The organism is Mycobacterium sp. NGS17, assembly GCF_059813205.1.
This window is the reverse complement of record NZ_JCALED010000013.1, coordinates 55104-97560: the sequence shown is the minus strand read 5'-3', so window position 1 is coordinate 97560 and position 42457 is coordinate 55104. Positions and strand designations below refer to the sequence as shown.

The 42457-nt window shown below is 68.0% G+C and carries 41 protein-coding genes (1 of these 41 running past the window's edge); 30 read left to right on the top strand and 11 right to left on the bottom strand.

The genetic code is table 11. The annotated features are described in order from the left end of the window. Positions 1-14: 14 nt before the first annotated feature. Genes AC5Y7E_RS22915 through cofD form a run of 3 tightly spaced genes read right to left on the bottom strand, consistent with a single transcriptional unit; the run spans position 15 to position 2945 of the window. On the bottom strand, positions 15-557 hold the full coding sequence (locus tag AC5Y7E_RS22915; RefSeq protein WP_499950844.1) for an NUDIX domain-containing protein: 543 nt from the start codon (positions 555-557) through the stop codon (positions 15-17). A gap of 40 nt (positions 558-597) precedes the next feature. Next, complete coding sequence (locus tag AC5Y7E_RS22910; protein WP_499950843.1) at positions 598-1947, bottom strand: coenzyme F420-0:L-glutamate ligase; 1350 nt, start codon at positions 1945-1947, stop codon at positions 598-600. Further along, complete coding sequence (gene cofD / locus AC5Y7E_RS22905) at positions 1944-2945, bottom strand: 2-phospho-L-lactate transferase (RefSeq protein WP_499950842.1); 1002 nt, start codon at positions 2943-2945, stop codon at positions 1944-1946. Before cofD ends, AC5Y7E_RS22910 begins: the two co-directional genes overlap by 4 nt. A gap of 389 nt (positions 2946-3334) precedes the next feature. Here cofD and AC5Y7E_RS22900 point away from each other — a divergent pair, with 389 nt between their 5' ends. Beyond that, entirely contained in the window at positions 3335-3673 is a 339-nt protein-coding gene (locus AC5Y7E_RS22900; protein WP_066868492.1) for a WhiB family transcriptional regulator, read from the top strand. Positions 3674-3734: 61 nt separating this feature from the next. On the opposite strand, the gene AC5Y7E_RS22895 is transcribed toward AC5Y7E_RS22900, so the two are convergent. Continuing rightward, entirely contained in the window at positions 3735-4157 is a 423-nt protein-coding gene (locus AC5Y7E_RS22895) for a metallopeptidase family protein (RefSeq protein ID WP_065029840.1), read from the bottom strand. A 188-nt stretch (positions 4158-4345) separates the two neighbouring features. Here AC5Y7E_RS22895 and AC5Y7E_RS22890 point away from each other — a divergent pair, with 188 nt between their 5' ends. From AC5Y7E_RS22890 to manA, 4 genes are all read left to right on the top strand, one after another. Next, positions 4346-4789: a DUF3499 domain-containing protein gene (locus AC5Y7E_RS22890; RefSeq protein ID WP_499950841.1), complete on the top strand. Its 444-nt coding sequence runs from the start codon at positions 4346-4348 to the stop codon at positions 4787-4789. Between the two features lie 75 nt (positions 4790-4864). Beyond that, complete coding sequence (locus AC5Y7E_RS22885; RefSeq protein ID WP_499920335.1) at positions 4865-6262, top strand: phosphomannomutase/phosphoglucomutase; 1398 nt, start codon at positions 4865-4867, stop codon at positions 6260-6262. Next, positions 6259-7359, top strand: coding sequence for a TobH protein (locus tag AC5Y7E_RS22880; RefSeq protein ID WP_499950840.1), 1101 nt, complete (start codon positions 6259-6261; stop codon positions 7357-7359). The genes AC5Y7E_RS22885 and AC5Y7E_RS22880 overlap by 4 nt, the downstream gene beginning before the upstream one ends. An 8-nt stretch (positions 7360-7367) precedes the next feature. Continuing rightward, the gene (gene manA, locus AC5Y7E_RS22875) at positions 7368-8594 is read left to right on the top strand and encodes a mannose-6-phosphate isomerase, class I (RefSeq protein ID WP_499950839.1); all 1227 of its coding nucleotides are present in this window, start codon (positions 7368-7370) and stop codon (positions 8592-8594) included. Here manA and AC5Y7E_RS22870 read toward each other — a convergent pair. Further along, positions 8572-9954 carry an FAD-dependent oxidoreductase gene (locus AC5Y7E_RS22870; RefSeq protein WP_499920742.1) on the bottom strand — a complete coding sequence of 461 codons (1383 nt, stop codon included), beginning with the start codon at positions 9952-9954 and terminating at the stop codon, positions 8572-8574. The genes manA and AC5Y7E_RS22870 overlap by 23 nt on opposite strands. 99 nt (positions 9955-10053) lie before the next feature. Between AC5Y7E_RS22870 and AC5Y7E_RS22865 the strand changes: the two genes are divergently transcribed. The 18 genes from AC5Y7E_RS22865 (at position 10054) to AC5Y7E_RS22780 (ending at position 30060) form a co-directional block, all read left to right on the top strand. Next, a complete protein-coding gene (locus tag AC5Y7E_RS22865; RefSeq protein ID WP_499950838.1) occupies positions 10054-11571 on the top strand; it encodes an APC family permease in 1518 nt (505 codons plus the stop codon). 102 nt (positions 11572-11673) lie between these two features. After that, positions 11674-12912, top strand: coding sequence for an alkane 1-monooxygenase (locus AC5Y7E_RS22860; RefSeq protein WP_499950837.1), 1239 nt, complete (start codon positions 11674-11676; stop codon positions 12910-12912). After that, complete coding sequence (locus AC5Y7E_RS22855; protein ID WP_499920327.1) at positions 12909-13082, top strand: rubredoxin; 174 nt, start codon at positions 12909-12911, stop codon at positions 13080-13082. The genes AC5Y7E_RS22860 and AC5Y7E_RS22855 overlap by 4 nt, the downstream gene beginning before the upstream one ends. Beyond that, positions 13079-13264 carry a rubredoxin gene (locus AC5Y7E_RS22850; RefSeq protein WP_499920326.1) on the top strand — a complete coding sequence of 62 codons (186 nt, stop codon included), beginning with the start codon at positions 13079-13081 and terminating at the stop codon, positions 13262-13264. The genes AC5Y7E_RS22855 and AC5Y7E_RS22850 overlap by 4 nt, the downstream gene beginning before the upstream one ends. A 50-nt stretch (positions 13265-13314) precedes the next feature. Next, entirely contained in the window at positions 13315-13935 is a 621-nt protein-coding gene (alkX, locus tag AC5Y7E_RS22845) for a TetR family transcriptional regulator AlkX (protein ID WP_499920740.1), read from the top strand. Positions 13936-14031: 96 nt separating this feature from the next. Next, positions 14032-15504 carry an adenosylhomocysteinase gene (ahcY, locus tag AC5Y7E_RS22840; RefSeq protein WP_499950836.1) on the top strand — a complete coding sequence of 491 codons (1473 nt, stop codon included), beginning with the start codon at positions 14032-14034 and terminating at the stop codon, positions 15502-15504. 14 nt (positions 15505-15518) lie between these two features. Beyond that, the gene (locus AC5Y7E_RS22835; RefSeq protein WP_499950835.1) at positions 15519-16151 is read left to right on the top strand and encodes a dTMP kinase; all 633 of its coding nucleotides are present in this window, start codon (positions 15519-15521) and stop codon (positions 16149-16151) included. An 80-nt stretch (positions 16152-16231) separates the two neighbouring features. Beyond that, positions 16232-16918 carry a two-component system response regulator MtrA gene (gene mtrA, locus AC5Y7E_RS22830; protein WP_007168097.1) on the top strand — a complete coding sequence of 229 codons (687 nt, stop codon included), beginning with the start codon at positions 16232-16234 and terminating at the stop codon, positions 16916-16918. 37 nt (positions 16919-16955) lie between these two features. Next, the gene (gene mtrB, locus AC5Y7E_RS22825) at positions 16956-18632 is read left to right on the top strand and encodes an MtrAB system histidine kinase MtrB (RefSeq protein WP_499950834.1); all 1677 of its coding nucleotides are present in this window, start codon (positions 16956-16958) and stop codon (positions 18630-18632) included. Then, complete coding sequence (gene lpqB / locus AC5Y7E_RS22820; RefSeq protein WP_499920319.1) at positions 18632-20386, top strand: MtrAB system accessory lipoprotein LpqB; 1755 nt, start codon at positions 18632-18634, stop codon at positions 20384-20386. Before mtrB ends, lpqB begins: the two co-directional genes overlap by 1 nt. Before the next feature lie 29 nt (positions 20387-20415). Continuing rightward, the gene (locus AC5Y7E_RS22815) at positions 20416-21048 is read left to right on the top strand and encodes a ComF family protein (protein ID WP_499950833.1); all 633 of its coding nucleotides are present in this window, start codon (positions 20416-20418) and stop codon (positions 21046-21048) included. Positions 21049-21381: 333 nt separating this feature from the next. After that, the gene (gene hpf / locus AC5Y7E_RS22810) at positions 21382-22050 is read left to right on the top strand and encodes a ribosome hibernation-promoting factor, HPF/YfiA family (protein WP_499920738.1); all 669 of its coding nucleotides are present in this window, start codon (positions 21382-21384) and stop codon (positions 22048-22050) included. A gap of 151 nt (positions 22051-22201) precedes the next feature. Next, entirely contained in the window at positions 22202-25030 is a 2829-nt protein-coding gene (gene secA, locus AC5Y7E_RS22805) for a preprotein translocase subunit SecA (protein WP_499920736.1), read from the top strand. A 177-nt stretch (positions 25031-25207) separates the two neighbouring features. Then, on the top strand, positions 25208-25954 hold the full coding sequence (locus AC5Y7E_RS22800) for a hypothetical protein (RefSeq protein WP_499950832.1): 747 nt from the start codon (positions 25208-25210) through the stop codon (positions 25952-25954). 33 nt (positions 25955-25987) lie between these two features. After that, entirely contained in the window at positions 25988-27541 is a 1554-nt protein-coding gene (locus AC5Y7E_RS22795; RefSeq protein WP_499950831.1) for an HD domain-containing phosphohydrolase, read from the top strand. Positions 27542-27589: 48 nt separating this feature from the next. Then, positions 27590-28354 carry a methanethiol S-methyltransferase gene (gene mddA / locus AC5Y7E_RS22790; protein ID WP_499950830.1) on the top strand — a complete coding sequence of 255 codons (765 nt, stop codon included), beginning with the start codon at positions 27590-27592 and terminating at the stop codon, positions 28352-28354. Positions 28355-28415: 61 nt separating this feature from the next. Then, a complete protein-coding gene (locus AC5Y7E_RS22785; RefSeq protein ID WP_499920310.1) occupies positions 28416-28898 on the top strand; it encodes a cation:proton antiporter regulatory subunit in 483 nt (160 codons plus the stop codon). Between the two features lie 55 nt (positions 28899-28953). Continuing rightward, positions 28954-30060 carry a cation:proton antiporter gene (locus AC5Y7E_RS22780; RefSeq protein WP_499950846.1) on the top strand — a complete coding sequence of 369 codons (1107 nt, stop codon included), beginning with the start codon at positions 28954-28956 and terminating at the stop codon, positions 30058-30060. Positions 30061-30066: 6 nt separating this feature from the next. Here AC5Y7E_RS22780 and AC5Y7E_RS22775 read toward each other — a convergent pair whose 3' ends face one another. Next, positions 30067-30630 carry an Rv3235 family protein gene (locus AC5Y7E_RS22775; protein WP_499950829.1) on the bottom strand — a complete coding sequence of 188 codons (564 nt, stop codon included), beginning with the start codon at positions 30628-30630 and terminating at the stop codon, positions 30067-30069. A gap of 210 nt (positions 30631-30840) precedes the next feature. Between AC5Y7E_RS22775 and AC5Y7E_RS22770 the strand changes: the two genes are divergently transcribed. From AC5Y7E_RS22770 to AC5Y7E_RS22750, 5 genes are all read left to right on the top strand, one after another. Beyond that, a complete protein-coding gene (locus tag AC5Y7E_RS22770; RefSeq protein ID WP_499950828.1) occupies positions 30841-32262 on the top strand; it encodes a WS/DGAT/MGAT family O-acyltransferase in 1422 nt (473 codons plus the stop codon). 41 nt (positions 32263-32303) lie between these two features. Then, positions 32304-33155 (top strand): polyphosphate kinase 2, encoded by an 852-nt coding sequence (gene ppk2 / locus AC5Y7E_RS22765; RefSeq protein ID WP_499950827.1) that lies wholly within the window; start codon positions 32304-32306, stop codon positions 33153-33155. Positions 33156-33157: 2 nt separating this feature from the next. Continuing rightward, on the top strand, positions 33158-33688 hold the full coding sequence (locus AC5Y7E_RS22760; RefSeq protein ID WP_499920303.1) for a DUF6912 family protein: 531 nt from the start codon (positions 33158-33160) through the stop codon (positions 33686-33688). Positions 33689-33824: 136 nt separating this feature from the next. Next, positions 33825-34976, top strand: a complete 1152-nt coding sequence (locus AC5Y7E_RS22755; RefSeq protein ID WP_499950845.1) for a ferredoxin reductase — start codon at positions 33825-33827, stop codon at positions 34974-34976. 86 nt (positions 34977-35062) lie between these two features. Further along, positions 35063-36346: a fatty acid desaturase family protein gene (locus tag AC5Y7E_RS22750; RefSeq protein ID WP_499920302.1), complete on the top strand. Its 1284-nt coding sequence runs from the start codon at positions 35063-35065 to the stop codon at positions 36344-36346. Between the two features lie 108 nt (positions 36347-36454). Here the strand turns inward: AC5Y7E_RS22750 and AC5Y7E_RS22745 are convergent, their stop codons facing one another. Further along, positions 36455-37279 carry a hypothetical protein gene (locus tag AC5Y7E_RS22745; protein WP_499950826.1) on the bottom strand — a complete coding sequence of 275 codons (825 nt, stop codon included), beginning with the start codon at positions 37277-37279 and terminating at the stop codon, positions 36455-36457. Beyond that, the gene (locus tag AC5Y7E_RS22740) at positions 37276-37884 is read right to left on the bottom strand and encodes a TetR/AcrR family transcriptional regulator (protein ID WP_499950825.1); all 609 of its coding nucleotides are present in this window, start codon (positions 37882-37884) and stop codon (positions 37276-37278) included. Before AC5Y7E_RS22740 ends, AC5Y7E_RS22745 begins: the two co-directional genes overlap by 4 nt. Positions 37885-38031: 147 nt before the next feature. Between AC5Y7E_RS22740 and AC5Y7E_RS22735 the strand changes: the two genes are divergently transcribed. Continuing rightward, entirely contained in the window at positions 38032-39519 is a 1488-nt protein-coding gene (locus AC5Y7E_RS22735; RefSeq protein WP_499950824.1) for an FAD-dependent oxidoreductase, read from the top strand. A 9-nt stretch (positions 39520-39528) separates the two neighbouring features. Here the strand turns inward: AC5Y7E_RS22735 and AC5Y7E_RS22730 are convergent, their stop codons facing one another. Genes AC5Y7E_RS22730 through AC5Y7E_RS22720 form a run of 3 tightly spaced genes read right to left on the bottom strand, consistent with a single transcriptional unit; the run spans position 39529 to position 42308 of the window. After that, positions 39529-40038: a DUF302 domain-containing protein gene (locus AC5Y7E_RS22730; RefSeq protein WP_499950823.1), complete on the bottom strand. Its 510-nt coding sequence runs from the start codon at positions 40036-40038 to the stop codon at positions 39529-39531. A 3-nt stretch (positions 40039-40041) separates the two neighbouring features. Further along, positions 40042-41127, bottom strand: coding sequence for an NmrA family NAD(P)-binding protein (locus AC5Y7E_RS22725; protein WP_499950822.1), 1086 nt, complete (start codon positions 41125-41127; stop codon positions 40042-40044). An 8-nt stretch (positions 41128-41135) separates the two neighbouring features. Beyond that, the gene (locus AC5Y7E_RS22720; protein ID WP_499950821.1) at positions 41136-42308 is read right to left on the bottom strand and encodes a thiolase family protein; all 1173 of its coding nucleotides are present in this window, start codon (positions 42306-42308) and stop codon (positions 41136-41138) included. Between the two features lie 97 nt (positions 42309-42405). Between AC5Y7E_RS22720 and AC5Y7E_RS22715 the strand changes: the two genes are divergently transcribed. Then, positions 42406-42457: the 5' portion of a winged helix-turn-helix transcriptional regulator gene (locus AC5Y7E_RS22715; RefSeq protein ID WP_499950820.1), read on the top strand. 425 nt of this gene lie beyond the right edge of the window; 52 of the gene's 477 nt are visible here — the first part of the coding sequence; the start codon lies at positions 42406-42408; the stop codon falls past the right edge of the window.

Genomic DNA, 42457 nt, shown 5'->3' with positions numbered 1-42457 from the left:
CCCCGGCGGCCACGCTAGCGTGACGTTCGCGTGGCCCGGGCGACCAAGTAGGCGAGCGCGTAGTCCGTCCCGTCGGGCAGGGCGTCGGCGGGCCACCACCGCAAGTCGTCGGACTCCTCGCTGATCGCGATCTGCGCGCCGGCCGGGGCGTGCGCGACGAACTGCAGATCCAGATGGCGGGTCGGCACGCCCAGCGAGCAGGTCACCGGGTGCACGTGCAGCGCGGCCAGGCGGGGTTCGATGCGCAGCGCGTCGATCCCGGACTCCTCGGCGGCCTCGCGCAGGGCGGCGGCGAGGACGTCGGCGTCGTCATCGTCGCAGTGGCCGCCCAGCTGCACCCACCTTCCGAGGCGGGGATGCAACGTCAGCAGCACCTTGCTGCCGGAGTGGTCGAGAACCAGCGTCGAGGCGGTCACATGCCCCGGCACGCATTCGCGCCGGCACGCATCGCTGCGGGCGTGCACGAACGCCAACACCGCGTGGCGCAACGAATCCTGGGCCGGGTCGGGTGGCTCCCAATCCGACAGCATCGCGATCGCCGACTCCCGAACGCTCATCGCACCCCGCCGATCCCGCAACGACACCCTGGGCCCAGTATCACTTGCGGATCAGCAGATCACCGGGGTCCGGGACATCGCGCGGCCCGGCCGGTTCGGCGGCATAGCCGATGGCGATGGCGCCCAACGGCTCCCAGTCGGCGGGCAGCCCGAGCTCGGCGCGCACCAGGTCGGCGGCGAAGATCGTCGAGCCGATCCAGCAGCTGCCCAGCCCGCGCACGGCGAGTGCGACCAGCAGGGCCTGCACGGCCGCGCCGACCGCGACCGTGAACATGGTGTGCTCGGCGGCGGTGCGGGCGGCGTCGGGATACGGGTGGGCACCGTCGGGCACCAGGATCGGGATGACGACTTCCGGCGCGTCGTAGAGGATCTGGCCGCGCGCCACCCGCCGGTCGATCGAGTCGGCGGGCCGGCCGTCACCGGCGAGGTCCGCGCGCCACTTGTCCTTCATGCGATCCAGTAGCCGGGTCCGGGTAGCCGGGGTCTGTAGCCAGACGAACCGCACCGGGCGGGTGTGGTGGGGCGCCGGCGCGGTCAGCGCCTCGGCGACGGCGGCTTCCAACAAATCCGCCGGCACCGGCTCGGCGCTGAACCGGCGCACCGATCGCCGTAGCAGCTGCGCCTCGCGGCGGCCCGCCTCGAGGGCTTCGGCGGTGCCGAGCCAGAACAGGTCTTCGGTGCCCGGCCGCAACAACTGCCGCGCGGTCGAGCCGTCGTCGGTCACGGACATGCCCCGCACCACCGCCACCGGCATCGCCGTCAGTTTGCCCTTGACCAGATCGGCGGCGGCGGCGACCTCGTCGGCCACCGCCACCTCGGTGACCAGCAGCTCGTTGCCGTGCTGGTCGACGGCCCCCGAATAGCCGTGCAGCACAGCCAGACCCGCCGCGCCCACGGCCGCGTCGGTCTGGCCGTTGCGCCAGGCGCGGCCCATCGTGTCGGTGATGACCACCGCGACGTCGACCCCGAGGCGCCGGCGCAGCGCGGCCCGCAGCGCCGCGGCGCTGCCGTCCGGGTCGACCGGCAGCAGCGCCAGTTCGTCGCGCCCGACGTTGGATCCGTCCACGCCCGCGGCGGCCTGCACCAGGCCGATCCGGTTCTCGGTGATCAGGGTTCGGCCCTTGCGGGCCAGCACCCGGACGGCTTCGTCGTCGACCAGCTTGCGCCTCAGCCGGTCGCGCTCTTCGGGATCCTGCGGCGCCGGCACCAGCCGGCCCTCGCACTTGGACACCGCCTTGCTGGTGACCACGACGATGTCGCCGTCGCGCAGCCACGGGGCCGCCGCGGCGACGGCCGCGCCAAGATCGTCGCCGGGCCGGAATTCGGGCAGCCCGGCGACGGGCAGGATTTCGATGGCGGCGGCGGCGCCGTGCTCGCCGGCGCGCGTCATGGCGTCACCCCCGCCAGGTCGAGCCCGGCCCTGACCATCTCGGCCGTCGCCTTCGGGTCGGTCATCACCAGCGGCACCGAGCGCACCTCGACGCCGTCGATGTCGGCGCGATCGTCTTCGCTCACCAGCCAGCCGTCCAGGATGCCGGTGTCGCGGCGCGCGCCGTAGTGCCGGGCGACCGCCTCGGCGGTGGAGTCGACCCCGATCACCGACAGGCAGGCATCGGCCATGCCGCGCAAAGGCTTTCCACCGATGATCGGCGAGTAGCCGACGATCGGGGCGCGTGCGGCGCGCAACGCGCCGCGAATGCCGGGCACGGCCAGGATGGCGCCGACGCTCACCACCGGGTTGGACGGCGCCAGCAGGATGACGTCGGCGTCCGCGATGGCCGCCGTGGCATCGATTGTGGCGGCCGCCTTTTCGGCGCCCACGAAGGCGAAGCTGTGCGTGGGCACCTGGGCCCGGTACCGCACCCACCACTCCTGGAAGTGAATGGCCCGCCGGCTGCCGTCGTCGGGATCGGTTATCACGACGTGGGTCTCGCACCGGTCGTCGCTGGCGGGCAACAGCCGCGCGCCGGGCTGCCAGCGGTCGCACAGCGCGGTGGTGATCTGCGACAGGGGGTAGCCGGCGCCCAGCATCTGGGTGCGCACCAGGTGGGTGCCCAGGTCGCGGTCGCCGAGCCCGAACCAATCCGGTTGCACCCCGTAGCGCGCCAATTCCTCTTTGGCGTGCCAGGTTTCGTTTCGGTGCCCCCACCCTCGCTCCGGATCTACACCTCCACCTAAGGTGTACATGCAGGTGTCCAAATCGGGGCAGATTCGCAGTCCGTGTATCCAGGCGTCATCGCCAATGTTGACGATCGCCGTCAGCTCGTGACTGTCGGCCTCCGTGTCCGGGCGCCGTTGCGGTTGAAACTGACCGAGCCCGAACAACTGTTGAACCCCCAGCAGGAAGCGGGCGCCGCCAACCCCACCGACCAGAACGGTGACCTTCACATTGCACGACAGTACTGCCCGGCGGCGGCGCTGTGGTGGGCCCACCGGGGGTGCCTCAAAGTTGCGGTTCCCCACCGGTTGTGGGCAACTCCTGAGGAAGTTGAGGGCACTGTGATCGACACGCCGAAGGCCCAAAACAACAGAAACGCCGAAATTCGATCACGAGATGGTATGGAAATGCGCCGAAGTGCTTGACCCGGCAGGTCAACCCGTGTCTAATCACAACAGTGTCATTTCCCGGTTGGCCGGCCGACTCCGGTGTCGCAGACCGAGATTCGATCACTTGTTCGAATTGTCTGTACATCAGAACAGTGGGAAACCAATCACTCTCTCTCAATCAAGCTGAGGAGGCGGACGACCGTATGTCTTACGAAACTTTTCAGGGCGCCATGGCGAGCACGCCGCACACCGACATCGACCCGGCACTGGACCGCCCCGCTCGGCCGCATCTGACCGTGGTTCCTGATGCGCCAATCGCATTCGAGCCCGAGCCCATGCCGGAGCCGGCTGCCGACCAATGGCAGGACCGCGCGCTGTGCGCCCAGACCGACCCCGAGGCCTTCTTCCCGGAGAAGGGTGGCTCCACCCGCGAGGCCAAGAAGATCTGCCTGGGGTGCGAGGTGCGTCATGAGTGCCTCGAGTACGCCCTCGAGCACGACGAGCGCTTCGGCATCTGGGGCGGTTTGTCCGAACGCGAGCGCCGCCGCCTCAAGCGCGGCATCATCTGACGCACGCTGATCGCAACGCGCGCTGAGTGTTAAGCCGCCAGCTCTCACGCGCGAGCAGCAGTTATTCGTCGTCGATCGTCGGATCGATGACCGACGGCTCGACGTCGAGGTAGATCGCGACCTGGGCCACCAGGATTTCGTGCAGCAGGTCGCCGAGTTCGACGGTGTCTTTCGCCCGTCGCTCAATTGGCTTGCGGAACAACACAATTCGCGCCCGCGTGGAGTTGCCGCGGATGTCGACGCCGGCCGGGATCAACCGCGCCAGCGGGATCGGCCCGTCGGCGATCACCTCGGGTGGCCACTGCACACTGTCGGGATCCTTGGCCGAGATGCGCGGAATCTCGTCGACGGCCACGTCGAGTTCGGCCAGCCGATCCTGCCAGCTTCGCTCGATGGGTTCGTAGGCCTCCAGCACCGCCATGTCGAAACGCTCGGCGCGGCTGCGCCACCCCGGCACGGTCGGGGGCAATAGCGGACCGCGCATATCGCGGCCCCTGCGGAAGAGTCGGTGGGTCCCGGTCCGGCGCGGAGCCGGTCCGCCGGAGAACCGATCTCTTCGCGGGGAGCTGCGCGAATCACCCACGCGCCGATGGTAACGGTTGCACATCGAGGGCCGGCCAGTTGCGCGTGTCCGGTGCTTCGGCGACGTTTGCGCACGATAGCCTTTCGATCGTGAACGTTCCCCGTCGCTGTTGCCGGCCCGGGTGCCCGCACTACGCCGTGGCAACCCTGACGTTCGTCTACTCGGACTCGACGGCGGTCGTCGGTCCGTTGGCGACCGCGCGGGAACCGCATTCCTGGGATTTGTGCGTCAACCATGCCGGCCGGATCACCGCGCCTCGCGGGTGGGAGCTGGTGCGCCACGCCGGACCCCTCCTTTCGGAGCCCGCCCACCCCGACGAGGACGACTTGGTCGCCCTGGCCGACGCGGTGCGCGAGGGCGGCGATCGCGGCGCGCCCTACGCGGCGGCCCCCGTGAACGGCTTCTCCGACGCGCACATCCATCACGGCGGATCTCAGGCCACCGCGCCCAGTAGCAGCCTGCTGGCACCGCCCGAGCATCGCTCCGGACGGCGCCGCGGACATCTGCGCGTGCTGCCCGATCCCAGCGACTAGCCCTGACGGTGGTGACCTCAGTTCTCCGTAGCCCGATAGGCTGACGCCAAGAGTTCACGTCGTCAGGAGTCCCGCATGTCTCGGCCCGCCGCGACTGTCCACCGTGTCGTCAAGGCATACGACGTGCGTGGGCTAGTCGGCGAAGAGCTCGACCAGTCGCTGGTCACCGATCTCGGCGCAGCCTTCGCCAAACTCATGCGCGGCGAGGGCGCCCGCCAGGTCGTCATCGGCCACGACATGCGGGACAGTTCGCCCGCGCTGGCGGCGGCGTTCGCCGCCGGGGTGCGGAGCCAGGGACTGGACGTGGTGCGCATCGGCCTGGCGTCCACCGATCAGCTCTACTTCGCCTCCGGACTGCTGGACTGCCCGGGCGCCATGTTCACCGCGAGCCACAACCCGGCGGCCTACAACGGCATCAAGCTGTGCCGGGCGGGGGCCAAACCGGTGGGCGCCGAGACCGGGCTGCGGCTGGTCGCCGACGACGTGATCGCCGGCGTCGACGCCTACGACGGGCAACCGGGAGACGCGAGCGATCGCGACGTGCTGGCCGACTACGGACAGTTCCTGCGGTCGCTGGTGGACACATCCGGGCTGCGCCCGCTACGGGTGGCCGTGGACGCCGGCAACGGCATGGCCGGCCTCACCACGCCCGCCGTGCTCGGCCCGATCGGCTCGATCACGTTGGAGCCGTTGTACTTCGAGCTCGACGGCTCGTTCCCCAATCACGAGGCCAACCCGCTCGACCCCGCCAACCTGGAGGACCTGCGGGCGTTCGTGCGCGAGACCGGCGCCGACATCGGCCTGGCCTTCGACGGCGACGCCGATCGCTGCTTCGTCGTCGACGAACGCGGCAACCCCGTGTCGCCGTCGACGGTGACCAGCCTGGTGGCCGCCCGTGAGTTGAGCCGGGAGATCGGCGCGACGATCATCCACAACGTGATCACCTCGCGCGCGGTGCCCGAACTGGTCGCCGAGCGCGGCGGCACCCCGCTGCGGTCGCGGGTGGGGCACTCCTATATCAAGGCGTTGATGGCCGACACCGGCGCGATCTTCGGCGGCGAACATTCGGCGCACTACTACTTCCGCGACTTCTGGGGTGCCGACTCGGGGATGCTGGCCGCGCTGTACGTGCTGGCCGCCCTCGGCGAGCAGGACCGCCCGTTGTCGGAGCTGACCGCGGACTACCAGCGCTACGAATCGTCGGGCGAAATCAACTTCACCGTCGCCGACGCCGGGCAGTGCACGGAAGCGGTGCTCAAGTCGTTCGGCGCCCGGATTCACTCCCTCGATCATGTGGACGGGGTGACGGCCGACCTGGGCGACGGCAGCTGGTTCAACCTGCGCAGCTCCAACACCGAGCCGTTGCTGCGGCTGAACGTGGAGGCGCGCACGGTTGAGGACGTGGCCGCGGTGGTCGCCCAGATCAGTTCCGAAATCACGGCGGCCTCGGCGGGCGCGAAGGCCGCACCGTGAACGCCACCCGGGCGATCGATCTGGAGGACACCGAGGGCCTGCTGGCCGCCGACCGCGACGGCCTGCTGCGCGCCGCTTCGTCGGCCGGTGCCCAGGTGCGTGCGGTCGCCGCCGCGGTCGACGAGGGTGCGCTGGCCCCGCTGGGTGCCGACGACCGTCCGCGCAGCGTCATCTGGGTCGCCGGGCGCGGCACCGCCGAGACGGCCGGAACGATGCTGGCCGCGACGATGGGCGGAACCGCTTCCCAGCCCTTCACTCTGGCCGGCGAGGCACCGCCGTGGGTGGGCCCGCTCGATGTGCTGGTCGTCGCGGGCGGCGATCCGGGCGATCCCGCGCTGGTCGCCGCGGCCGCCACGGGCTTGCGCCGCGGCGCGCGGGTGGTCGTGGCGGCGCCCTATGAGGGTCCGTTGCGGGACGCCACCGCCGGGGGAGCGGCGGTGCTGGCGCCTCGGCTCTGGGTTCCCGACGAGTTCGGCCTGTGCCGGTATCTGGCCGCCGGGCTCGCGCTGCTGCACGCCGTGGACCCCCGGCCTAAGGTCGACCTGGCGTTGCTCGCCGACGAGCTGGATGCCGAGGCGCTGCGCAACAGCGCCGCCCGCGAGCTGTTCACCAACCCGGCCAAGCTGCTGGCCGCGCGGATCGCCGAGCGCCAGGTGGTGCTGGCCGGCGACGGGGCCGCGACGCTCGCGCTGGCCCGGCACGGCAGCTCGGTGCTGCTGCGGGTCGCGAACCAGGTGACTCCGGCCGCCTGCCTCGCGGACGCGGTGGTCGCCTTGCGCGCGGGGGCGGCGGGCGGCTTCGAGGATCCCGACACCGCGCTGTTCCACGACGAACAGATCGACGGACCGCTGCCGCAGCGATTGCGTGTGCTGGCCGTCGTCCTGGAGTCCGAGCAGACGGGTGTGGCCGCGCGGACGGCCGGGCTCGACGACGTGTACCTGCTCGCCGCCGAGGACGTGCCCGACGGGCCCGGCGGCTCGGCCGGCTACGGCGTTTCGCCGGCGCTGGGGGGACCCGGTAGCCCCGAGCAGCAACTGGCAGTATTGGCCGTCCGGCTGGAAATGGCCGCGGTTTATATGCGACTGGTGCGGGGATAGATACAACAGTGGAACTGCTTCGCGGGGCCTTGAGAACGTACGCCTGGGGTTCGCGTACCGCCATCGCCGAATTCACCGAGCGTCCGGTGCCGGCGGCGCATCCGGAGGCGGAGCTGTGGTTTGGGGCGCACCCGGGTGATCCGGCCTGGCTGGAAACCGACAGCGGCGAAATCACCTTGCTCGAGGCCCTGGTCGACGACCCGGAGGGCCAGCTCGGGCCGACGTCGCGGGCGCGCTTCGGCGACGTGCTGCCGTTTTTGGTCAAGGTGCTGGCCGCCGACGAGCCGCTGTCCCTGCAGGCGCACCCCAGCGCCGCGCAGGCGGCCGAGGGTTACCTGCGCGAGGAGCGGGTCGGCATTCCGCTGACCTCGCCGGTGCGCAACTACCGCGACACCTCGCACAAGCCCGAGCTGCTGGTGGCGCTGCACCCGTTCGAGGCGCTGGCCGGCTTCCGGCAGGCGTCGCGCACCGTCGAGCTGTTGCGGGCCCTGGCCGTCTCCGACCTGGACCCCTACATCGACCTGCTCAACGACCAGTCCGACGCCGACGGTCTGCGCGCGCTGTTCACCACCTGGATCACCGCGCCGCAGCCCGACATCGACGTGCTGGTGACCGCCGTGCTGGACGGCGCCATCGCGTACCTCAGCTCGGGCGCAACGGAATTCGCGGCCGAGGCCAAGACGGTGCTGGAGCTCGGCGAGCGCTATCCCGGCGACGCCGGTGTGCTGGCGGCGCTGCTGCTGAATCGCATCAGCCTGGCCCCGGGCGAGGCCATCTTCGTCTCCGCCGGCAACCTGCACACCTATCTGCGTGGTTTCGCGGTGGAGGTGATGGCCAACTCGGACAACGTGTTACGCGGCGGCCTGACCCCCAAGCACGTCGACGTGCCCGAGCTGCTGCGCGTGCTGGACTTCGCGCCCACCACCGAGGAGCAGCTGCGGCCGCGGATCCGCCGAGAGGGCTTCGGACTGATCTATGAGACACCGACCGACGAGTTCGCGGTCGCGCTGTTGGCGCTCGATGACGAGTACGTCGGCCACGAGGTGGACGCGACGTGCAGCCACGACGGCCCGCAGATCCTGTTGTGCAGCCAGGGTTCCACGACCGTCCATGGCAAATCCGGTTCGCTGACGTTGAAGCGGGGGATGGCCGCCTGGGTGGCGGCCGATGACGCCCCGATCCGGCTCGAGGCGCACGAACCGACCAAGCTGTTCAGGGCGACGGTTGGGCTGTGAGCCGGCGCCGCCGGTTGGCGGCTTCGCGCCGCTCGCCTAACCAGAGCCGCAGGTTGTGCGCCATCGCGCGGCCGATGATCCGCGGCGGCGGGACCATATAGAGGCTGTCGAGCAGCGAGAATCGCCGTAAGAACCATTCCGCCAGAACGGGTTCGGTCTCGGCGGCGCCCAGAAACTGATCGAACAGCGCGCCTGAGGGCCGCCACCACCAGGGGATCGGCTTCTTGGAGCCCGCGTGGTGGAAGGTGACGTCGCCGATCGCGTTCATCGTCCACACCGGGAAAGTGCTCTTGGCGGTGGCGCGGTTCAGCTCCGCGGCGACTTGATGGTCCGGGAATCGCAGCGCGCGACGCAGATGCCCGGCCTGCAGCGAGGTCATCGTCATGCCCTGCCCGAAGGTCGGATTGAAGCTGGCCACCGCGTCGCCGAAGGCGACGATGCCGGCGGGCAGGCGGTCCAGTTTGTCGTAGCGGCGCCACTTGCTGGCCGGGAAGGCGTGAAACGCCGGATCGCCCAGCGGCTCGGCCCGCGTCAGCGCCGCATTGAAATGGTCCGGGAGCAGCCGCCGCGCCAGCGCGAGCATCTCGGGAAAGGTCCGCGGCGGCTTCGCGTTGGCTACGCCGAAGGTGGTCAGTACCCAGGTGCCGTCCTCGTAGCAGAGCATGCCCAACCCCAGCGACATGTCATGCGAGGCGCCGGCGACCACCACCTTCTCCGCGATCAGCCCGTCGGGGATGCGGAATCGCTGGGTGGCGTAGTGAATGCCGATGTCCAGCTCCTGTTCGATCGGGCGCTCGAAACCCCATTCCGCCAGCCACGCCGGCAGCCGGGTGCCCCGGCCGGCCGCGTCGACGACCAGATCCGCGGCCACGAATTCGGGGTCCGTGCTTTCGGAGTCGGCCGGATCCAGCAGCACGCCGGTCACCCGCTGTCGCGCGCGGTCGAACCGCGGCTCGGCCACCGAGCGCCGCGCCAGGTCGACGTTGTCGATGCCGCGGACCCGTTGTCGCAACTGCCATTCCAGATGCGGGCGGCTGGGCACGTAGGCGGTGAACTCGTCGCGCAGCGTGTGCCCGGTACCCAGCACGTGGCCCGCGGCGCCGAGGTGGATGCAATCGGGCCGGTTCTCCAGTTTGGGCACCCCGGCGCTCACCATGTCGTCGAGCAGGCCCGGGAAAAGGCCCTCGAATTCGATCGCCCCGCGCGCCATCAGCATGTGCAGGTGCCGGTCTTGAGGAACCGTCGCCCGGTTCGCCGGGCCGTCCGGCAACTCGTCGCGCTCGTACACCGTCACCCGCGCGTACGAATCCGAAAGCACCCGAGCGGCGCACAGACCGGCGATGCTCCCCCCGATGACCACAGCATGATCCCTGGCCGCTGCTCCGCTATCCGGCATTTGCCGAGAGTACCCAGTACTGTGACGGACCAACGGCTCCCAGCGCTGGGAAAGGGCGAATGCATGGCCAATCGATGGCGGACCAAATCGATCGAGCAATCCATCGCCGACACCGACGAGCCGGACACCAAGCTGCGCAAGGACCTGACCTGGCGCGACCTGGTGGTGTTCGGCGTCGCGGTGGTGATCGGCGCCGGCATCTTCACGGTCACCGCGTCGACGACCGGCGACATCACCGGGCCGGCCATCTGGGTGTCGTTCGTGATCGCGGCGGGCACCTGCGCGCTGGCCGCGCTGTGCTACGCGGAGTTCGCCTCGATGCTGCCGGTGGCGGGCAGCGCCTACACCTTTTCCTACGCCACCTTCGGGGAGTTCCTGGCCTGGATCATCGGCTGGAATCTGGTGCTGGAACTGGCGATCGGCGCCGCGGTGGTGGCCAAGGGCTGGTCGAGCTATCTGGGCACCGTCTTCGGATTCGCCGGCGGCACCGCGAAATTCGGCTCGACCCAGGTCGACTGGGGGGCGCTGGTGATCGTCGCGGGGGTGGCGACCCTGATCGCGTTGGGCACCAAGTTGTCATCGAGGTTCTCGGCGGTGATCACCGCGATCAAGGTGTCGGTGGTGATCTTCGTCGTGGTGGTCGGTGTCTTCTACATCAAGCGCGCCAACTACTCGCCGTTCATCCCGAAGGCCGAGGCGGGCCGCGACGCCAAGGGCATCGACCAGTCCGTCCTGTCGTTGCTGACCGGCGCGCACGGCAGCCACTACGGCTGGTATGGCGTGCTGGCCGGCGCGTCGATCGTCTTCTTCGCGTTCATCGGGTTCGACATCGTCGCCACCATGGCCGAGGAGACCAAGAATCCGCAGCGCGATGTGCCGCGGGGAATCCTGGCGTCGCTGGGCATCGTCACCCTGCTCTACGTCGCCGTCGCCGTCGTGCTGTCCGGCATGGTCTCCTACACCCAGCTCAAGACGGTCCAGGGCCGCGGGCAGGCGAACCTGGCCACCGCCTTCACCGCGAACGGCATCCACTGGGCGAGCAAGATCATCTCCATCGGCGCGCTGGCGGGACTGACCACCGTGGTGATGGTGCTGATGCTCGGCCAGTGCCGGGTCCTGTTCGCCATGGCGCGCGACGGGCTGCTGCCGCGGTCGCTGGCCAAGACCGGCACGCACGGCACGCCGGTGCGGATCACCGTGCTGGTCGCCGTGGTGGTGGCCGTGACGGCGTCGGTGTTTCCCATCACCAAGCTCGAGGAGATGGTGAACGTCGGAACGCTGTTCGCCTTCGTCCTGGTCTCGGCCGGCGTGATGGTGCTGCGCCGGACGCGGCCGGATCTGGAGCGCGGTTTCAGGGCGCCGTGGGTGCCGTTGCTTCCGATCGCCTCGATCGCCGCGTGTGCGTGGCTGATGCTCAACCTCACGGCGCTCACCTGGGTCCGGTTCGGCGTCTGGTTGGCCGTCGGCACGGCCATTTACGCCGGATACGGCTACCGGCACTCGGTGCTGGGCCGTCGTGAGGAAGGGGAGACGGAACGCAGCGACGCGCTCGAGGCCGACCCCCACACCCCGGTGCCCTAGGCCAAGCGTCTTTACAAATTGACGTCTTTTGTCTAGACAGAAGACGCAAACGGCGGTATTGTCCAATCTCAACGTGGTGTGATTCACAAGGAGGTTTGGCATATGACCACATTCGAACCGCAACTGAGCAGGGATTCCGAGCCGCTGGCCTGGCGGGACAAGAAGCGCCGACTCTGGCTGATGGGGCTGATCGCCCCGACGGCGTTGTTCGCGATGCTGCCGCTCATCTGGGGTCTGAACCGGCTGGGCTGGCACGGCGCCGCGCAGGTGCCGCTGTGGATCGGGCCGATCCTGCTCTGGGTTCTGCTGCCGATCCTGGACCTGCGCTTCGGGCCCGACGGGCAGAACCCGCCCGACGAGGTCATGGAGCAGCTGGAGAACGACAAGTACTACCGCTACTGCACCTACATTTACGTCCCCTTCCAATACCTGAGCGTGATCTTCGGCGTCTACCTGTTCACCGCGTCGAACCTGAGCTGGCTGGGCTTCGACGGCGCCCTCGGCTGGGCCGGCAAGCTGGGACTGGCGCTCTCGGTCGGCGTGCTCGGCGGCGTCGGCATCAACACCGCCCACGAGATGGGCCACAAGAAGGACTCGCTGGAGCGCTGGCTGTCCAAGATCACCCTGGCGCAGACCTGGTACGGGCACTTCTACATCGAGCACAACCGGGGCCACCACGTCCGCGTCGCCACCCCGGAGGACCCCGCGTCGGCGCGCTTCGGCGAGACGTTCTGGGAGTTCTTGCCGCGCAGCGTGTTCGGCAGCCTGCGTTCGTCGCTGCGGCTCGAAGCGCAACGGATCCGCCGGCAGGGCTCCAGCCCGTGGCACCCCAAGACGTATCTGTCCAACGACGTCCTCAACGCCTGGCTGATGTCGGTGGTGCTGTGGGGAGTGCTGATCGCGATCTTCGGCCCGGCGCTGATCCCGTTCATGGTCATCCAGGCGGTCTTCGGCTTCAGCCTGCTGGAGTCGGTCAACTACCTGGAGCACTACGGCCTACTGCGGCAGAAGAATTCGAGCGGGCGCTACGAGCGCTGCACCCCCGCGCACAGCTGGAACTCCGACCACGTGGTGACCAATCTGTTCCTCTACCACCTGCAGCGGCACAGCGACCACCACGCCAACCCCACGCGGCGCTACCAGACGCTGCGCAGCATGGAGGGCGCGCCCAACCTGCCTAGCGGGTACGCGTCGATGATCTCGCTCACCTACTTCCCGCCGCTGTGGCGCAAGGTGATGGACCACCGGGTGCTGGCGCACTACGACGGCGACATCACCCGGATCAACGTGCAGCCGCGGTTGCGCGAGAAGCTGCTGGCCCGTCACGGGGTGACGGCATGACCGCCTACCGTTGCCCAGGCTGCGATTACACCTACGACGAAGCGAAAGGCGAACCGCGGGAAGGCTTTCGGCCGGGCACGCCGTTCGGTGAAATCCCCGAAGACTGGTGCTGCCCCGATTGCGCGGTGCGCGAGAAGGTCGATTTCGAAACTATAGGAGTGAACCGATGAGCGAGGACTACAAGCTTTTCGCCTGCGTGCAGTGCGGATTCGAGTACGACGAGGCCAAGGGCTGGCCGGAGGACGGCATCGCGCCCGGGACCCGGTGGGACGACATCCCCGAGGACTGGAGCTGCCCGGATTGCGGTGCCGCGAAGTCCGATTTCGTGATGGTGGAGATCGCCCGACCGTGATCGCAGCCACCGCCGCAGCGAAAGCCGCTATTGTCGCGCCTGTGAAGCGGATGCCGTACGCCGAGGCGTCGCGTGCCCTGCTGCGTGACTCGGTGCTCGATGCGATGCGGGATCTGTTGCTGACGCGGGACTGGTCGGCCATCACCCTGTCCGACGTGGCCCGCGCCGCCGGCATCAGCCGGCAGACGATCTACAACGAGTTCGGCTCCCGGCAGGGCCTGGCGCAGGGGTACGCCCTGCGCCTGGCCGATCGGCTGGTCGACGCCGTCGACGCCGCGCTGCAAGCCAACATCGGCGACATCTACGAGGCGTTTTTGCAGGGTTTCCGCGACCTGTTCACCGAGCTGGCGGCGGACCCCCTGGTGATCTCGCTGCTCACCGGGGTGGCCAAGCCGGACCTGCTGCAGCTCATCACCATCGGCAGCGCCCCCATCGTCAACCGCGCCTCCGAACGGTTGGCCACGGCGCTCACCCACAGCTGGGTGGCCGCCAGCGACGAGGACGCCGGCGTGCTGGCGCGTGCCATCGTGCGGCTGGCGCTGAGCTACGTGTCGATGCCGCCTGAGGCGGACCCGGGGGTGTCTCCCGCTCGCAGCGAAGACGTGGCCGCCGACCTGGCCCGGTTGATGACGCCGTTCGCGGAGCGTCACGGCGTCATCAACGTTCCCTGACCCGCACGGCGCGCGGACCCGCGACTACAGTGGCCCAAGAACATACCTAAGCTAATTACCGCTTGGATCCGAGCGAGCCTAAAAGGAAGACACGTTATGACGACGACCGAAAACGCACTCACCCCCGACGTTCGGAACGGCATCGATTTCAAGATCGCCGATCTGTCGTTGGCGGATTACGGTCGCCGGGACATCGAGCTCTCGGAGCAGGAGATGCCGGGTCTGATGTCGCTGCGCCGCGAGTACCACGACGTGCAGCCGCTCAAGGGCGCGCGCATCTCGGGTTCGCTGCACATGACCGTGCAGACCGCGGTGCTGATCGAGACCCTCGTCGCGCTGGGCGCCGAGGTGCGCTGGGCGTCCTGCAACATCTTCTCCACCCAGGACCACGCCGCCGCCGCGGTGGTCGTCGGGCCCCATGGCACCCCGGAGGAGCCCAAGGGCGTGCCGGTGTACGCGTGGAAGGGCGAGACGCTCGAGGAGTACTGGTGGGCGGCCGAGCAGGTGCTGACCTGGCCCGACGAGCCGGCCAACATGATCCTGGACGACGGCGGTGACGCCACCATGCTGGTGCTGCGCGGCGCGCAGTACGAGAAGGCCGGCGTGGTGCCGCCGGACGAGGAAGACGACTCGACCGAGCACCGGGTGTTCTTGAACCTGCTGCGCAAGCGGTTCGAGACCGACAAGGACAAGTGGACCAAGATCGCCGCGTCGATCAAGGGCGTCTCCGAGGAGACCACCACCGGCGTGCTGCGGCTCTACCAGTTCGCCGCCGCCGGCGACCTGGCATTCCCCGCGATCAACGTCAACGACTCGGTCACCAAGAGCAAGTTCGACAACAAGTACGGCTGCCGGCACTCGCTGATCGACGGAATCAACCGCGGCACCGACGTGCTGATCGGCGGCAAGAAGGTGCTGATCTGCGGCTACGGCGACGTCGGTAAGGGGTCCGCCGAGTCGGTCGCCGGGCAGGGCGCGCGGGTGACCGTCACCGAGATCGACCCGATCAACGCCCTGCAGGCGCTGATGGAGGGCTTCGACGTCAAGCGGGTGGAGGACGTGATCGGCGAGGCCGACATCATCATCACCACGACCGGCAACAAGGACATCATCACCCTCGAGCACATGAAGGCGATGAAGGACAAGGCGATCCTGGGCAACATCGGCCACTTCGACAACGAGATCCAGGTGGCCCGGCTGGAGAAGTCCGGCGCCACCAAGACCAACATCCGCCCGCAGGTCGACCTGTGGACGTTCCCGGACACCGGCAAGTCGATCATCCTGCTGTCCGAGGGCCGGCTGCTGAACCTGGGTAACGCCACCGGCCACCCGTCGTTCGTGATGAGCAACAGCTTTTCCAACCAGGTCATCGCGCAGATCGAGCTGTGGACCAAGAACGACGAGTACGACAACGAGGTCTACCGGCTGCCCAAGCACCTGGACGAGAAGGTGGCGCGCATCCACGTGGAGGCGCTCGGCGGCGAACTGACCAAGCTCACCAAGGAGCAGGCCGAGTACATCGGCGTCGACGTCGACGGCCCCTACAAGGCCGACCACTACCGCTACTGAGCCGCCCGGCCGCCGTGCTGATCGCGATCGAAGGCATCGACGGCGCCGGCAAGCGCACGCTGACGGACAAGCTCCGCAGCCTGTTCGAGGCGAACGGCAAGTCGGTCGCCATGCTGGCCTTCCCCCGTTACGGGCGATCAGTGACCGCCGACATCGCATCCGAGGCCCTGCGCGGCGAGCACGGCGACCTCGCGTCGTCGGCTTATGCGATGGCGATGCTCTTCGCGCTGGACCGCGCCGGGGCGGTCGACGAAATCGACGCGCTGCGCCGCGAGCACGACGTGGTGATCATGGATCGCTACGTCGCCTCCAACGCGGCATACACCGCCGCCCGCCTGCACCAGGACGCCGCCGGGCCGGCCGTGGAATGGATATACGCGCTGGAGTACCAGCGCCTCGGGCTGCCCGCGCCCGACTGGCAGGTGCTGCTCGCGGTGCCGGCCGAACTGGCCGGGCGGCGCGCCCGCGGCCGGGCCGAGGCCGATCCGGGCCGGGCGCGCGACAGCTACGAACGCGACGACGGGCTTCAGCAGCGCACCGGCGCGGTCTACGCCGAACTGGCCGCCGCGGGCTGGGGCGGCCGCTGGCGCAGCGTCGACGCGGACGTCGATCCGGGCCGGCTGGCCGCCGATTTGGCCGCCAACTAGCACAGATTTGTCACGATTCGGCCGTTTCGAAGGAGAAACGCCCGTGTGGTGCCCGAGTTTTGTCCCGATCTGGTGACACCATGGACTCCATGAGGCAAAGGATTTTGGTCGTCGACGACGACGCTTCGCTAGCCGAGATGCTCACCATCGTGCTTCGTGGGGAGGGTTTCGACACTGCGGTCATCGGTGACGGCACCCAGGCCCTGACTGCGGTGCGCGAACTGCGCCCCGATCTGGTGTTGTTGGACCTGATGCTGCCCGGCATGAACGGCATCGACGTGTGCCGGGTGTTGCGCGCCGATTCCGGCGTGCCGATCGTGATGCTCACCGCCAAGACGGACACCGTCGACGTGGTCCTGGGCCTCGAGTCGGGTGCCGACGACTACATCATGAAGCCGTTCAAGCCCAAGGAGCTGGTGGCCCGGGTGCGGGCGCGGCTGCGGCGCAACGACGACGAGCCGGCCGAGATGCTGTCGATCGCCGACGTCGAGATCGACGTGCCGGCGCACAAGGTCACGCGCAACGGCGAGCAGATCTCCCTGACACCGCTGGAATTCGACCTGCTGGTGGCGTTGGCGCGCAAACCGCGGCAGGTGTTTACTCGTGATGTGCTGCTCGAACAGGTGTGGGGCTATCGTCACCCGGCGGATACCCGCTTGGTGAACGTGCACGTCCAGCGTCTGCGTGCCAAGGTCGAGAAAGACCCTGAGAATCCGACCGTTGTGTTGACCGTTCGAGGAGTGGGTTACAAGGCCGGACCTCCGTGACCCGCGCACTTCTAGAGCGCCGTAGGGGGCGCCGGCGGTGATCTGGGGCTCCCGGCGACGCACTCGGAGCCGCTGGGGGCGCTCCGGCCCCATGACTCGTGGCATGGGTACGGTCAGCCGGGCCGTGGCCATCGCTTGGCGGCGCTCGCTGCAGCTGCGGGTGGTGGCGCTGACGCTGGGGCTGTCCCTCGCGGTCATTTTGGCGCTCGGATTCGTATTGACCAGTCAGGTCACCAATCGCGTGCTCGACGTCAAGGTCAAGGCCGCCATCGAGCAGATCGAGCGGGCGCGCACCACCGTGGGCGGGATCGTCAACGGCGAAGAGGCGCGTTCGCTGGACAGCAGCCTGCAGCTGGCGCGCAACACGCTGACCTCCAAGACCGACCCGGCCTCGGGTGCGGGGCTGGCCGGCGCCTTCGACGCGGTGCTGATGGTGCCGGGTGACGGCCCGCGCGCGGCGACCACGGCCGGCCCCGTCGACCAGGTGCCCGGTTCGCTGCGCGGCTTCGTCAAGGCCGGGCAGGCGTCGTATCAGTACGCCGCCGTGCACACCGACGGCTTCTCCGGGCCGGCGCTGATCGTCGGCACGCCGGCGTCGTCTCAGGTGGCCAACCTGGAGCTGTACCTGATCTTCCCGCTGAAAAACGAGCAGGCCACCATCCAGCTGGTGCGCGGCACCATGATCACCGGCGGCGCGGTGCTGCTGGTGCTGCTGGCCGGCATCGCTCTGCTGGTGTCGCGGCAGGTGGTGGTGCCGGTGCGATCGGCGTCGCGCATCGCCGAACGTTTCGCCGAAGGCCATCTGTCCGAACGCATGCCGGTGCGCGGCGAGGACGACATGGCGCGGTTGGCCATGTCGTTCAACGACATGGCCGAGAGCCTGTCGCGCCAGATCACCCAGCTGGAGGAGTTCGGTAATCTACAGCGTCGCTTCACCTCCGACGTGAGCCACGAACTGCGCACCCCGCTGACCACGGTGCGGATGGCCGCCGACCTGATCTATGACCACAGCGCCGACCTGGACCCGACGCTGGCGCGCTCCACCGAGCTGATGGTCAACGAGCTGGACCGGTTCGAGTCGCTGCTCAACGACCTGCTGGAAATCTCCCGGCACGACGCCGGTGTCGCCGAGCTGTCGGTCGAGGCCGTCGACCTGCGCACCACGGTGCAGAGCGCGCTGGGCAACGTCGGGCATCTGGCCGAAGACGCAGGCATCGAACTGAAGGTGAATCTGCCGGCCGAAGAGGTGATCGCCGAGGTCGACACGCGCCGGGTGGAGCGCATCCTGCGCAACCTGATCGCCAATGCCATCGACCACGCCGAGCACAAGCCGGTCAAGATCCGGATGGCCGCCGACGAGGACACGGTCGCCGTCACCGTCCGCGACTACGGGGTGGGGCTGCGACCGGGCGAGGAGAAGCTGGTGTTCAGCCGGTTCTGGCGAGCCGACCCCTCGCGGGTGCGCCGCTCCGGCGGCACCGGGCTCGGCCTGGCCATCAGCATCGAGGACGCGCGCCTGCACCAGGGCAGGCTGGAGGCGTGGGGTGAACCGGGCGACGGTTCGTGCTTCCGGCTGACGCTGCCGCTGGTGCGCGGCCACAAGGTCACCACCAGCCCGTTGCCCATGAAGCCGATTCCGCAACCCGCCCCCACGGGGCCACAGCACGCCAAAGACCGTACGCGGCAACGAGAGCCGGCCGAGAGGACGTTGTGATGCGGCGGTTGTTGGGCCTGCTGATGCTGGCCATGCTGCTCGCCGGTTGTGCCGGGGTGCCCAGCTCGTCGGCGCCCCAGGCCATCGGCACCGTCGAGCGGCCCGCGCCGTCGAACCTGCCCAAGCCGACCCCGGGCATGGATCCCGACGTGCTGCTGCGCGAATTCTTCAAGGCCACAGCCGATCCCGCGAACCGGCATCTGGCTGCGCGGCAGTTCCTCACCCAGTCGGCGTCCAACGCCTGGGACGATGCCGGTAGCGCGCTGCTGATCGACCATGTGGTGTTCGTGGAAACCCGTGCGGCCGAACGTGTTTCGGCGACCATGCGGGCGGACATCCTCGGTTCGCTGTCCGACGTCGGGGTGTTCGAGACCGCCGAGGGTGTGCTGCCCGACCCCGGGCCGATCGAGTTGGTCAAGACCTCCGGCGGCTGGCGCATCGACCGGCTACCCAACGGAGTGTTTCTGGACTGGCAGCAGTTTCAGTCCACCTACAAACGCAACACGCTGTACTTCGACGACCCGACCGGCAAGACGGTGGTTCCCGACCCGCGCTACGTCGCGGTGCCCGACCACGACCAGTTGGCCACCGAGCTGATCTCCAAGATGATCGCCGGCCCGCGGCCCGAGATGGCGCACACGGTCCGCAACCTGCTCGCACCGCCCCTGCGGCTGCGCGGCCCGGTGACCCGGGCCGACGGCGGCAAAAACGGCATCGGGCGCGGTTACGGCGGTGCGCGCGTCGAACTGGAGAAGCTGTCCACCACCGATCCGCACAGCCGGCAATTGGTTGCGGCACAGATCATTTGGACCCTGGCCCGGGCCGACATCCGCGGACCGTATGTGATCAACGCCGACGGCGCGCCGCTGGACGACCGGTTCCGCGACGGGTGGACCACCTCCGACGTCGCCGCCACCGACCCCGGCGCGGCCGACGGCGCGGGCGCGGGGCTGCATGCCCTGGTGAACGGCTCACTGGTCGCGCTGGACGGCCAGCACACCACGATGGTGGCCGGCGCGTTCGGCCGCATGGGTGACCAGACCGGCGCGGCGCTCTCGCGCAGCGGCAGGCAGGTCGCGTCGGTGGTGACGCTGCATCGCGGTGCCCCGGATATGGCCGCGTCCCTGTGGATCGGTGATCTCGGCCAGGAGGCGGTGCAGTCCGCCGACGGGCACACCCTGTCGCGGCCGACCTGGTCGCTGGACGACGTCGTCTGGGTGGTGGTCGACGGCAACAACGTGTTGCGGGCGATCCAGGAGCCGGCTTCCGGCCAACCCGCGCGCCTCCCGGTGGATTCCGTCGCGGTGGCCACCCGGTTCCCGGGACCGATCACCGACCTGCAGCTGTCCCGCGACAGCACCCGCGCCGCGATGGTGATCGGCGGCCAGGTGATTCTCGCCAGCGTCGAGCAGACCCAGGCCGGGCAGTACGCGTTGACCTTCCCGCGGCGGCTCGGTTTCGGGCTGGGTAATTCGGTGGTGTCGCTGTCGTGGCGCACCGGCGACGACATCGTGGTGACGCGTACCGACGCCGGCCATCCGGTGTCGTACGTGAACATCGACGGGGTGAACTCCGACGCGCCGCCGCACGGTTTGCAGATGCCGGTGACGACGGTGGCCGCCAATCCGTCGACGGCCTACGTCGCGGGTCCGCAAGGGGTGCTGCAGTATTCGCCGTCGGCCGACGGTCAGCAGGGCTGGTCGGACGTGCCTGGGCTGACGGTGCCCGGTGCGGCCCCGGTGCTGCCGGGCTAGCTGTCACACCCGGGCGGCACACTGACGCCATGCTCGACCTGTTCCTGCCGGCCGAATGCGGCGGCTGCGGGGCGCCTTCGACCCGCTGGTGCGACGCGTGCGCCGTCGAGCTGGCGGTGACCGCAGATCAGCCGCACGTGGTGAACCCGCGCATCGACCCCGAGGTCCCGGTGTTCGCGCTGGGCCGCTACGCCAACGCGCGCCGGCACGCGATCCTGGCGCTCAAGGAGCAGGGCCGCGCCGATCTTGTTCAACCGCTGGCGCGCGCGCTGGCCATCGGGGTGCACCGGCTGCTGTCGTGGGGGATCGTCACGACCCCGCTGACCGTCGTGCCCGCCCCGACCCGGCGTTCGGCCGCGCGCCGGCGCGGCGGTGACCCCGTCACCCGGCTGGCGCGCGCCGCGGTCGCGCGGCACCCCGACATCGCCGTCGCGCCGGCCCTGCGGCTCAGGGCGCTGACCCGCGACTCGGTGGGCCTGGGCACCACCGCGCGCGAGCGCAACATCGCCGGCCGGGTGGTGCTGCGCGGCGCACCGCCGCGCACCGAAGTCATGCTCGTCGACGACATCGTCACCACCGGCGCGACGGCGCGCGAATCGTTGCGGGTCCTGCAGGCCGCCGGGGTTCGGGTCGCCGCGGTCCTTGCGATCGCTATGGTCTGAATCTCCCGCGGCCGGGCACAACCCATGAACCAGCCAAGAGCTTGTGAAGAACATGCAACAGCTCGACCAAATTAGTGGCATCGGCAGGCGAACACGAGCTAACGTCGAAAACAACGAAGAACGACTCATCGGTCTGACTCATTGGTCGCGATTTTCCAGGTGAGACCCATCTGCGGAGGGGGTGAGTAATCGACACCTTGCTCCGGCGGGCAGCCTGCGGCGGTAGCCAGTCTCGAACCGCTCCCACCTCGTCGGCGCGTTAGGCAGCCAGGCACGCAGGGCGCGTGTGACGTGAAGAAGAGAAACGAGTTGTCACGTATGTCAAGGCTATCCGTGGATTCCGGTCAGATTCTGGACCAACCGCCCGTCACCGATGGGCAAGCCCCACCGACAACCACCGCCGACGTTGTGTTCAAGGGCCGCAACGTAGAGATCCCCGATCATTACCGTCTGTACGTCTCGCAAAAACTCGCCCGCCTCGAGCGGTTCGATCGCTCCATCTATCTCTTCGATGTCGAGCTCAAGCACGCGCCCAACCGGCGTCAGCGCAAGTCCTGTCAGCGCGTGGAGATCACCGCCCGTGGCCGCGGCCCGGTGACGCGGGCGGAAGCGTGCGCCAATAGTTTCTACGCCGCGTTCGAGTCCGCGGTCGACAAGCTGGAGAACCGGCTGCGCCGCGTCAAGGACCGCCGCAAGGTGCACTACGGCGATAAGACCCCGGTGTCATTGGCCGCCGCCACCGCGGTACCGCCACCCGCGCCGCAGCACAGCGCGGCGCAGCCCCCGCCGGCCGAGCACGACGGCGTCGAGGCCGACCACGAGCCCGGGCGGATCGTGCGGACCAAGGAGCACCCGGCCACGCCGATGACGGTCGACGACGCCCTCTACGAGATGGAGCTCGTCGGGCACGACTTCTTCCTGTTCCACGACAAGCAGACCGAACGACCCTGCGTGGTCTACCGACGGCACGGCTACGACTACGGGCTGATCAGGCTCTCCTGAGCGGTGTCCTCGGGCGACGACCCGCGGCGCCCGGCGTTGCCGCGCTTGCGATCGCCGCTACGGCGGCCCTGACCCGGTCGTCGCCTACCATGGGAGTCGCTCATTGCAAGACTCCTACCAACAGGGGCACATCCCAAAAGGGGACAACACCGTGCTGTCGAAGTTGCTGCGCCTTGGCGAAGGTCGCATGCTCAAGCGTCTCAAGCGGGTGTCTGACTACGTCAACACCCTGTCCGACGAGATCGAGAAGCTCACCGACGCCGAGTTGCGGGCCAAGACCGACGAGTTCAAGAAGCGGCACGCCGACGGCGAAAGCCTCGACGACCTGCTGCCGGAGGCCTTCGCGGTGGCCCGCGAGGCGGCCTGGCGGGTGCTCGACCAGCGGCCCTTCGACGTGCAGGTGATGGGCGCGGCGGCGCTGCACTTCGGCAATGTCGCCGAGATGAAGACCGGTGAGGGCAAGACGCTGACCTCGGTGCTGCCGGCCTACCTCAACGGCATCGGCGGCAAGGGCGTGCACGTCGTCACCGTCAACGACTACCTGGCCAAACGTGACAGCGAGTGGATGGGCCGCGTGCACCGCTTCCTCGGCCTGGACGTCGGCGTGATCCTCGCGCAGATGACTCCCGACGAGCGCCGGGTCGCCTACAACGCCGACATCACCTACGGCACCAACAACGAGTTCGGGTTCGACTACCTGCGCGACAACATGGCGCATTCGCTCGACGACCTGGTGCAGCGCGGGCACAACTTCGCGATCGTCGACGAGGTCGACTCGATCCTGATCGACGAGGCCCGCACCCCGCTGATCATCTCCGGCCCCGCCGACGGCGCCTCGAACTGGTACACCGAGTTCGCCCGGTTGGCGCCGCTGATGGAGAAGGACACCCACTACGAGGTGGACCTGCGCAAGCGCACCGTCGGCGTGCACGAGCTGGGCGTGGAGTTCGTCGAGGACCAGCTCGGCATCGACAACCTCTATGAGGCCGCCAACTCGCCGCTGGTCAGCTACCTCAACAACGCGTTGAAGGCCAAGGAGCTGTTCAACCGCGACAAGGACTACATCGTGCGCGACGGCGAGGTCCTGATCGTCGACGAGTTCACCGGTCGCGTGCTCTACGGCCGCCGCTACAACGAGGGCATGCACCAGGCCATCGAGGCCAAGGAGCACGTCGAGATCAAGGCCGAGAACCAGACGCTGGCCACCATCACGCTGCAGAACTACTTCCGGCTCTACGACAAGCTCGCCGGTATGACCGGCACCGCCCAGACCGAGGCCGCCGAGCTGCACGAAATCTACAAGCTCGGCGTGGTGCCGATCCCGACCAACAAGCCGATGATCCGCGCCGACCAGTCCGACCTGATCTACAAGACCGAGGAAGCCAAGTACATCGCGGTGGTCGACGACGTCGTCGAGCGCTACGAAAAGGGCCAGCCGGTGCTGATCGGTACCACCAGCGTGGAGCGCTCGGAGTACCTGTCGCGCCAGTTCCAGAAGCGCCGCGTGCCGCATAACGTGCTCAACGCGAAGTTTCACGAGCAGGAGGCGACCATCGTCGCCGTCGCCGGCCGTCGCGGCGGCATCACCGTGGCCACCAACATGGCCGGCCGCGGCACCGACATCGTGCTGGGCGGCAACGCCGACTTCCTCACCGACCAGCGGCTGCGTGAGCGCGGCCTCGACCCGGTCGAGACGCCCGACGAATACGACGCGGCCTGGCACGAGGAACTGCCCAAGGTCAAGGACGAGGTCAGCGCCGAGGCCGCCGAGGTGATCGAGGCCGGTGGCCTGTACGTGCTGGGCACCGAGCGTCACGAGTCGCGCCGCATCGACAACCAGCTGCGCGGCCGCTCGGGACGGCAGGGCGACCCGGGCGAGTCGCGGTTCTACCTGTCGCTGGGCGACGAACTCATGCGCCGGTTCAACGGCGCCGCGCTCGAGGCGATGCTCAACCGGCTGAATTTGCCCGACGACGTGCCCATCGAGGCCAAGATGGTCACCCGCGCGATCAAGAGCGCCCAGACCCAGGTGGAGCAGCAGAACTTCGAGGTCCGCAAGAACGTCCTGAAGTACGACGAGGTGATGAACCAGCAGCGCAAGGTGATCTACGCCGAGCGCCGCCGCATCCTGGAGGGCGAGAACCTCAAGGAGCAGGCGCTGGACATGGTCCGCGATGTGGTCACCGCCTATGTCAACGGCGCGACCGCCGACGGCTACGCCGAGGACTGGGACCTCGAGGCGCTGTGGACGGCGCTGAAGACGCTGTACCCGGTGGGCATCGACCACGCGCCGCTGATCCAACACGACGCCGACTCCGACCGCGACGACCTCACCCGCGAGGAGTTGCTCGACGCGCTGCTGAAAGACGCCGAAAACGCCTACGCCACAAGGGAAGCCGAGCTCGAGGGGATCGCCGGCGAGGGCGCGATGCGCCAGCTGGAGCGCAACGTGCTGCTCAACGTCATCGACCGTAAGTGGCGCGAGCACCTCTACGAGATGGACTACCTGAAGGAGGGCATCGGGCTGCGCGCGATGGCGCAGCGCGATCCGTTGGTGGAGTACCAGCGCGAGGGCTACGACATGTTCATGGCGATGCTTGACGGCATGAAAGAGGAGTCGGTCGGCTTCCTGTTCAATGTCACCGTCGAGGCGGTGCCCAGCCCGCAGGTCGCGCCGGTCGAAGCGCCCGAGGGGCTGGAGGAGTTCGCCACCGCGGCGGCCGGGCAGCAGGGGGGTGCGGCAACGGCCGTGCGCGAGGAGGCGCCAACCCAGTTGCGCGCCAAGGGGATTGACAACGAAGCGCCGGCCATGACCTACTCCGGCCCGTCCGAGGACGGCTCGGCCGCGGTGCAGCGCAACGGTGGCGACGGCAAGGCCCCGGCCGGGGTGCCCGGCGGCGCCAGCCGGCGCGAGCGCCGCGCCGCGGCGAGGCAACAGGGCCGCGGTACCAAGTCCCCCAAGTCGGCCAAGCGGCGCTAAGCCGGGGCCTCCCCGACGCGGCGTCATTGGCCGGCGCGCCCTTTTTCGCCGAGTGTGAAGTTATCTTCACGCTCGAAGCCGAGTGTGCGGCTAGTTTCACACTCGGCGCCGATGCACCGCGAAGTTTGAGGCATCCGCCTCATGCGCCGCGGCGGCGCCCACGCGGATTATTCGGGCATGACCAGTTTGCGCACCCCGCTGGACGCCGCCAACGCCGTCCTGCGACATCCCGTCCTACCCGCCGGAAGTGACGAACGCTTCGTCGGTTTCGGGGTCATGGGGCTCCCGTTCGCCAGCGGGCATTACCTGGCGCTGCGGCAATTTCCGGCGACGTCTTTTTCGCCGGGTTATCGATCGGTGTGGCATCGCGACCCCGAGGGCGCCTGGACGTTCTACGCGACGACGCCCGGACCGCAGAGCTGCGCCCGGTTTTTCAGCGCCGCGACCCCGCACGACGCGGTCCAATGCGACATCGACGTCGGGTGGGTCACCCCGTGGTCGCTGTTCGTCGAGATCCCGAATCTGCTTGCCTGGCAGATCGATATCTGCGCCACCGCGGCGACGCGACTGATGAGCGCGGTCGGCGGACGGTTGCCGGCACGCGCCTGGACCAACCCGGCGGCGCTCGCCGTGCTCGGCCGGGTGGCCGGCCCGACCCTGCGCGCCGGGCGGGTCCGACTATCCGGCACGGCGCCCAACGGCCAGCGATTCATGATCGCGCCCGCACGGGTGTGGGCGGTGGCGCAGTCGCGCGCGGTGCTGCGCGACGTCGACCTTGGACCGGTGGGACCGCTACACCGGCAGGCCAGGCTGGGCGGTTTTCGGCCGCCGCAACGCGGCGTGTTCGCGGTGGGCTCCGGGCATTTCGAGACGTTCGACGCGACCCGGCATCAGGCCGTGCGGCGCACTATCCCAATCGGGTGACCCCACGCCGATTAGCTGGGCACAATGAACCTCATGTCGGAGCCCGAATTACCGACCCGTGCCGAGTTGCTGGCGGCGCTGTCGGTGGCGATCGACCTCGGCCTGGGCCAGCCCGCCGAGCACATGCTCCGGGCCGGGCTGATCGCGACCCGGCTGGCCGACCGGCTCGGTCTGGACGCCGAACAGCGCGACTGCGTCTACTACACGACCCTGATCATGTGGATCGGCTGCCACGCGGACTCCCACGAGTACGCGCGGTGGTTCGGCGACGACATTGCCGTGCGCCACGACTCGTATCTGGTCGACTGGTCAGGGATTCCCTATCTGCGCTTCCTGGCGAGCAATGTGGGTCGCGGCCAGCCGTTGGCGCACCGGATCACCGTGATGGCAACGTTGTTCGCCAACGCGCGGGGCCACATTTCCCGGTTGATCCACTCGCACTGCGCGTCCGCGGCGCTGCTGGCCGACCGAATTGGCTTGGGCCCCAAAGTGCAGGCCGCGCTCGCATTCGCGTTCGAGCGCTACGACGGCGGCGGGCTGCCCGCGGGCGCCCGGGGCGACGCCATTCCGATCCAGATGCGCATCGCCCAGCTCGCCGACATGGTCGAGGTCCACCACCGGACGTACGGCGTCGCGGGGGCCGTTGCGATGGTCAGCGCCCGACGCGGCGGCCAATTCGATCCTCAGGTGGTCGACGCCTTCGTCGGCGACGCCGACGCGATCCTGGCCGGCCCGCCGGCCGGCGAAGCGTGGGCGGCGGCGCTGCGCGAGGCGCCCGATCGTCAGCAGCCGCTCGACGACCGGTCGCTGGACACGTTGCTTGTGGCGCTGGGTGACTTCGTCGACTTGAAATGTCCTTTCACGCTTGGGCATTCGCGAGCGGTGGCCCGGCTCGCCGGCGAGGCCGCGCTGGCCGCCGGTCTTGGCCCCGACGCGATCGCGCTGACCCGGCGCGCCGGTCATGTCCACGATCTGGGCCGCATCGGGGTGTCGAATCACATCTGGTCTCGGCAAGGTCCGTTGAGCGCGTCGGAGTTCGAGCGGGTGCGGCTGCATCCGTATCTGACCGTGCGCATCCTCAGCCAGGTGCCGGGGTTTGCGCGGCTGGCCGAGGTCGCCGGCAATCATCACGAATGCCTTGACGGGTCGGGATATCCGCGCGGCCTGGCGGGGACCGCGCTGGGCCTGCCGGACCGCATTCTGGCCGCCGCCGTGTGCTACCAGTCCGCCTGTGAGCCCCGGCCGTATCGCGAACAGCTGTCACCCGCCGCGGCCGCGCGCCGGCTGCGCAGGCGGGCGCAGGCCGGCGAACTGGAATCGGTCGCCGTCGAGGCGGTGCTGCACGCGGCGGGGCAACCCGCGCAGCGGCCGGCCCTGCGGCCGGACGGGCTGACCCCGCGGGAGATCGAGGTGCTGTGCCTGGTCGCCCGCGGCGCGTCGAACAAGGAGATCGCGGCGGCGCTGGTGATCAGCGAGAAAACGGCCCGCAACCACGTCGAGCGGACGTACGCCAAAATCGGCGTCTCAAACCGCATCGGCGCCAGCATGTATGCCCTGCAGCACGGACTGGTGCTCGCCGAACAATGAGGCAATCGCCCCATGTTCTTCGCGGGCGATCAGGCGCACAATCAGCTAATGAAGCGTTACCTGACGGTCGGCTACGGCGCGGCCGCTTATCTGCTCTTTCTCGCCGTATTTCTGTACCTTGTCGCGTTCCTGGGCAACTTCTGGGTACCGCGGACGGTCGATCACGGGGTCGCGTCGCCCATCGGCGAGGCGGTGTTGGTCAACATGGTGCTGCTCGGCGTGTTCGGCCTGCAGCACAGCGTGATGGCACGGCCGGGGTTCAAGGCGCGGTGGACGCGCCTGGTGCCGCCGTCGATCGAGCGCAGCACCTACGTGATGCTGTCCAATGTCGTGCTGGTGCTGCTCTACTGGCAGTGGCGAACGATGCCGGCCGTCATCTGGGAGGTAGAGCCGCCGGCCGGGCGCCTGGCGCTGTGGACGTTGTTCGGGCTCGGCTGGGCGATCGCGCTGGCGTCGACGTTCATGATCAACCATTTCGACTTGTTCGGCCTTCGACAGGTTTATTTGGCTTGGCGCGCAAGGCCTTACACCAACCTCGACTTTCGCGTTCGGTTCTTTTACCGTCTGGTGCGACACCCGCTCATGCTCGGCTTCGTCATCGCGTTCTGGGCGGTGCCCACCATGACGGCCGGACACCTGCTGTTCTCCATCGCGATGACGGGCTACATCCTGATCGCTACGCAATTCGAAGAGCGCGACCTGGTGGCCGCGCTGGGTGACGAGTACCGCGACTACCGCCGTCAGGTGCCGATGCTGCTGCCGCTGGGGCGCCGGCCCCGCGGTGGGCCGACCCAACCGGCGGAGCTGCATTAGCTTTCGGGCGGCCGGCCGCGCCGGGCGACGGTGGCGCCGGGCGACCTGTCAGGATTGACGTATGGATGTCAAGGAGGTGTTGCTCCCCGGGGTCGGTCTGCGTTACGAATTCACCGATCGCAACGGCGACCGCATCGGCATCATCGCGCGGCGCAGCGGCGATTTCGACGTCGTCGTGTATGCGCGCGAAGATCCGGACGAGGCCCGGCCGCTGCTTCACCTCAGCGATCAGGAGGCCGAGGCCGTGGCCCAGATCCTGGGGGCGCCGCGGATCGCCGAGCGGTTCACCGAGCTGGCCCGCGAGATCCCCGGACTCGAGACGGGTCAGGTGCACATCCTGGCCGGCAGCCCCTTCGTCGATCACCCGCTGGGCGACACCCGGGCCCGCACCCGCACCGGCGCGTCCATCGTGGCGATCGTGCGCAACGAGGAAGTGCTCGCCTCGCCCGGGCCCGCCGAGATGCTGCATGCCCAGGACGTTCTGATCGTCATCGGCACCGAAAACGGCATCGCGGGCGTCGAGAAGATCATCGACAAGGGCTGAGCCGGTGCAGATTTCGGGGACGCTGCTATTGCAACTCGGCGCCCTCCTGGCCACTATGGCCGTATTGGGCGCTGCCGCAAGGCGATTCGCGTTGTCGCCCATCCCGGTGTACCTGCTGGCGGGCCTGGCGCTGGGCAAGGGCGGCATCCTGCCGATGGCCGCCGGCGGACAGTTCATCACCACCAGCGCACCCATCGGCGTCGTGCTGCTGCTGCTCACTTTGGGCTGCGAGTTCTCGGTAGCCGAATTCTCCAGCAGCATGCGCCACCACCTGCCGTCCGCGGGCGTCGACATCGTGCTCAACGCCGCGCCCGGCGCGATCGCCGGCTGGTTGCTGGGGCTGGATGGCGTGGCCATTCTGTGCCTGGCCGGCGTCACCTACATCTCCTCGTCGGGGGTCATCGCGCGGCTGCTGGAAGACCTGCATCGGCTCGGCAACCGGGAGACCCCGGCGGTGTTGTCGGTACTGGTGCTCGAAGATTTCGCGATGGCCGCCTATCTGCCGCTGTTCGCGGTCCTGGCCTCGGGCGGCGGATGGCTGCACGCCGTCGCCGGCATGGTCCTGGCGGTCGGCGCCCTGATGGCGGCGTTCGCCGCGTCCTATCGCTGGGGCCACCACGTGGAGCGGCTGGTGGAACACCCCGACTCCGAACAGCTCATGCTGCGGGTGCTGGGCATCACCCTGATCGTGGCCGCCATGGCGGAGTCGCTGCATGCTTCGGCCGCGGTCGGGGCGTTCCTGGTCGGGCTGACCCTGACCGGCGAGACTGCCGTGCGGACGCGCCAGGTGCTGAGCCCCCTGCGGGACCTGTTCGCCGCCATCTTCTTCCTGGCGATCGGCTTTTCGGTGGACCCGCACGAATTGGTTCCGATGCTGCCGGCGGCGCTGATCCTGGCCGCCGTGACCGCGGCGACCAAGGTGGCCACCGGGATGTTCGCCGCCCGGCACGACGGGGTGGCGCGGCGCGGGCAGCTGCGGGCGGGCACCGCGCTGATCGCCCGCGGTGAGTTCTCGTTGATCATCATCGGATTGGCGGGCAAGTCGCTGCCTGCCGTCGCCGCGCTGGCGACGTCCTACGTTTTCGTCATGGCGATCGTGGGACCCGTCCTCACCCGTTACACCGGCGGCCCGCGGGCGGCCGGCGCCGCACCGGTCAACTGACCGCCGTCACCCGATGTGCAGGGCCACCACCATCCACCGGCTTCCGCCCGCGGCAGCGGTGACCTGCTCGACCCGGCAGGCGATGGCGTGCATCCGGCTCCCGCGGCGGTAGGAACCGAACACCTCGGCCGCCGAATCCGGCTCCGGGTGGCCGGCCGGCTGCAGCCGCATCCGGCGCAACACCGCCGCGTCACGACTCCGGCTCGCGGCCGAACGGCCAAGCGCGGCTACCGAATCCACCAGACTGGGCGCCAGCAGGGGATTCAACTGGGCGGCGGGACGGCGGCGGTCGATGACCTCCAGCACCCGGCGCAGCGCGGCGTCGGCGAAGACGGCCGCTTGACGCAGCCGTGGGGACATGACCGCGCCAGGATCCGATGCCGGCGCCCTGCTGGGCTGCCCGGTATAGGGGCGCGGCGGTGCGTGGCTGCTGCGGCGCCGCAACGCGGGCCGTGACGGTTGCCGGCACGGCGTGGCGGTGTGCGGCGCGTCCTGCGTCGGCGGCTCGTAGTCGACGACTGGTATGACGGTGAATGCGTCAGATGGCTTTGCAACCGGACTGGTGTTCAACGCGCACTCTCCAACTCTTCGGCCGGACCTTCAAGCCTGCTGGAGAGGGGCAGACAGCGGTTAGTCAGTGGTCATCATGGCACAACTCCGCCGCACGCGTACCCACGCTGACTTGGCGCACGGCCGCACGATTACCGTGGGCGGGACATCGGGCCCCAGGGGCCCAGGGCCCCGGGACGGGCGTCGAACTGACCAGGAGGACAGCGCCGCATGGTGACTCGCTTGTCCCCGCCGGACGCGTCGTTCTTTCGGCTGGAGAACACCGCGACCCCCATGTACGTCGGATCGCTGGCGATCCTGCGTCGGCCCCGCGCCGGCTTGAGCTACGACACGCTGCTGGCCACGGTCGAGCAGCGGCTGCCACAGATTCCGCGCTACCGGCAGAAGGTGCGGGAGGTGCGGGTCGGCACGGCCCGGCCGGTGTGGCTGGACGACAACGACTTCGACATCACCTATCACGTGCGGCGCTCGGCGTTGCCCTCTCCGGGCAGTGACGAGCAGCTGCACGAGCTGATCGCGCGGCTGGCCGCGCGGCCGCTGGACAAGTCGCGCCCGCTCTGGGAGATGTACCTGGTCGAAGGCCTGTCCCAGAACCGGTTGGCCCTCTACACAAAGTCGCATCAAGCGCTGGTCAACGGCATGTCGGCGCTGGAGATCAATCACGTCATCGGCGATCGGACGAAACGCCCGCCGCCTTTCCCCGAGGACATCTGGATACCGGAGCGCGACCCCGGCAACACCCGGCTGGTGCTGGGCGCGATCAGTGAATGGGTCACGGGTCCGGGCGCGCAGCTGCAGGCCGTCGGGTCGATGATCGGCGGGCTGGTGACCAACCACACAGAGCTGCTCGACGCCGGCCGCCGGGTCGTCGACCTGGTGCGCACCGTGGCCCGGGGGACCGCGCCCAGCAGCCCGCTCAACGCGACCGTGTCGCGGCACCGGCGCTTCACGGTCGCGCGGGGCAGGCTCGAGGATTACCGCACCGTGCGCGCGCGCTATGACTGCGACGTCAACGACGTCGTCCTCGCGGTCATCGCCGGCGCGCTGGGGAATTGGCTGATGTCCCGGGGGGTGGCGGTGTCGTCGACCGCGACGGTGCGCGCGATGGCGCCGCTGCCGGTCTACGACGACGGCGACCTCGACGCCAGCGGTCCCGGTCAGGCGATCAGCCAGGTGATGCCGTTCCTCGTCGACCTGCCGGTGGGAGAGCCCAACGCCGTGGTGCGGCTGTCGCAGATCGCGCACGCGACCGAGGCGAACCCGACGGCCGCGCAGCTGGTGGACGCCAGGACCATCGTCACCCTGTCAGGTTTCGCCCCGCCGACCCTGCACGCCATGGGCACTCGGGTGGCGACCAGTTTCCCGAGCTTCTCCAAGCGCACGTTCAACCTGTTGATCACCAACGCGCCGGGTGCGCAGTCGCAGATGTACATCGCCGGCACAAAGTTGCTGGAGACCTATGCGGTGCCGCCGTTGCTGCACAACCAGGCGCTGGCCATCGGGGTGACGTCGTACAACGGCGAGCTGTACTACGGTATCAACGCCGACCGTGAAGCCATGAGCGATGTCGACCTGCTGCCCGGGCTGCTGAACCAAGCGCTCGAAGAACTACTCGAGGCGTCCCGCTCCTAGTCGGCGGTGAAAACCCCTGCGTGCGGCTATCATTCGTTGCTGTGAGCACCGCGAAAAGTGATGGCGCGCCGAACAAGAAGAAGTCGGCTCGACAGGCCGTGCCCAAAATCTCCGACGACGTCTACGAGGCCGAATTGTTCCGGCTGCAAACGGAATTGGTGAAGCTGCAGGAGTGGGTGCGGCAATCCGGGGCGCGGCTGGTGGTGTTGTTCGAGGGCCGCGACGCCGCGGGCAAGGGCGGTGCCATCAAACGGATCACCGAATACCTCAGCCCTCGAATCGCACGCGTCGCCGCGCTGCCGGCGCCCTCGGATCGTGAACGGGGGCAGTGGTATTACCAGCGCTACATCGCGCACTTGCCCACCAGGGGCGAGATCGTGCTGTTCGACCGGTCCTGGTACAACCGGGCGGGCATCGAGAAGGTGATGGGATTCTGCACGCCGCAAGAGTATGCGCTGTTCATGCGGCAGACGCCGATCTTCGAGCAGATGCTGATCGACGACGGGATACTGCTGCGCAAGTACTGGTTCTCGGTCTCCGAGGCCGAACAGCTGCGCCGGTTCAAAGCGCGGCTCAACGACCCGGTGCGGCGATGGAAGCTGTCCCCGATCGACCTCGAATCGGTATACCGGTGGGAGGACTACTCACGAGCCAAGGATGAGATGATGGTGCACACCGACACCCCGGAAAGCCCTTGGTATGTCGTGGAATCCGACATCAAAAAACACGCGCGACTGAACATGATGGCCCATTTGTTGTCCACCGTCCCTTACCGCGATGTCGAGACGCCCAAGGTCGAGCTGCCCGAGCGTCCCGTCGTCAGCGATGACTACCAGCGCCCGCCGCGCGAACTGTCGACGTACGTCGACGACTACGCGGCCACGCTGATCTGACCATGACGGTCGTCTACATCCCCGCCACGCTGCCCATGTTGGCGCAGCTCGTCGCCGACGGCTCGCTGCGCCCGGTCAACGGCACCGCGTTCGCACTGACGCCGCGGTTGCGCGAGGCCTACGCCGAGGGCGACGACGACGAGCTCGCCGACGTGGCGCTGCGCGAGGCGGCGCTGGCGTCGTTGCGGCTGCTGGCCGCCCGCGAAGCGGAAGCGGCGGAGGGGACCGGCGCGTCATCGGAATCCCTGCGGCCGCGCCGCGCGGTGCTGGCCGCCGAGGTCGAGGACGTCACGTACCGTCCCGACCTCGACGACGCGGTGGTCCGGCTGTCCGGGCCGGTGCCGATCGGCGACGTGATCGCCGCCTACGTCGACAACGCCGGGGCCGAACCGGCGGTGGCGAAGGCCATCGAGGCCGTCGACGCCGCCGACCTGGGCGATGAGGACGCCGACCTGATCGTCGGCGACGCGCAAGACCACGATCTGGCCTGGTACGCCAACCAGGAGCTGCCATTTCTGTTGGAGCTGATGTGACGCCCAGGTGAGGTGATCCGCGTCGCTGCGGTAGCTACGACACCGTAGGTTACGGTACCGTAGGTTTCGTGAGGCGCACAGAATGGATCACAATGTGAGCGCAAGTCAGACGACACATCGTGAGCAGGAGCTTCCCCTGGGCAGACGTAACCCATCGATCACGGGCAACGTCGTCGACACCAAGCGGCCTGTTGTCGCCGGCGCCGACCGGCACCCCGGCTGGCACGCGCTGCGCAAGCTGGCCGCTCGCATCACCACGCCGCTGCTGCCCGACGACTACCTGCATCTGGCCAACCCGCTCTGGTCGGCGCGCGAACTGCGCGGCCGGGTCCTGCAGGTGCGCCGCGAGACGGAAGACTCCGCGACCCTGGTCATCAAGCCGGGCTGGGGCTTCAACTTCGACTACCAGCCGGGCCAGTACATCGGCATCGGGCTGCTCATGGACGGGCGCTGGCGCTGGCGGTCGTATTCGCTCACCTCGGCTCCGTCCGGCAGGTCCGGCTCCGGTTCGGCCCGCACCGTGACCATCACCGTGAAGGCGATGCCGGAGGGGTTCTTGTCGTCGCACTTGGTGGCCGGCGTCGAGCCGGGCACCATCGTCCGGCTGGCCGCCCCGCAGGGCAACTTCGTGCTGCCCGATCCGGCGCCCGCGTCGATCCTGTTCCTCACCGCCGGATCCGGGATCACGCCGGTGATGTCGATGCTGCGGACCCTGGTGCGCCGCAACCAGATTGGTGACATCGCTCACGTGCACTCGGCACCCACCCAATCCGATGTCATGTTCCGGGCCGAGTTGGCCGCGCTGGCCGCCGAGCATCCCGGTTACCGGATGCAGCTGCGCGAGACGCGCACGCAGGGTCGGCTCGACCTGTCCGTGCTGGATCGGCAGGTGCCGGACTGGCGCGATCGGCAGACCTGGGCCTGCGGGCCGGAAGGCATGCTCGCCGAGGCCGAGCGCGTGTGGTCAGCGGCGGGCATCGGCGAGCGCCTGCACCTCGAGCGGTTCGCGGTGTCCAGGGCCGCACCCGACGGCGCCGGCGGAACGGTTACCTTCGCCCAAAGCGGACGCACGGTAACTGCCGATGCGGCGACGTCGCTGATGGACGCGGGCGAGGGCGTGGGTGTGCAGATGCCCTTCGGCTGCCGGATGGGGATCTGCCAGTCGTGCGTGGTGAGTCTGACCGAGGGGCACGTCCGTGATCTGCGGACCGGCCAGCAGCACGACCCGGGGACCAGGGTGCAGACCTGCGTGTCTGCGGCTTCGGGCGATTGCGTCCTCGACATTTAGATGCTACTCATTGGTAACCTACGCATTCGTAGGTTACGATAGCGTAGGTCTAGTACCGACCGAACGACCGCAGGGAGATGACGACGATGGCGATCACAGACGTCGACGTATTCGCCCATCTGACGGACGCCGACATCGAAAGCCTGGCCGTTGAGCTCGATGCCATCCGCCAGGACGTGGAAGACTCACGCGGCGAGCGGGACGCTCGCTACATCCGCCGCACCATCGCGGCCCAGCGCGCGCTGGAGGTGACCGGCCGGCTGCTGCTGGCCGCCGGCTCGCGGCGCTCGGCCTGGTGGGCGGGGACGGTGACCCTGGGCGTGGCCAAGATCGTCGAGAACATGGAGATCGGCCACAACGTCATGCACGGCCAGTGGGACTGGATGAACGACCCCGAGATTCACTCCTCGACATGGGAGTGGGACATGAGCGGGTCGTCCAAGCACTGGCGCTACACGCACAACTTCGTGCACCACAAGTACACCAACATTCTGGGAATGGACGACGACGTCGGCTACGGCCTGCTGCGCGTCACCCGCGACCAGAAATGGAAACGCTTCAACGTTTTCAACCTGGTCTACAACACCATGCTCGCGCTGCTCTTCGAGTGGGGAGTCGGGCTGCAGCATGTGGAACTCGGCAAGATCGCCAAGCGGCGCATGGACAACGACGAAGCCCGGCAACGCGTCGACGAGTTCTTGGCCAAGGCCGGCCGGCAGGTGCTCAAGGACTACGTCGCGTTCCCGGCGCTGACGTCGTTGTCGCCGGGTGCCACGTACATGTCCACGTTGAAGGCCAACGCGCTTGCCAACGTGATTCGCAACGTGTGGGCCAACGCGGTGATCTTCTGTGGCCATTTCCCCGACGGCGCAGAGAAATTCACCAAGACCGACATGATCGGCGAGACGAAAGGGCAGTGGTACCTGCGTCAGATGTTGGGCAGCGCCAACTTCGAGGCCGGCCCGGCGCTGCGTTTCATGAGCGGCAATCTGTGCCACCAGATCGAGCACCACCTGTACCCGGACCTGCCGAGCAACCGGCTGCACGAGATCTCGGTGCGGGTGCGTCAGGTTTGCGACAAGTACGACTTGCCCTACACCACAGGCTCTTTCCTGTTCCAGTACGCCAAGACGTGGCGCACGCTGGCCAAGCTCTCGCTGCCGAACTCCTACCTGCGTGACGACGCCGACAATGCTCCGGAGACCCGCAGTGAGCGGATGTTCGCCGAGCTCGAGCCCGGTTTCGTCGGCACCGATCCGGCGACCGGCCGCCGCCGCGGTCTGAAGTCCGCGATCGCAGCGGTGCGTGGTTGGCGGCGTGGAAAGCAGGCGGCTGCGGCCCGCCGTGCCGACGACGATCTGGCCGCCTAACCGCCGGTTGGCTTTCGGGCCGAGCCTGCGCACCCCAGCGCGCCGAACGTGTTCTCAGGGCGAAGATTTCGCCGATTTGTCGCCCTCAATGCACGCTCGGCGCGACCGTCAGGGGTGTGTGACGAGGTAGGTCTCGTTGTTCAGGCCGACGGTCAGTTCCTCGACATCGAAGGGGCGGTCCAGCCGTGCGTGCAACGCCTTTGGATCGACCAGCAGGCTTATCTCCGCGGTTTGACGGGCGAAGAGTCTTCCGATAAGCGGGTAGATTCGGCGCATGATCGCCCGCTCCGCGGGTGTGCAGCGTGATGCGCAGTAGCCGACGTGGCCGATCTCGTCGGTGAGGATTTCGCTGTAGAGCAGTTCGATCCGTTCGGCGACTACCGGTTCGTCGGCGAAAAGCCTTATGCCGGCGCGTCGTAACTCATCGAACAGGATGCATCCCGCCATCTCCGCGGCTCCGACGAACAAGAAACCGAGCCGTTCGGGCAGGAATACGTTCGCTTTGACGAACTGGCGGATGACGAAGGGCGGCGGGACGACCTGGAAGGTCAGATCGAAGACGTCGAGGGCGTAAGCCAACAGCCGGGTGTGGTAGTGCTCCTCCAGCTCGAGGTAGACGCGCTCGGGCGGCACGCTTTCGTCGCTGTTGCGCCCGTACGTCTCACCCAGTCCCACACCGAAGCGCTCCGCCTGATTCAGCTTCGCGGTCGCCAGTAGGAAAAGCATCTTCTCGTCGAGGCCGGGTTCGGGGCGCCGGCGTCGCAGGTTGCGCAGGAAGGTGGTTCGGTCCGCGGGGTGGGCTGACCGAATGGGGTTGGCTTCCAGGCCGTTGAAGAACTCCTCGCGATTGGCAAGCCGTCTGTTGAGCAGATCGGTCTCGCCGTCACGCTTGGCCAAGAAGTCCCGGTAACCCTCGATGCCCGTGCGATTCATCGCTTCTCCATTCCTTTGACAATCGTTGACACGTAATGGCGCAACAGCGTTGCGTCGTGGGCCCCGGTGGCCAGCAGCGCGAAAAGTCCGGTGAGGAAGAACGTTGCGAGTTCCGCTGCATCGGCGGTGGAGTCGACCTGTCCCGCGTCCTGGGCCCGACTTATGACGCCCACCAGAAATTGTCCGAGCGGGTGCTGCGCGAACTCGTCCTCGATGGGACGGGTAGAGGAGAAATGCAGTCCGAGCATGTCCCGAAACACGGCTTCGCCCAAGCGCCTTTCAGCACTGAGCACGTGGGGCACGAGTTCGGAGAGCACCGCCTCCAGATCACCGCCGGCGTCGCCGAATTCACTGATGATTCGGGTCTCCTCGAGGCGCTCCACCTCGATGAGGACGTGCTCCTTGGTCGGGAAATGGAAATAGAACGTCCCCCGGGCCACGCCGGCCTCGGCAACGATCGCGCTGACATCGGCGGCGGCCACGCCGCGCCGCGAGATCTCGGCCAGCGCCGCGTCGAACAGGCGGGCGCGGGTTTCCAGCCGTCGCGCCTCGCGGACGCCCCCGGCCGGCGATCCGGTCGCGGGCGGCGTCGGTGGTGACTGCATGGAAGCACCGTACGCCACTCGCTGACGGTCGTCAATGACGGGTGTCAGTCAAGCGGATAGGCGCTCGGCTTTCGGGTAGTCGATTACGCTGTCGCCGCGCCGCGGCGCGGGCACATACTTGTCATCGGTGCAAGGAAAGGTGGCCAGATGTCCGCGTCCCAGCCCTCACCGGTAGAAACCTGCGACGTGTGCATCGTGGGAGCAGGCATCGCCGGGCTGAATGCTCTGTTCGCCGCGAGTCGATACCTGTCGCGCAACAACAAGGTGATCCTGATCGATCGACGCCCGCGTGCCGGCGGCATGTGGGTCGATGTGTACCCGTATGTGCGCCTGCACCAACCGCATCCGATGTTCACCGCGGGCAACATCGAATGGACCATCGGCAAGGACCGCTCCTATTTGGCGACCAAAGGCGAAGTGCTCGACCATTTTCGGCACTGCGTGGACGTGATCAGGGAACGCGTGCCGGTGGACGAATACTTCGGCTGGGACTTCGAGTCGGAGCAAGAAGCGAACGGAATCGTCCGGGCCACCGCCAGTGCTGCCGACGGCCGGACGTTGGTCGTCGAGGCCAAGCGATTGATCAAAGCCTATGGCCTCGGGATCACGCCGAACGAGCCGCTGCGCATCTCCAGCACGCGCGTCCATTCGGTGTCGCCCGACTACTGCGACGTCCGGTCGGGCGACATCAGCGAAAGCGATGCGGCGGTGTGGATCGTCGGCGGCGGAAAAACCGCGATGGACACCGCACATGCGTTGATCACCGCATACCCCGGCCGCGAGGTGAACCTCGTCGCCGGCCGGGGAACCTTCTTCTCCTGCCGCGACAGTCTGTTTCCGAGCGGCATCCGGCGGTGGTGGAAGGGCACACCTACGAGCAACCTCGGCACACAATTGAGTAGCCGGTACGACGGCACCAACGAATCAGACGTTCAAGGTTGGTACCGGGCCACCCATGGCACGTTCTTAACCCCGCAGGCGGACAACTTCGTGCTGGGAGTGTTGTCGCGGGCCGAGAACCGCACGATCTGCGCGGGGCTAACCGATGTCCTGATGGACTATTTCGAGGATGCGGTCGATCACAACGACACGACCGAGTTGGTGTTCCGCAGCGGATCTACGAAGACGATCCAACCGGGCAGCTGGGTCGTCAACTGCACGGGATACGTCAAATTCCCCGACGACTATCCCTACGAGCCATACGTTTCGCCCAGTGGTGCAGTCGTTTCCATCAACGTGCGCTCGGCCATACTGCACCTGCCCGCGTTCATCGGGTATTTCCTGGGCCACCTACTGTTCTTGGACAAACTCAATGAGGTTCCGCTCTACGAAGTCGACTGGATGAGCCTGAGGCAGAAGGCGCCGCTGGCTTTTCCGTACGTGCTCTTCGCGCTCGTCCAGCACAACCTCAGCCTGATCTACGACAACGTGCCCAGGCGCGTTTTCGACGAAAACGGACTCGATTTCGACAAGTGGTACCCGCTGCCGCGCCGCCTGCCAAGCGTGGCGCGGTTCCTGCTCACGCACCGCAGGGAACGCGAGCGTCAGCGCCGTGTTCTCGACACGGTGCGGGAGCGTTTCGATATCCGCTGCGGTCCGCTGGGTCAGGAGTATGCACCAAGCGCCACAACGTAATTGGGGTCGTCAGCAACCGCTGGTCACCTTGGTGGCCAACGCCGCGAGCTTGGCATCGAGTTGCTGTGCCGCGCTGAGCAATTCCGCGTTGGGCTCCACCACCATCAGCGACGACGGCTTGACGTAAGTCAGGCTGCTCCCGGTGCCCTCGTCGAGTAACAGCACCTCGACCGGGGCGAACAAGCCGGCCGTCACGTCGTGGCGCAGCATGGTGATGGCGATCAGCGGATTGCCCAGAATCACCCGCAACACCTTGCGGTCGATGCCGGCCCTGGTGATCCAGGCGCCGTGGTCGAACAGACCGAACAACATGAAACCGCTTGGCCCGACGTAGCGTTCGACGCGCTCCTGGTAAAAACTCCAGTCGCCGCTGGACATCGCGATGTCATTGATCGGCACCGGCTGCTCGCCGATGTCGGCAAGCAATGCAGCACGTAGTTCGTCGTAGCTCTTGTCGCTGTCGTAGCGCACTCGGACGCCGTCGAAACGGGTCTCGCGTGGATCGGAGGCGGTCGTCATCGGTTACAGCTTCCCTTGCCGCTGGTCCTCGCCGATCTTGAGTATCGGCGTGCGATTCTCCGGTTGGATCCGCTCCCAAAGGCCGCCCGCACCGTTGTCGCGTGCAAGTTGATCTTGACGCCTGAGCCACTGCTCGGCACTCCTGATCCGATTCGGGTGGATCTCATCGAGCAGCGCATAATCCCGTCTGACCACCCGGTGTTTCCAGAGATTCCAGAAGCCGGTGAAGTTGTCGCGTACGGTCATGGTGCTCTTGTCCTTCCGGTCGGCGTTGTACCCGGCGGGCGCGTCGGCGATGACGCTGAGCGGGCCCATTCGCCAGTACGTGTCCAGGTCGGTGTCGACGTACCGCGCCGGACGCCCGGTGACCTTCTCGAACGCCGCGGCGAGATCGGCGTAGGCGATATCGTCGACAGCGACCTCGAGGTCCATGCCGTTCGCACGCTCGGGATGGTCGAAAAGCCAACGCACGTAGTAACCGCAGTCCTCGAGAGACACGTGCGGCACCGCCCCGTCGCCGAGTGGAACACGCCACGTCAGCCCGCCGTCCTCCACGGTGGGCGTCATCGGTGTACCCGGGGAGATCACCATCTCGATGTAGGGGCCCGAGGTGAACAACGCCGCGCCCATCCGATCGCGATTCACCTGATTTTGGAACAGGATCCACTCGCCGACGCGACCTTTGCCGTCGTAATGACCGGTGCGGAACCGGGAGTCGTATGCCGCCTTCTTCAGGCCGTAGTCGAGGTTTCCGTACACGAAGAACTTGACTCCTTCTTCGATGGCGATCTCGTAACTGCGGATCGCCCAGTAGGTCTCGCTCTTCTCGCCGGTGTTGAATCCGTCGATGTTGACAAAGGCTCCGTCGCAACCGCGGAACCCCTCGCGCAGCGTCGCTTCGTCGGCGAAGGATCCCTCCACGGCGGACACGTTTTTGAGTTCAAGCAGTTCTTTGGCTCGCCGGCTGCCGGCGTCGCGGGTGAGAAACCGAACCGAGTATCTCTCGTCGGCGACGAGCGCGCGGATGATGGGCATGCCCTGGGCTCCCGTGCCGCCGACGACGAAGATGTTCGAGGTGGTGTGAGACATCGGCCCGCTCACAACCGCTCGATGATGGTAGCGTTGGCCATGCCGCCGCCCTCACACATTGTCTGCAGGCCGTAGCGGCCGCCGCGTTGCTCCAAAGCGTTGACGAGCGTCGTCATGATGCGAGCGCCGCTGGCGCCCAACGGATGACCGATCGCGATCGCGCCGCCGTTGACGTTGGTCTTGGTCAGGTCGGCGCCGGTGTCCTGAGCCCAGGCCAGCACGACGGGCGCGAACGCCTCGTTCACCTCGAACAGGTCGATGTCGGCGAGCGTCAGGCCCGCCTTCGACAACACCTTCTCGGTGGCCGGAATGACGCCGGTCAGCATGTACAGCGGGTCGGAGCCCACCACGGTGGTGGTGTGGATCCGGGCCAGCGGGCGTAGTCCAAGTTTCGTGGCGACCTCGCTGCTGGTGATCAACACCGCGGCGCTGCCGTCGGACAGCGGCGACGAATTGCCGGGTGTGATCTCCCAATTGATCTGCGGGAAACGGGCTTTGGCCGCGTCGCTGTAGAATGCCGGCTGCAACCCGGCCAGCGTGTCGACCGTAGTGCCGGGGCGGATGATCTCGTCGGTGGCCAGCCCGGCGATCGGCGTGAGCTCGTTGTCGAACAGGCCCTCCTTGGTGGCACGGGCGGCCTTTTCGTGGCTGCCGGCGGAGAACTCGTCGAGCTGGGCGCGCGAGAAGCCCCACTTCGCGGCGATCAGTTCGGCGCTGATGCCCTGCGGCACCAGGCCGTCGGGATACCGCCGGGTCATGTCCTCGCCCATCGGGTTGCTGCCCGGCAATACCTGGGTGCCCATCGGGACACGGCTCATCGACTCCACGCCGGCGGCGATGACCAAGTCGTATGCGCCGGCGATCACGCCCTGGGCCGCGAAGCTGATGGCCTGCTGGCTGCTGCCGCACTGCCGGTCGATCGAAACGCCGGGAACCGACTCCGGGAACCCCGCGCCCAGCAGGGCATTACGCGCGATGTTGGCCGCCTGGTCACCGACCTGAGTGACCGCGCCGGCGATGATGTCGTCGACTTGCGCCGGATCCACGCCGGTACGCGCCACCAGCTCGCGCAGGCTGTGTGCCAGCAGATCTGCCGGCAGCACATCGTGCAGCGCGCCACTGGCCTTGCCCTTGCCGATGGGGGTGCGTACGGCTCCGACGATGACGGCGTCGCGGTTCATGACTCCTCCTCGAGTCTCGTTCATCTAGGTATAGCTTGCTGTACCCAGATAAACACCTCGGTATGCTTAAAGCAACCCAGCCGCGGAGGTGATTTAGATGACACTGCTGCAAGGACCGCTGGCCGACCGCGACGCCTGGTCGGCGGTGG

Bases quoted from the DNA above. Each gene is read 5' to 3' on its own strand.
- AC5Y7E_RS22915 (WP_499950844.1), bottom strand. From the start codon at position 557: ATGAGCGTTCGGGAGTCGGCGATCGCGATGCTGTCGGATTGGGAGCCA.
- AC5Y7E_RS22910 (WP_499950843.1), bottom strand. From the start codon at position 1,947: ATGACGCGCGCCGGCGAGCACGGCGCCGCCGCCGCCATCGAAATCCTG.
- AC5Y7E_RS22900 (WP_066868492.1), top strand. From the start codon at position 3,335: ATGGCGAGCACGCCGCACACCGACATCGACCCGGCACTGGACCGCCCC.
- AC5Y7E_RS22895 (WP_065029840.1), bottom strand. From the start codon at position 4,157: ATGCGCGGTCCGCTATTGCCCCCGACCGTGCCGGGGTGGCGCAGCCGC.
- AC5Y7E_RS22885 (WP_499920335.1), top strand. From the start codon at position 4,865: ATGTCTCGGCCCGCCGCGACTGTCCACCGTGTCGTCAAGGCATACGAC.
- AC5Y7E_RS22865 (WP_499950838.1), top strand. From the start codon at position 10,054: ATGGCCAATCGATGGCGGACCAAATCGATCGAGCAATCCATCGCCGAC.
- AC5Y7E_RS22860 (WP_499950837.1), top strand. From the start codon at position 11,674: ATGACCACATTCGAACCGCAACTGAGCAGGGATTCCGAGCCGCTGGCC.
- AC5Y7E_RS22855 (WP_499920327.1), top strand. From the start codon at position 12,909: ATGACCGCCTACCGTTGCCCAGGCTGCGATTACACCTACGACGAAGCG.
- AC5Y7E_RS22850 (WP_499920326.1), top strand. From the start codon at position 13,079: ATGAGCGAGGACTACAAGCTTTTCGCCTGCGTGCAGTGCGGATTCGAG.
- alkX (WP_499920740.1), top strand. From the start codon at position 13,315: ATGCCGTACGCCGAGGCGTCGCGTGCCCTGCTGCGTGACTCGGTGCTC.
- ahcY (WP_499950836.1), top strand. From the start codon at position 14,032: ATGACGACGACCGAAAACGCACTCACCCCCGACGTTCGGAACGGCATC.
- mtrA (WP_007168097.1), top strand. From the start codon at position 16,232: ATGGACTCCATGAGGCAAAGGATTTTGGTCGTCGACGACGACGCTTCG.
- lpqB (WP_499920319.1), top strand. From the start codon at position 18,632: ATGCGGCGGTTGTTGGGCCTGCTGATGCTGGCCATGCTGCTCGCCGGT.
- AC5Y7E_RS22815 (WP_499950833.1), top strand. From the start codon at position 20,416: ATGCTCGACCTGTTCCTGCCGGCCGAATGCGGCGGCTGCGGGGCGCCT.
- AC5Y7E_RS22800 (WP_499950832.1), top strand. From the start codon at position 25,208: ATGACCAGTTTGCGCACCCCGCTGGACGCCGCCAACGCCGTCCTGCGA.
- AC5Y7E_RS22795 (WP_499950831.1), top strand. From the start codon at position 25,988: ATGTCGGAGCCCGAATTACCGACCCGTGCCGAGTTGCTGGCGGCGCTG.
- mddA (WP_499950830.1), top strand. From the start codon at position 27,590: ATGAAGCGTTACCTGACGGTCGGCTACGGCGCGGCCGCTTATCTGCTC.
- AC5Y7E_RS22785 (WP_499920310.1), top strand. From the start codon at position 28,416: ATGGATGTCAAGGAGGTGTTGCTCCCCGGGGTCGGTCTGCGTTACGAA.
- AC5Y7E_RS22780 (WP_499950846.1), top strand. From the start codon at position 28,954: ATGGCCGTATTGGGCGCTGCCGCAAGGCGATTCGCGTTGTCGCCCATC.
- AC5Y7E_RS22770 (WP_499950828.1), top strand. From the start codon at position 30,841: ATGGTGACTCGCTTGTCCCCGCCGGACGCGTCGTTCTTTCGGCTGGAG.
- AC5Y7E_RS22760 (WP_499920303.1), top strand. From the start codon at position 33,158: ATGACGGTCGTCTACATCCCCGCCACGCTGCCCATGTTGGCGCAGCTC.
- AC5Y7E_RS22750 (WP_499920302.1), top strand. From the start codon at position 35,063: ATGGCGATCACAGACGTCGACGTATTCGCCCATCTGACGGACGCCGAC.
- AC5Y7E_RS22745 (WP_499950826.1), bottom strand. From the start codon at position 37,279: ATGAATCGCACGGGCATCGAGGGTTACCGGGACTTCTTGGCCAAGCGT.
- AC5Y7E_RS22740 (WP_499950825.1), bottom strand. From the start codon at position 37,884: ATGCAGTCACCACCGACGCCGCCCGCGACCGGATCGCCGGCCGGGGGC.
- AC5Y7E_RS22735 (WP_499950824.1), top strand. From the start codon at position 38,032: ATGTCCGCGTCCCAGCCCTCACCGGTAGAAACCTGCGACGTGTGCATC.
- AC5Y7E_RS22730 (WP_499950823.1), bottom strand. From the start codon at position 40,038: ATGACGACCGCCTCCGATCCACGCGAGACCCGTTTCGACGGCGTCCGA.
- AC5Y7E_RS22725 (WP_499950822.1), bottom strand. From the start codon at position 41,127: ATGTCTCACACCACCTCGAACATCTTCGTCGTCGGCGGCACGGGAGCC.
- AC5Y7E_RS22720 (WP_499950821.1), bottom strand. From the start codon at position 42,308: ATGAACCGCGACGCCGTCATCGTCGGAGCCGTACGCACCCCCATCGGC.